Here is a 47,762-nt window from a genome sequence, read left to right on the forward strand (position 1 = left end):
GGCCGTGGTCCGGGTGGAGTCGACCGTCTTGGTCGACTCCACCGCCGACCACGTTCGTCGGCAGCCCGTCAGCGCCCTGGTCCTCTGGCTACGCCGACCCTCCGCGTTGCTCGTCAGACGGTCCGCAGTGCACGGAGGGGCCGGGCGCCTAACCCGCGCTGTAGACCCGTACACCGCCTACGTACGTCTGCGTGGTACGGATGGAGTGCAGGTCGGCAGCGGCGACGGCGAAGGGGTCACGGTCCAGGACCGCGAGGTCGGCGAGCCGGCCGACGGCGATCACACCGGCCTCGTCCTGGTGGTTCACCCACGCCGAGCCGGCCGTGTACGCGGCGAGGGCGTCGGTGAGGGCGAGCCGCTGCTCGGGCAGGAACGGCGGGCGCAGATCCGGTTCGCCCAGTTCCTCGGCCCACACCTGGCGGTTGACGGCCACGTGGATGCCGTGCCAGGGGTCCGGGCTGGAGACGAACCAGTCGCTGCCCGCCGCGAGCACCGCACCAGCCGCGTGCAGGGCGCCGAACGGATATTGGCGCCGCCCCCGTTCTTCGCCGAGGAACGGCAACGTCAGCTCGTCCATGGCGGGTTCGTGGGCGGCCCACAACGGCTGCATGTTCGCGGCGGCGCGCAGCGTGCGGAAACGCGGGATGTCGTCGGGGTGCACCACCTGGAGATGGGCCAGGTGGTGGCGCAGGCCGGTGTGGCCGTGCACGGCCACGGCCGCCTCGAGCGAGTTCAGCGCCTCGCGGACCGCCCGGTCGCCGAGAGCGTGGAAGTGGATCTGGAAACCGTGCCCGTCGAGGGCGATCACGGCGTCGCGGAGCAAGGCCGGGTCGACCATGGAGATCCCGGCGTTGTCGCCCGGGCAGCCGCAGGAGTTCAGGTAGGGCTCGAGCATGGCGGCGGAGAAGTTCTCCACCACGCCGTCCTGCATGATCTTGACGCTGCCCGCAGTGAAGCGCCGGCCTTGGGCGGCCTTCTCGCGGCGGGCGAGCAGCGAGTCGAGCTGGCCGAGGTCCTGGTCCCGTTCCCACCAGAGCGCTCCGCGTACCCGGGCGGTCAGCGAGCCGTCGGAGTCGCAGGCGAGGTAGGTGTCGAGGGGATCGGGGAAGCCCGCGTACGCGCCGACGAGCGCGTCCTGCCAGCCGGTGATCCCGAGCGAGTGCAGGAGTTCCTGGGCGGCGAGGAGCCCGGCGCGGGCCTCGGCCGCCGAGGGAGCGGGCGCGAACGTCCCGACCAGCGTCATGGCGCCCTCGTGCAGTACGCCAGTGGGTTCGCCCGCGGCGTCGCGTTCGATACGGCCGTCCGCGGGATCCGGCGTGTGCCGGTCGAGCCCGGCGAGGGCGAGGGCGCGCGAGTTGACCCACGCCGAATGTCCGTCGCGGACGGGGAAGTAGGCGGGCCGGTCAGGAAGGATGTCGTCGAGCTGGTCGCGGTGCGGCAGACCGCCGGGGAAGGCGTCGAAGGACCAACCGCTGCCCTGGATCCAGGGGGCCTCGGGATGGGCGGCTGCGTAGGCGGCGATCGTGTCGCGGTACTCCCGGGCGGTGCGGCCGGGGCTCAGATCGCAGCCGAGCATTCCGATCCCGGCGATCACCGGATGTACGTGGGCGTCGGTGAACCCGGGCTGCACGAACCGGCCGCCGAGGTCGGTCACCTCGGTCCGCGGACCGATGAGCTCGCGGATCTCCCGGTCGGTGCCCAGGGCGGTGATCCGGTCGCCGGTGACGGCCAGCGCCGATACCCGGTGGCGTACGGGGGAAGCGGTCCAGACGGTGCCGTTGAGGAGGACGAGGTCTGCGTGGCGCATGTGCGAGCTCCGGTGGGTGACGGGTCGATGAGGGGGCTGGTGGCAGCTGGGAAGAGGGACGTGGTGAGGAAGAGGGGGTGTCCGGTGGGGGCGGGCGTCCGCGTCCGCCCCCGTGGCGCGGTGGTCAGCCCCTGGCGGCGACAGGTGCCGATGCGGGCGGGAGAGGAGTCGGCGGCTGCGTGAAGTAGGCGGCCCTGCGCCGGTAGCGGGTCCACACGGCGGCGGGAACACCGAGGGCGATGACCGTGAGGGGCAGTACGGTGAGGAAACGTCCGTTCTCGGCGTCGAAGGCCAAGTGGTCCACCGAGGTCCACTGTTGATATGCCACGAGGCAGCCGAGCAGCAGTAGGGCGATGCCGCCGAGCAGCGGCAGCAGGCCCACGACGAGCGTGTCGCGGATCCGGCCGCGCAGTTCGTGGCGGAAGGTGACGACGCAGGCGATGCCGCCGACCCCGTACATCAGCGAGACCAGGATGCCGACCGAGTTGACCACGGCGAGGACCACTTCGGACAGGGAGCCGACCGCGAGCCCCGCGAGCGAGACTCCGACGGCGATGGCCGCGATCCGCACGGTGGAGGTGACCGGCGTGCCCCATGCGGGATGCAGCCGGGTCCAGCTCGTGCCCAGTACACCGTCGCGGCCCATGGCGAGTGTGAGCCGGGCCCCGGCGATGACGCTCGACTGCATGCAGGCCACGGTGGCGAAGAGCATCGCGGCGAGGGCGGCGGCCGCGCCGGTGGTCCCGTAGAAGGTGCGGGCCAGTTCGGTGACACCGGAGAGAGGATCGGCGAGCTGTTCGGGCTTCAGCGCGTGCAGGAAGCCGGTGGCCGAGAAGAGGAAGAACCCGGTGGTGACCAGGATCGCGATGATTCCGGCACGGCCCGAGGAGCGGACCGAGGTCGACTCCTCGACCACCGAGAAGGCGCTCTCCCAGCCCCAGAACATGTACGCCGCCATCACGGTCGCCCCGAGGAGCGTCAGCGTGTCGGGGAAGGTGAGGGGCGAGAACCACGAGGCGGAGACGGGGGCCGCGCCGCCCCGGGCGAAGGCGGTGATCACGATGCCGGTGACCACGACCGCGGAGATGCCGAGCAGCAGGCTCTGGACGGCGGTGGCTCCCTTCACCCCCCGCAGCGCGCTCAGCACGATCAGAACGCTCCACACCAGGCCGGTGACGGTGACCGCGAGGGGGTCGTCCGGGGAGACGGCCCTGACGCCGGCCTCGGCGAGCAGGCCGAGGGTGAACTGGCCGGTGAGCTGGCCCGCGTACGACAGGAACAGGATGTTGGTGGCGACCGATGTCCACCCGGTGAGGTAGCCGGTCCAGGGGCCGAGCGCCCGGCGCACCCAGACGTATGCCGTGCCGCAGTTGGGGTCGCGGGCGGCGAGCCGTGCGTAGCCCCCGGACACGGCAAGGATCGGCAGGGCCGCGAGCAGGAAGGCGGCGGGCATCGCGGTGCCGGCGAGTGCGGCGAGGAAGGCGAGGCCTATGCCGACGCTCACGGTGGGGCTGATGTTGGCCAGCGCGATGACCACGCCGTGCCGGGTGCTGAGGGTCTTGCGGAACGCGGCGGCGGGCGCCGCGCCGGTGGCGGGTCTTCCCTGGTCCATGAGCAGCACTCCTCGGTTCTGGGTGCCCCGCAGACAACCGCTCGCCGCACTATTTTGTCAACGGTGTGGGTAAAAGATTTTCCGCCGGGCGACAGGGCTTGCGGAAGCGCTGTCCGGCCTGGTCTGATCGCCCCATGGCAGCACGAGGCAGGGGCCGTCCCCCCAAGGTGGAGCTGGACCTGCGGATCATCGTGGACGCCGCGCTCGCGCTGGCCGACGACGAAGGCGCGGCAGCGCTCAGCGTGCGGCGGCTCGCCGCCCGGCTGGGGGTCGACCCTTCCGCCCTGTACCGCTACGTCAGAGACAAGGACGAACTCCACCTGGCCCTGGCCGACCGCCTCTTCGAGGAATCCTTGACTGGGTTCCAACCGTCGGAGAGCTGGCGCGACACGCTGCGCGACCTTGCGCTGCGCACGCGGGAGACCGCCCTTCGCCATCCCGGAGCGGCGGTCCTGGCCACCTACCGCACTACCCGGCGCCCTGCCGAGATGCGGATCGTGGAGCACATCCTGGCGGCCTTCGGCCGAGCCGGATGCTCCCCCGCACTGGCCGCCGTCCTGCACCGGGTCTACGGAGACTTCTCCTTGGCCTGGGCCGGCATGGACGCGGCGTTCGAGACCCTGGACGGGGCCGCCCGGACGGGCGACGAGCAGGCCTGGTCCCGCGAGTACCCCGCGGCCGACCCGGCCGCCTTCCCGGCCATCGCACGCAGCGTGGCCTACATGGCCCGGTTGGACGGGACGACGGTGTTCCTCGCCGCGCTCGACGTCCTGCTGGACGGGCTCGCAGCGCGGATCACGGCGGAGGCCGCGGGCCGGCGCCCCGACGCACCCGGCGAACCGGGGGCCGGACCAACGACGTTGCAGCCGCCGCAGTGATCACGGAGTCCAGGCATCAACGCACTTGATGCCTGCGCCGTGCGGCGTACCGTTCCCCCAACCGGAACCGCCCGACGGCACAACGCTCCTTCAACAAGGGGGTCCTGTGGTCGGTCTGGCCGCCACGGCGGTGTCGACGTCGGGGTGGAGGGGGAAGACCTTGTCGAGGCCGACGATGCGCAGGATGCGGACCGTATTTCCCGGGACCCCGGCCAGGGCGATGTCCGCCCGGGCGCCCGCGGCGAGGTTGCGGGCGACGACGAGGGCGGTGATGCCGCTGGAGTCGCAGAACTGTATGCGCGAGAGGTCCATGACGAGCCGTTGGCCCGGTTGCAGGCTCAGGGTCTCCAGAGCCTGCCGCAGGCGGGGGGCCTGGTCGTAGTCGAGGTCGCCGGCGAGTTCCAGTACGGGACCGGTCGTGGCGACTCGGATGGTGATCCTCAGGGCGCTCATGTCAGATCGGGCTCTCGCGAAGCAGGGAGGGGATGGGGCACGCCGAGGGCGAGCAGGGCGGTGTCGTCGTCCAGTCCCTCGCCGAAGCTGTCCAGGAGCCCGGTGAGGGCGGTGATCAGCTCTTGCGGGCCGCCGTGGGTGAGGCCGGCGGCGAAGGCGCGCAGGGCGTCTTCCCCGTAGAGCTCGCGGTGCGCACCGATACGGGCTTCGGTGAGGCCGTCGGTGTAGAGGAGGAGGGTGTCCCCCGGGCCGAGCGTGGTCTCGGCAGAGGTGAAATGGGGATCGGGCAGGATACCGACGAGGAGACCGCCGGGGGTGGGGAGGTAATCGGCCCGTCCCTCGGCACGCAGGACCAGAGCGGGGGGATGGCCGCCGGATGCGAGGCGCACGGCTGTCGTACCAGCGGTGGCGTCGGGTTCCATCACGCCGAAGATCGTGGTGCAGTAGCGCGGGTCCCCACCCGTGAACCGCTCGTGGAGCACGGTGTTCAGGGTGGTCAGCGCGGCTGCCGGGTCGGGATCGTGGAGGGCTGCGGCGCGCAGGGTGTAGCGGGTCAGGGAGGTCACGGCTGCGGCCTGGGGGCCTTTGCCGCAGACGTCGCCGAGGAAGAACGCCCAGCGCTCGTCGTCCAGCGGGAACAGGTCGTAGAAGTCTCCGCCGAGCCGGTCGATGGAGGCCGTGTGGTAGTAGGAGGCCGCCTCCATGCCCGGCACCGCGGGCAAAGTGTCGGGCAGCAGGCTCTGCTGCAGCACCGCGAGGGCTTCCCGTAGCCGTTCGCGGTCGGCTTCGGCCTGGCGGCGCGCCTCTTCCGCCGCCTGGCGCTCGCGGAGCAGTTCGTTTTCGTAGGCGCGACGCTGTCGGGCGTCGAAGACGGTGGTGCGGATCAGCATCGGCTCGCCGTCGCCGCTCGTCTTCACCGTGGAGGAGACCAGGACAGGAAGCCGTCTACCGTCGGATGCCCTGAGCTCCAGCGCGATCTCGCTGATCTTTCCCTGCATGCGCAGCAGCGGCGCGAAATGCGTCTCGTGGTAGAGCTTGCCGCCGACGCTCAGCAGGTCGGTGAAGCGTTTGCGGCCCACGACTGCCTCGCGCGTCAGACCGAGCCAGTCCAGGAGCGTTTCGTTGATTTTGGCGATGGTGCCGTCCATCAGAGTGGACAGGTAGCCGCAGGGCGCCGACTCGTAGAGTTCCTCGGCGGTGTCCTCCAGCAGGGTGGAGAACGCGGCATCGGTGGCCGCCTTTTCGCCCTCCGGCCGCTCCGGGTTCGGGGCGGTGGGGCACATCACCGCAGACTCCGGACGAACGCCCTGATGGCTGACGTGGTGGCCTCGGGGGCGCTCAGCTGGGGGCAGTGGCCCGTCGCGTCAAGGGTGATCAGGCGGCTTCCCGGGATGGCCGCGTGGACGTACGCGCCCACCTCGCGCGGAGCGATCACGTCCTCGGTGCATTCCAGCACCAGCGTCGGCACGCCCACCGACTTCAGGTCGCCGCGGCTGTCGGAGAGGAACGTGGTGCGGGCGAAGACGCGGGCCTTGGCCGGATCGGTGGCGCAGAAGCTGTTCGTCAGCTCCTGTCCCAGCTCCGGCCGCTCCGGGTTGCCCATGATCACCGGCGCCATGGCGGTCGACCAGCCGAGGTAGTTCGACTCGAGTGACTCCAGCAACTCGTCGATGTCCTCGGCACTGAAGCCGCCGCGGTAGGTGTCGTCGTCGATGTAGCACGGTGAAGGGCCGACCATGACCAGGGAGGAGAGCCGCTCAGGGGCGGCGGCGGCCGCGAGGACCCCGACCATCGCGCTGACCGAATGCCCGACGAAGGCCACGTCCCTCAGGTCCAGGGCCTCGCAGACCTCGGTCACGTCGCGGGCATAGCCGTCCAGCGAAGCGTACCGCTCGTCGTTCCAAGCGGACGCGTCGGAACCGCCCGACCCGACGTAGTCGAACAGGACCACCTGGAATTCCTCGGCCAGCGCTGGGGCCACCAGGCGCCACATGTTCTGATCGCAGCCGAACCCGTGCGCGAGCATGACCACGGGGCTGCCGGGTGATCCGCTGACCTTCACGTTGTTCCTGCGGAGGATATCCATCCGGCCATCCTGTCATCCGCCGGAGCAGGCGGGGACACCACCGTAGCCCGCACGTACCCTCGCTCTCCTTGCGATGCGGAGTGGGCGGAGCCCTAGCACAGAGGCCTACTGACTCCCGGAGTCGTCCATGAACGACTCCCGTTCTCGGTTCTGGCACACATGCCGTGAGAACGATCAACGGAACGGTCCTCGGTGACGTAGCGTCGTTGGGGACCGCGCGTGATCGTGGGGGCGACCCCGGCAAGTCGGAGGGTAAGTGCATGCGTTTGCGTGATGTTGAGCTTGGCGACGTCGAAGCCTACGTTCGGATGCGATGTGACCCAGCCATGATGGTTGACCTCGGCGGCCCGCTTCCTCCTGAAGGGATGGCGGCGAAGGTCGAGCGTGACGTTCGGAGTGCGGCAGAGGGCACTCAGTGGATCAAGATGATCATTCCCGACGAGACGGAACCGGCAGTGGTGGCGGGGACCGTGACCCTGTGGCCCCACGACGCTGACGGCCGGCAGATTGCCGAGATCGGCTGGATGGTGCTGCCAGAGTTTCAGGGACGGGGTCTCGGCAAGCTGGCTGTCCGCGCGTTACTTGAACTGGCCCGCGAAGAAGATCGATGGGGAGTCGTGCATGCGTTTCCAGCGATAGCGAATGCTCCGTCAAATGGCATATGCCGGTCCCTCGGCTTCAGGTCCCTGGGTGAGGAAGACGTGACCTTCGCCGACCGCATCTTGCGAACCAACCACTGGGCCATCGATCCTCGCACCGATCTGAAGTGAGATTGCGACAGCTGTGCCAGGTCAGGGTCACGGCACTCGGAGACCGGTTCGGGCACCGGGGGCCTACGAACCGGCCCGGTCACGGCAGATACTCTCGGATCCCGGGTGTTCACGCAGCCAGCCGGCCGGGGTCGCACCGTCGCGACTCCCGGGCAGCAGGTCGAGAGGCCGGCCACTCTCGCAGTCCATGGCAGTCCCGTTGATCGTCCTGAGGGAATGTGTGGCAGAACCCCGTTCTCACGCACACGTGCCGCGGCCCTGAGGCCTCAGGGCCGCGGCCCGTCCAGGCTGCTAGACCTCGATGTACGCCACGACCACTACGGTGCGCAGCGCGGTGACGAAGTACAGGACGCGGACGGACTCGACTTCGTCGGCGTACTGGCGCAGCCGGGGGTCCGTGGTGTGGCCCGGGATGGGCTCGCCGATGTCAGGGTCGACGGAGATGACGACCAGGGCGCGGTCCAGCGCGTGGATCTCCGCCTCGTCGGTGATGTTCCCCAGCTGCTTCGCGGCGGCGTCGGAGAAGGCGATGCGGGCGCGGCGACGGCCTGGCTGTGCAGGCATCAGGCGACAGCCGGGCGCTGACGCGGCGAGGCGGGCGAGGTGGGCTTCGCCCGGCTCCTCCCATGGCATCGACTCGTCGACCAGCAGCAAGACGTTGGCCGCGATGTCCTTCGCCGTTCTGGCCGACCGCGCGTGTTCCTCCACCGCCCAGTCGCCCAGTCGCCCATGACCGTGCACCGACACCGGCAACCCGATCGTGACGATCGGCGAGGGCGGCCGGCACTCGATCCGGTCATCGCGCTGACCTCGGATCCCCGCAAGGGTGCCCCGGGGTCGCACGCGCCGGGGGCACCCTTGCGTGGGCCGCTACGACGCGGTCACCGGCATGGCGTAGCCGAGCAGGCCCTCCTTCGTGTAGGGACCCTCGCAGTCGGCTCGACTGGTTACGAAGTGGTCGAATACGGAGGGTATGTAGCACCGGTAGAGGGGCACCGAGCCCGGCACCGCCTTGGTGTACACGTATCCGACCGCGCCGAGGACCTGTTGGCCCTCGCACCCCGGGTCGGGGGTCAGCAGCGAGTGGTCCGCCACCTTGCACTCGAAGAGCCGGACCGTGTCGGGCGCGGGGTCCCGCAGCACCTTCCAGACCCCCTCGTGGGTGAACCCGGCGGGCAGGGGGCGCGAGGAGGCCAGGTGCCCGGCGTGGGGGCGGTAGCCGCGTACCAGGAGTGTGTAGGGGGTGGTGTGGCCGCGGGTGCGCTCCCAGGTGCGCAGGTAGCCCTCGGCGCCCTGCATGAGCTCGTCCACCACGTCCTGACCGCCGGTGACCCTGATGTCCTCGATCCAGTCCGGTACGAGGCCGTAGTGGGTGCCGCCACCGTCGGTGTTGACGTCCCAGACGCGGGAACCGGTGACCTGCCGGTCGAGGACCGAGCCGCCGTCGGGGCTGCGGAAGGGGTAGCGGACGGGGTTTCCGGCGGCGGCCCGGGGGCCGGGGAGCCAGGCGAAACCGTTCATGTCCGTGCCGATCCCGTACCCGGCGCCGTACTTGGCGCGCAGGGCGGCGTGTCTGCGCGCCTCGGCGGTGAACGCGGGCGCCTCGTACATGTGGCCGGTGATCAAGCCGCCAAGGCGGTAGACCCGCTCGGTCCAGTTGTCGTCCATCCAGCCGTGGGTGGAGAGCACGCCGGAGTAGCGCTCGGATTCGAGCAAGTGCAGCGCCCGGTCCGCTGCCTTGACGCTCATGTGGTCGATCTCGAGCATCATGTTGCGCTTGGTCATGCCGAGCACCGCGTACTCGCCCAGCGCGGTCAGGCCGCGGCGGTTGCACTGCGCCTGGAGCGAGGGTCCGTACTGCGGCAGTTCGGTCCCCTCCGGCAGGGCGGCGCGGATCCTGGCTTCCGCCTCGGCCGGCGAGGTGCGGGGATCCTCGGCCGTGTCGTGCTCCTGCGCTCCCTCGGCCGACAGTCCTGCGGCGAGTCCGAAGCCGATGGGGTTGTCCTGCTGGGGGCCGGGGCACGGCTCCGTGCTCCAGAACGTCCCGGTCGAAAGGAACTGGCCGGCGTTGATGGCCATGCCGGTCGTGCCGGAGTCGAACCGGACGCCGCACAGGGCGTTGTCGAACTTGTGGCACAGGAACATGCTGCGCACGCCGAGGCGGTGCAGTTCGTCGAGGCCGCGGTCGATGTCGGCCATCGTGCACTGTGCTCGATCGAAGACCTGCTTGCAGCCGAACGGCTCGGACGTCTCGACCCCGAGGACGACCGCGAGCTTGCCCGCCTGGATGACCTGGCGTGCCTGGTCGGGCTCGGTGACGACGCGGAACCAGCCCTTGCCGGGCCCTCCGTACATGTTGTCGACGTAGTCCTGGAGTTCGTACGTCTTCTGGATCTGGAGCCTGATCGCGGTCATCTCGTCGCAGCCGCGGTCCTTGAAGAAGTACATCGAGCAGATGACGCCGTTGGTGACCATGTCGTTCACCAGGATCCGCTGGCCGCCCCGCCAGGCCCGCTCCACCCAGGCGTAGTAGGTCTGCTGGTGGGTGGCGGAGTCGTGGGCGGGCCAGTCCTCGAACGTGGGCCAGCCGTTCGGGTCGTGCCTGCCGTCACCGCCCTTGGTGATCATGTCGAAGAGGGCGAGGACGCCGTTCGGGTAGTGCTCGGGGCAGTCCTTGAGGGCGTCCGTCACTCCTGCCGTGGAGAAGACCTTTCCGCAGACCAGCCGCCCCCCGAAACCCTCGTTGGACATCAGGTGGACGTGCGCGTCGACGTATCCGCGCACCCGGCCCTGGGCGTCGGTCCCGGTGAAGGGCTCCCCCGTGACGTTGACCTGCGAGTCCGGGGCCGGGCGCGCCACGGGCTCCCACCACGGCGGGCCCGCCGACGCGCCGGCGGCGGCGGGGCCGAGCAGCAGGGTGGCCATCGCGAGGACCAGGCCGAGTAACAGGTACCGGATTCGCCCGAAGGCTCTTCGTCGATTCATCCCCATCCCTTTCACGATGCGTTCATGACAATTCGGAGATGGTCTTCGGCCGCCGCCCGCGCCTGCGCGGTGCCAGCCGGGCTCAGCCCGACCGGTGCACCGCTCCCGCAGCATGGGCACGGACCAGGGCCAGGTACTCCCCCGCCAGGCGGTGGCAGTCGCCGGGCCACCGGGCAGAGACGTAGTTGCCGTCCTTGACGGTGAAGCCGCGTCCGGGCCGGGCGGCGGTGTCGCGGACGGGCAGCGGCGGGCCGGCGAGGAAGTGGCCCGGATCGGCGAGCGCCGCGGTCACCTCCTGCTGCACGGTGGTGCGGTACGTGCGGTAGTAGCGCCCCAGCCAGAACCGGGTGAGGTTCCACCCGGTCAGCTCCAGCAGGGACGTCAGGGCCGTCGTCCGCCGACCGTGGAGGACCGAGCGCCCGGTGGCGGGATCCTCGGCCCGGGCGGCGAGCAGCACGCCGTGGCAGACGGCCCCCACGGGCAGCCCCTGGGTGAAGACCCGGGCGAACAGCTGCTGGGCGGTGGCGTCCTCCAGCAGCGTCCGCATGCCCGCGGCGTGTCCACCGGGTACGAACAGGCCCGTGAGGTCGGCCGGGTCGACATCCGCGTAGGAGAAGGGGGCGAGGAACGAGGGGTCCTCGGTGAGACGCCGGTAGGTGGCCAGCTCGGCGCGGCGGGTCATCAGCCAGGGCGACAGCCAGGAGAAGCCGAGGTCCGTGAGCCGGGAGTCGGCGAGCGCGACCTTCCCCTCGGGGGTTGCGAACCGCACCTCGAAGCCCGCGTCCCGCAGCGCGGCCCAGGGCACCGCCGCCTCGGTCGGGTCGTAGTCGCCTGCGGGGAGCAGGAAGAGAATCACGGCGTACTCCTCTGAGCGGTGGTGATCAGGGCAGCACGCTTCCCCGGCACTCCGGGGGCCCCTGATCCCCTCGATGTCCGAAGGCCGACCTTAGGAGCGGCCCGCGGCCCCGTCATTCACTCCGGCGGCCAAGCCGTTGACTCTCCGAACCCGGCTCCCGGCGCTTGGCCGGCCGACGGTGTTGACGGGGGTGGTGAGCCCGCATTGACTGGCGGCCGTGTCCACCATCGAGCCGCCCTCCGTCACCGCGTGCTACGCCCTCGCCGTCCTGAGCGCCACGGAGGGCACCGGCGGGTCCGGTCCCTGGGCCTTGCCCACGGACCGGCTGGAGTTCGGCGAGATGCGCGCCCTGTGGGACGCGGTGCTCGGCGCCCGGGACGCCGGCCCGCACACCGGGCTCCTCGTGGGCGACCGCATCCGGCCCGAAGGCCTGCACATCCTGGGCCACCTCGTCCTCACCTGCGCCAGCCTCGCCGACGCCGCGCTGGCCGCCGAGCGCTACCACCCCCTGGTGAGCCAGGCGGGCACGGTGACCGTGCACCGCAGTAGCGGCGTCAGCCGGATCTGCTACCGGCCGACCGTCGACCCGGCGGCCATGCACCCCCAGCAGGTGGAGGCGATCGTCAGCAGCATGGTGCGGGCCGCCCGCTGGATCGCCGGGGACGACTGGGCGCCACTGGCCGTGTCTTTCGCCCATCCCCGTGCGGGCACGGCCGAGCCGTACGCCCGCGTCCTCGGCTGCCCCGTCACCTTCGACGCTCCGGAGAACGCGATCACGGTGGCCAACGAGGACCTCGACAGGCGCCGCCCCCTGTACGACCCGGCGCTCAACGCCCTCCACCGGTCCTACGCAGACCGGCTCCTGGGCCGGCTGTCCACTGCCGCGACCGCGGCCGAGCGCGTGCGGCAGTGGCTGGAGCACGCCGCGCTCGAGGACGCGGGCCCCGAGGGCCCCGCCAAGGAACTCAATCTGAGCGTCCGGAGCCTGCGCAGGGCGCTGCACGCGGAGGGCACGTCGTGGCGCGCGCTGCTCGACACCGCCCGCCACGGCCGGGCCAGGCGGCTGCTGGAAACCACGGCCCTGCCCTTGGACCGGATCGCCCCCCTCGTCGGCCTGAGCGGCGCAACGGCCCTGGTCCGCGCCTTCACCCGGTGGGAGGGCATGCCCCCCGGGGCCTACCGCAGCGGGCACCGGCCCGCGTCCCCGGATCGCGACGGGGCCGACGGGGCCGACGGGAGGTGAGGCAGGTCACCGGGGGGCGAGGCCGCGCCCGGCTGCCTCCGTTGCTACATTGTCCGGCGGCCAGGATCCAAGGCCCCGGACGAGATGCGCCGTACCCGGTTACGCACGACGACGCGCGAGGTGCTGCACGAGCAGCGCCGTCCGCTGTCCGTACCCGGGCAGCGTCCTCGTCGAGCAAGATGGGCCGAACGCCATGACCGTGCCACTCACCCGCAGCCTGTACCGGACGACCGCGCATGCCGCCGGGGGGCGTACCGGATCCGTCCGCACGGACGACGGGCGCCTGGACGTCCGCCTTGCCCCGCCGCGCAAGAAGGTTCCCGGCACCACCAACCCCGAGCAGCTGTTCGCGGCCGGTTTCGCCGCCTGCTTCACCTCCGCGCTCGCGGAGGTCGCCGCCGAGTTCGGGGCGGACGCATCCGCCGCGCGCGTGGCCTGCGAAGTGCGGCTCGGCACCACGGACACGCCCGCGGGCTACGGCCTCGCGGTGGCCCTCACCGTCAGCCTTCCGGGGTGGCGTGCGGCGGACCTCCAGCCCCTGCTGCACCGGGCAGACGCGGTCTGCCCGTACTCGCAGGCAGTACGTGGCAACGTACCGCTGACGCTCCTGGCCGTGGACGCCGTAGACGTAGACGTAGACGCCGTGGAACCGCGGCACCGATGACCGGGCCTGAGCCCGAGCCGGCGGGCGGCGTCCACGGCGTCCCGGTGCCCGAGCCCGGCGCCTGGCTGCGGCGCGGTATCAGCCGCAACGGCGGACCCCTCGTCGAGGACCGCGAAGTGGTGTGGCTGCAGGCGGGAACGTACTACGCCGACAGCCGGGGCTTCGCCGGCACGACCTCCTTCGACGGCTCCCAGGTGCACTTCCACCACCTCACGGGCGAGCCCGGCGAAGACGCCGGTACCTTGCGGTGGGAGGGTGCGAACCTCGTCGAGCGGGGCACCAACGCGGACGGCAGCACCTTCCTGGAGATCTGGACCCCACTGTCCGGCACCGACGGTTTCTCCGGCTCCTGGTCCGGGCCGGACCACCACGTGGTGCGCGTCGGCCGGCACGTGGTGCACGTCGACTCCCGTGCGGGTACGTACTGGCGGCTGTGATCTCCCTGCGGTGGAGGACGCCGTCGGGGGATACGCGGCGTGCTGGAGACGACGGCTGGGGACGACGGTCACCCTTCTGAACGACCCACGTACAAGTGGTCGTTCTCCGGGTCGCGCGTGACACCGAGCACGGAAACGTGGTGGGTCGTGGCGGCCCGAAGGAGTGAACGGCTCATCGGGAGGGTTCGCTCCGGGGACGCCGCCCACCGCCGATTCCCTGCCGGTCGGCCGTCTGGGCGCCGGCGCGGCGGGCGAGGTCGCTGAACGACCGCTGGACGGATTCCTCGAGGAGGGCGAGTTCCGCGCGCACCGCCGGGAGACGCTCGGCCGACTGGGTTTCGAGCAGGTCCTCCAGCAGCGCGCGGAGCCTCCTGCACACCTGGAGGGACGTGGCCCCGTACTCACGGATCTCGGTGACGCCGAGCTGAAGGTAGTCCTCCCAGCCGCGGCCCGGCACCACCAGCCGGGGCCGGTCCTGGTCGTCGGCGAGCACGTACCGGTCGCGGAGTCTGGCCGGGCCGACCGTGTGCAGGAACGTGTCGATGTGGTTGAGCACCTGCACGGCGGTGGTGGGGTCGTTCACCGCGGGAGAGAGGGCACGGATGGCGATGTCGACGAGGATGCGCAGGGCGAAGGCGGGATCCTGCTCGATGGTGCGCTCGGTTCCGAGGGCGACGAGTCCGGTCACCCGCCGTGGGTCGGGCTCCGACGCAGAGCCGTGGGCCTCGACCAGGGTGGTGCCGGGCGGTACGAAGTCACCGACCTGGTGGGCCAGGACTAGCACGCAGTCGTGGCGGACGGCGGTGGCGATCAGCCCCGCCGCATCGAACGCCTGCATGACTCCGCCCCGTTCGGAGCGGATGTGGATCACCGGACCGGCAGGCGGCACGGAAACCTCGTCGCGTGCCGAGGAGTGGTGGATGCGTTCCGTCGCGCGGATGAGCACCTTCCCGCCCAAGCGCCCCACCAGGTCGGCGATGGCCACGGGCCGGAGGTTGTGGGTGAACCGGTTCAGGTAGATCAGCAGAAGCATGAGGCTGACGGAGACGGCGACGCCGGAGAGGGTCACCCCCAGGTCGGGGACGGCGTCCGACTCGATCTTGCGCAAGAGCGAAAAGGCGTACGCGAAGGTTCCCGTGAACGTGGCGAGCACGGCCTTTTGCAGCCGGTCGCGGTACCACAGGCGCATGTAGCGCGGGGACAACGTCCCCGTGGCCTGCTGGACGACGAGTACCCCGATGGTCACGACGAACCCCAGCAGCGCGACCATGGACCCGACGACAGAACTGAGCACACTGCTCGCCGTCGTCGCGGAGTACCGCCAGCTGTCCGGCAGCCAGCCGGCCCCTTCCACGCCGGCGGCCCATTCGGCGAACACCGTCCCCAGCAGGAGCCCGATCAGGGGGAGGATCCACAGGCTTGCCTTGGCGTACTGCCGCAACCGGAAGCGCGCCGCCCAGGACATCATCGTCGGCTCGCGCGCAGTCCGCACCGGAGTGCCCCGCGGGCGTCGGGAGCCCGCCCAAGGTTCGACAGCACGGGCAGCCTCCGGGTCCGGCGGTGAAACGCGGCGGGAACATCCAATTCGTGCGTTCCCATGTTAAAGCCGGTTTCCGGCTGATGCAGAGGCTGCCGGCTCGGCAGGCTCATCGGGGATTTCGCGCCTACGCTGACTGGGTGGCGTCGGAAGGGGTTCTCCCATGGCTGACTACCCGCTGATCGAAAATCACGGCCTCATAGGGGACCTGCAGACCGCAGCGTTGGTGACCACGGACGGAACGATCGACTGGTTCTGCTGCCCGCGCTTCGATTCGCCCAGTGTGTTCGGCGCTCTTCTCGACTGGGAGAAGGGCGGGCACTTCACGGTCAGACCGGCGGACAGGACGTACACCACTAAGCAGTTGTACCTGCCGGACACCGCGATCCTCGTGACGCGGTTCATGACCGAGGCGGGTGCCGGCGAGGTGGTCGACTTCATGCCGGTGACCGGAACGACGGCCACCGACCGCCACAGCCTGGTCCGCATGCTCCGGTGCGTACGCGGCACCATGACGTTCGAAATCGACATCGCCCCCCGGTTCGACTACGGCCGCAAATCCCACACCCTGCACGTCACGGAGAACGGAGCGGTGTTCGCTTCGGAGGACCTGGAACTCACCCTCCACGTGGTGCGGGAGCCGCAGGACGAACGGGTGGTGCACACCCTCACCGGCGATCACGGCCTGCACGTCACGCTCGCGCTCGAGGCCGGACAGCAGCGGGGTCTGGTCATGGAGTCGGCCGCGGAGGGGCCGCCGCGCGAGATCCGCGTCGCCGAGTTCCAGGAGCTCTTCGCCGACACCCGGCAGTACTGGCGGTCGTGGCTCCACCAGTCCCGGTACGCGGGCCGATGGCGCGAGATGGTGGAGCGCTCCGCCGTGACCCTGAAGTTGATGACGTACGCACCCACCGGCGCCCTGGTGGCGGCCCCCACGGCGGGACTGCCGGAGCAGTTGGGCGGCGAGCGCAACTGGGACTACCGGTTCACCTGGATCCGTGACGCGTCCTTCTCCGTGTACGCCCTGCTGGGGCTGGGGTTCACGGAGGAGGCGAGGGCATTCATCGGCTGGCTGGGTGACCGGGTGAAGGAGAAGGCCGGCCGCGACACCAGCACGGGACCGCTGAACATCATGTACCGGGTGGACGGTTCGTCCGACCTCTACGAGGAGGTCCTGGAGCACTGGGAGGGGTACCAGGGGTCCGCGCCGGTGCGCATCGGCAACGGCGCCGCGACCCAGTTGCAGCTGGACATCTACGGCGAGGCGCTCGACAGCATCTCCTTCGCCCACCAGCACGGCATCCACCTGGACATCCGGGGCTGGACGTCGCTGCGCACGCTGCTCGACTGGCTCGTGGACCACTGGGACCAGGCCGGGGAGGGGCTGTGGGAGACCCGCGGCGGGCGCCAGCACTTCACGTACGGCCGGGTCATGTCCTGGGTCGCGTTCGACCGCGCCCTGCGGCTGGCGGTCGCCCACGGCCGGCCGGCCGAGAGCGCCCGGTGGGCCACTGAGCGCGACAACATCTACGAGCAGATCCTGGCCAAGGGCTGGGACCCCGCGCGCAAGGCGTTCGTCCAGCACTACGGCAGCGATGTGCTCGACTCGTCGCTGCTGCGGATGCCGACGGTGGGTTTCATCACGCCGGACGACCCGATGTGGACGTCCACCTTGGACGCGATGGACCGGGAGCTGGTCACCGACAGCCTCGTCTACCGCTACAACCCCGAGGCCTCGCCCGACGGCCTGCGCGGCTCCGAAGGAACCTTCTCCCTGTGCACCTTCATGTACGTCGATGCCCTGGCACGGGCCGGGCGGGCGGATCAGGCCAGGCTCGTGCTCGAGAAGATGATGACGTACGCCAATCACCTGGGCCTGTATTCCGAGGAGATCGCCCTGACGGGCCGACAGCTCGGCAACTTCCCCCAGGCGTTCACTCACCTGGCTCTCATCGATGCGGCCATCACGCTGGACGAGACCTTGAACCGCATGCGGCAGGGCGGCTGAGGGCTGTCCGGGCGGGGGACGGGCGCCCTGTGCGGCGCGCTCAGTCGGCGGACGGAACGGAGCCCTGGGGCGGGTCCTGCCGCTCCGGCGGTACGGGGCCGAGCAGAACGACGAGGTCGCCCGCTTCCGGCATGACGGCCTGCGTCCCGTCCACCGGCTCCAGCCGGCCGTCGTCATGGACCACGAACAGCGCTTCGTGTCCGGGCGGGAGCGGATCGGACGCGGGCTGCACCAGGAACCGGGCGCCCTCCTCGTACCGTGCTGCCAGGACGTGTCTGACGAGCGAACCGCCGAACAGGACGGCGCCGCCCGTGTAGGGCGCGACGACACCATGGCTCCCGTGGGGCGGTCCCACCCGGTAGACGGGGCCCGCGACGTTTCCCTCGACGACCACGGAGGCGAGCGCGTTGAAGTCGTCGTCATCGGTGAGCAGGTAGACGGCGTTGACGCCCTCCAGCCGCGCCCTGGGGTTGGTGGCCGTCGCCAGCAGGTCCCCTCTGGCCAGGCTGATTCCGGCGTCCTCGATCCGTTCGCGCTCCTCGGCCAGTCCCGCCCACATCTGCACGTCGAGCCCCGCCGACCGCAGGGCTCTTCCCAGTGCGATCACCCACGGAGCGCCGCCCACCAGGAGGGGTTGTGTGCGGTTCGGCCTGGCGACGCCGAGCAGCCGGGCCATGGGGCCGGCGGTCAGCGCGTACAGCACGACCGTTGAGACGATCACCAGGAAGGTGATCGGAAGGATTTTGGAAGCCCCGTGGAGCCCCAGTTGGACGAGGGTCGTGGCGAAGGCCGCCGCGGTGGAGGCCGCGACGATGCCGCGCGGAGCCATCCATCCCGCGAATGCCCGTTCCCCCATGGTCATGTCCGTGCGCATGGTGGCGGTGAAGGCCACGAGCGGCCGTACCACGAGGACGAGGATCGCGACGAGGACGAGCGTGGGAAGGAGCACGGGCTTCAGGGAGGCAGGGGTGACGCCGGCAGAGATGGAGATGAACAGCAGTCCGATGATCAGCTGGACCAGTGTCTCGAAGAAGGGCCTGCGAGCGGGGATGTCGAAGCCCCGGATGTTGGCTGCGGCCATACCGGTGACGATCGCGGCGATGAGCCCGGTGTCGTCCCTGACGATGTCGCACCCTGCCGACACGGCGATCACCGTGGCCAGTTGCGCCAGGGTCCCGAGTGCCTCGCCGAGCCGGAGCACGCGCAGGGTGAGCCAGAGCAGAGCGACCCCCACGGCGCCGCCGAGGAGGCCGACGGCCAGGCTGATGACGAACTGGCCCAGCTGGTATCCCCGGCCGATGTCGATCCGGTGCGTGGTGGCGATGGCGTGGAAGACGAGTGCTCCGAGGATGGCGCCGATGGGGTCGGTCAGCGTTCCTTCCCAGATCAGCAGGCGCCGTACCTTGTCCGTCGGCCGCACGTACTGGAGCAGGGGCCCCACGACGGTGGGCCCCGACACGACGAGGATCATGCCCACCATCGCGGCCACCCTGAGGGACATGCTGAACAGGGCCGGGGCGACGGCACAGACGGCGAAGAAGGTGAAGCCCACTCCGAAGAGCAGCAGCCTGCCCACGACCGCGCGGGTGTGGCCTTTGAGGTTGCGCAGGTCGAGGCCCAGCCCGGCGTCGTAGAGGATCACTGCCACGGACAGGGACACCAGGGCGGAGAAATCCTCCCCGATCAGCAGGTCCGGATGGACGATGTCGGTCAGGGCGCCCGCGGCGAAGCCGGCCGGCAGCAGCAGGATCAGTGCGGGGACGCGCAGTTTGCCGGCGAGGATCTGGCAGGCGGTGGCCAGGGTCACGACCAGGGCGATGCCGAGGAGAACGTCGTCCTCGCTCACAGCGGCTTCCTTCCTCGCCTCATGTGCGCAATGGGGAACTCGAGGCTTCCGGAGTCAGTCGCCGTCGGCCGCGTCACCCCGCGTGGGGCGGATCCGCTGCAGGTCGGAGTCGGTGAGGGGCTCCAGCTCGCCATGGGTGTCCAGCCAGTAGAGGAAGAAGACGGCCGGGACGATGAGCAGCAGGGCGACGAGGCTGACCACCGACAGCCAGGCCAGGGTCTGGGAATCGCCTGCGGCGTCCGCCACGGTCAGGGACGTGGGGATGAGGTAGGGGCGCTGGGCGAGGCCCCAGGCGAAGACGGCCGCGCCGACCATGCCGACGGCGCTGAAGCGGGCCCAGCGGGCCCTGCCCCGCAGCACGAGCAGCGCCGTGGTTGCGAGGAACACCGCGGAAACGGCCGCGAGGGCGAGCCCTGCACCATGCGTCAGTCCGTGCCAGACGTGGGGGGCGTCGCCGCGGGTGACGAGGAGCACGCCCACAGCCGTCACGACGACCGCAAGGAGGCCGAGGAGGGCGCGGAGCCGGAAGTAGCCGACGAGGTCGGGTGCGTCGAAGCGTGCGGCGTCGGCGGTCAGGAAGACGGCGCCGAGGAGTGCGGTCGCGGCGATCGTGAGGAGCCCGAACAGGAGGGACGCCGGGTTGGCCCACGCATCCGCCGAGGCTTCGGTACCCGGTGCGATCCGGCCTGAAGCGATGGCGCCTACGGCTGCCCCGAGGAAGAACGGGGTGAGCAGGGAGGCGATGGCGAACACGGCTCCGTAGAGGCGCTGCCGGGCCAGTCGGCGCGTGGGTTTGCGCAGGGCGAAGCCGGCGCCGCGCAGGACCATGCCGAGAGCGGCCAGCGCCAGGGGGAGCCACATCGCGGTGAACACGGTCTGGAACAGCACCGGGAATCCGGTCCACATGATGACGAGGACGAAGACCAGCCAGACGTTGTTGACCTCCCACACGGGAGCCATCGCGTGGTCGATCAGCCATCTGGGGCGCTTGCCGCGCTCGGCTCCGCCGGCCGTCAGGTCCCAGAAGCCCGCGCCGTAGTCGGTCCCGCCGGCGCAGGCGTAGGCGGTCACGGCGATCAGCAGCACGAAGGCGACGAGATCGGCCATCACGTTTCACCGTCCCCGGACGCAGTGGAGCCGCCGTCTCCCGAGGACCGGGCGTCTCCGGCCGGGACAGGAGGACGGGGGCCGTAGGGAGTGACCGACTCCGGCGCCTCCACCGGCCGCCCGCCTGTCTGCTCGTCGGCCAGGCGCCAGCGGTCGCGCATCTTCAGCAGGACGACGAGGAACGACCCGAAGATGAGCAGGTACACCACGATCACCAGACCGAACATGATCCAGAGGGTGGTGGAGCGGGTCGATGTCACGGCTTCGGCGACGCGCATGTTCTGGTAGACGATCCATGGCTGGCGGCCCACCTCGGTCGTGATCCAGCCGCATTCGACGGCTACGAGGGAGCCTGCGCCTGCGCAGGCGGCGCTGCCGTAGAACCACTTGGAGCGGGGCAGCCGGCGATGGCGCAGCCAGATCAGGCCGTACCAGAGGACGAGGAGCACGAGCAGGCTCCCGATCCCGACCATGATGTCGAAGGCCCAGTGGGCGATCGTGGCCTGAGTGGCGTTCGGCCGGTCGCTCGCCGGTACGGAGGTCAGCCCGGTCACCTTGGTGTCCGGGCTGAACCCCGCCAGGATGGAGTCGAGCTGGGGGATCTTGATGCCGCCGGAGACAGTGCCGTCCGGATGGAGCCGGCCGAAGAGGTACTCCGGAACGTGGGTGTCGGTCTCCCAGACGATCTCCATCGCGGCGAACTTCACGGGCTGCTTCTGGAACACCTGCCGGGCGATCGAGTCCCCCAGCATGAGCTGCACCGGAGTGGCCACCGCGGCGATGGTGAAGGGGACCGTGAAGCCGAGCCGGTGGTAGCGGTCCCGACGGCCGCGAAGCCACCCGACGGCATAGACGCCCGCCACGACGTAGCCCGCCGTCACCAGCATCGCCACCACGAAATGCCAGTACTGCGGCCCGAACATCGGGGTGAAGATGGCCTTCCAGACGTTCACGTCGACCGGGTTGCCCTGGGGGTCGAGCGTGAACCCTTGCGGGGTGTTCATCCACGAGTTGGCGGCCAGGATGCCGAAGGCCCCCAGCAGCGCGGCGGCCGGCAGCGGCAGCCCGAGCAGGAAGTGGGTGCGCGGCTTCAGCCTGCGCCAGCCGTACAGGTAGATGGCGATGAGCACCGCTTCGAGGAAGAACGCCCAGGCCTCGACGCCGAAACCGACGCCGAAGACATCGCCCCACTTGCCCATCAGCCCGGGCCAGAGCAGGCCGAACTCGAACGACAGTACGGTGCCGGTGACGACGCCGATCGCGAACTGCACGGCCATCACGGCCGACCAGCGCCGGGCCAGCAGCAGGGCCGTGGCGTCGTTCCTGCGCAGGCCGCGGTAGTGCATGACGAGGGTGATGAGCGGCAGCGCCACTCCCATCGGCACCAGGATGATGTGGGAGGCGAGGGTGAACGCCATGAGTTCCCTGGCCGGGAGCAGTTGGGCGGGGGCGTCTGCCGCCAGCAGATGGACCGTGGTGTGCATGCGTTCCTTTGCCGCTCGGGATGACGGGCCGGACGAGGCTCAGCCGCCGGTGGCGAAGCCGGGGAAGAGGGTCATACCGCCGTCCACGTAGAGCGTGGTGCCCACGACGTAGTCCATGAGGTCGGAGGCGAGGGCCACGGCCGCGTGGGCGATGTCGTCGGGCTCGCCGATGCGCTCGTACGGGATCAGCCGCAGCAGGTCCTTCCGAGCCTCAGGCGTTTCCCATGCGTCCCGGTTGATCGGAGTCTTGATGGCTCCCGGAGCGATGGCGTTCACGCGGATCTTCTTGGGCGCGAGCTCCTGGGCCAGGGTCGCCATCAGCATCTGCACGCCCCCCTTGGAGGAGGCGTAGTTCGCGTGCCCCGCCCAGGGAATGAGCTGGTGGACGGAGCTCATGCAGATGATCTTTCCGGCCGCGCGGGACACCTCCGGAACGACACCGCGCCGCAGGAACTCCTTCGTCGCTTCCCGCGCGCAGAGGAACTGACCCGTGAGGTTGACGTCCAGCACCTTCTGCCACTGGGCGAGCGTCATCTCCTCGAACGGGGCGTCGCGCTGCAGTCCGGCGTTGGCGACCAGGATGTCGATCGTGCCGAACTCCTGGACCATCCGGTCCATCATGGCCACGACCTGGTCCTCCTGGGACACGTCCGCCTCGTACGCGGCAGCGCGTACGCCGAACGAGGCGATCTCCGCGACCACCTTTTCGGCCTCTTCGGTGCCGGCCACGTAGTTCACGACCACGTCGGCGCCGGCCCGGCCCAGGCCGATGGCCGTGGCCTTGCCGATTCCGCTGTTGGCGCCGGTGACCAGTGCTTTCTGGCCCTTGAGCAGATGAGCGGAGATCACTCCCTGCGGTACGCCTTCGGTGGAGCTCACGATCGACTGCCTCCTCGACTGCCCGATCCGGTCCGTCGGACCGCGGCCCGACAGGGCCCGAACGCCACCGAAGCACCCTCTCCGGAGACCGGCCCCTCGTGCGAGGTGTTCTTGGGCCACACGGCCGGGCAACAACGCCCGGTCGGAGGAAGCCGCCGGGTCAGCTGAGCCGTTCCACGAGGTGGTCGCCCACCCGCAGGGCGTTCGCGATCGCCGTGAGGGACGGATTGACCGCCCCGATGCTCGGGAAGAAGCTCGTGTCGACCACGTACAGGTTGTCGAGGTCGTGCGCTTTGCAGTTCACGTCCAGCGCGGAGGTGGCCGGGTCGTCGCCGAACCGTACGGTGCCCGCCTGGTGCGCCGTGGCGCCGATCGGCATGCCCTTGTGGAGGTAGAGGCTGCGTGACAGGAGCTGGTGCTCGTGCATCCCCAGATGGCTGAGCATGCCCTGGAGCTTGTGCCGCAGGCGTTTCAGCCCCTCGATGTTGTTCTTCTCGTCGAGCACGAGATGGATGGTGCCGTCGCCGTCGACGGTGACGCGGTTGTCGGGGAGGGGGAGGTCCTCGCCGCACAGCCAGAAGTCGACCGCGTGGTGGGCCATGACTTCGAAGGGCATGTCGGGGGTCACGGCACCTGCCCAGCGGGGCGCCTCACCGTGGATCTGGTCGGCGTCAGACTTGCCGAGCATCTGGATGCCGCCCAGCGGGTAGTCCCAGTCGTCGGCGCCGAGGTACCAGTCGTGCAGGGCCAGGGTCTTCTGGAACTTGGTGTCGTTGGGGTCCTTCGAAATGGCCATCAGGGCAAGGTTGTTGTGGCGCATGTAGTGTCGGCCGACCACGTCGGAGCTGTTCGCCAGCCCGCGTGGGTGGCGGTCGTTGGCCGAGGCCAGGAGGAGCGCCGCCGAGTTGACCGCCCCACAGGCGACGACCACGACGTCCGCGGAGCAGGAGGCCTCGACCCCGTCCTCACCCCGGGTCACGACCGTGCTGACGCTGCGTCCGGTCGGGTCGGTCTCCAGCCGGACCACCCGCGCATTGGTCATCATTTCCACGTTCGGGTGCCGCAGGGCGGGCTCCACGCAGATCACCTGGGCGTCCGACTTGCCGCGTACCAGGCAGGGGAAGCCGTCCACGCGGTCGCAGCGGATGCAGGCGCTGGAGCTGGTCGCCCGCCCGTTCTCGTCCTGGCTCAGGTCGACGCCGATGGGCAGGTGGAACGGGTGCAGGCCGCGCTTCTCCAGGTCGTCGCTCAACTGCTGGATCCGTGGCTCGTGCTCGACCGGCGGGTAGGCGTACTGGGCGCTGTACGGCCCTTCCCACGGATCCTCTCCGTGGCGTCCGTGGACGAGGTAGAGGTGCTCGGCCTCGGTGTAGTAGGGCTCCAGGTCCTCGTACCGGATCGGCCACGCCGGCGACAGCCCGTCGTGGTGGCGGAGCTCCCCGAAGTCCTCGGGCCGCAGCCGGAAGAGGGCGGCGCCGTAGAACTTGGTGTTCCCCCCGACGTAGTAGTTGACCTCCGGCGGGAACTCGTCGCCGTGCTTGTCCAGCCAGAACTCCGGGGCACGGTACTTGCCCTTCACGAACACGGCGGTGGAGTCCCAGTTGTCCCGCTCGCGTGGGAGGTAGCCGCCGCGTTCGAGGATGAGCACCCGTTTACCGGTCGGGGCGAGCCGGTGGGCGAGCGTACCGCCGCCGGCGCCCGAACCGATGATGATGACGTCGTAGTGCGGGGAGTCGCCCACGGCGACCACCGTCCTTGCGCTCGTGGGCCCCGCCTGTCACCGGGCCCTCTCTCTGCGCGCTGCCGAGACACGGCAGCCACCCCACCCCACCTCTTCGAACGTATCCCTCCTCTCCGCGAGCGGCGACCGGACGGGGCTCCCGCGCGCGGCTGTCACAAAACGGCGATCGGGTTCACGGGTGAGCCGGTGGCCGCCGGTAGCCTGAGCGGCGCGACCACGCACAGGAAGGACCACCTGCCCGCGCGGCTGCACACCTGGGTCAAGTCCTCGAACTGCAGGTAGTCCATCAGATGCAGTCCCATGGCGTGCATCGCCAGCACGTGCACGGGAAAGTCGATCCCGGCCACCGCGCTGGGGGCCGTGTCGTTGTTGCCGTCCGCGCCCAGCACGCACACCTGCCGCTCGGCCAGGAACCGGACGGCCGCGGGATGCAGGCCTGCCCGGGCCCGCGCCGCGTCCCACGCGCCGCGCTCCCGGCGCCGTGCGCGATGCCCGACCCGTACGAACAGCATGTCCCCCGGCCCGACCCGGACCCCTTGGGCCGCCTCCGCAGCGGTCAGGTCATCGGCGGTCACGTCATCCCCGGGCTCCAGCCAGGGCACCCCCCGCAGCCGCGGAATGTCCAGGAGCACGCCACGGCCGACGATGCCGTCCCGGACGACCTCGACGGAGAGCGCCCCGGCGCCCTCCGGCGTCACGCTGCTCGCCGGCACACCGTTGTAGAGCTCCCCGTCGAACAGCACGTGGCACAGCGCGTCGAGATGGCTGTCCGCGTCCCCGTGCACGTTCATCGCGAACCGGTCGCGTGCGAAGTGCAGACCCTCGGCGCCGGTCTCACCGGCAGCGGGAGCGGGAGCGATCATCCGGTGGTGGGCGGGTTCGGGATTGTCCGGGCCGGGCAGGGTTTCGATGGGCGCGGCCAAGGACACCGTGAGGCCGGAACGGACCTCGGCGGTGGCGGCCACCACCCGCTCGGGCGTCAGATGGCCGAGGGTTCCGCGCCGGTCGTCCGGGGCGCGCGGGCTCCTGTCCCGCAGCTCCTCGTACAGCGCGAGGAAGTCGTCACCGGTCATGGGCCGCGGCGGCGTCGACGGCCCGGTGTCCGCGGTCACCAGGACCCCCACGGGGCCAGGCCCCACCGGAAGACGTGGCTGCCACCCGGTTCCAGGACGGTGAGCGCCGTGCCACTGCGGAAGGCGTTGGCCGGGCAGGACATAGGCTCGATGGCTACGCCGCGCCGACGCCGCCCTGGCTCGGACAGCGTGTCCCCGGTGTAGACCTGCACGTACCGGATGCCCTCGATGAGCCGTACGTCGATGCCATGCTGCCCCGAAGGGTGCGCCAGCCGGACCGAGCAGTGCCCGGCGGGGTCCCGGTCGAGCCCCGTGTACGCGGTGTCCAGTCGTATGTCGCCGATGGGCCGGGCGGCGCGGAAGTCGTACGCCGTGCCCTCGACCGGCTCCTCACCGGCCGGCAGGCCATGTTCATCGGTAACGAGCCGGTGGCGGGCCGGCACGGTCAGCAGCGCGGTGTCCACCAGGTCGGTGCCCACGGTCAGATAGGGATGCTGGCCCACGCCGTAGGGGGCGGCCGTGTCCCCCACGTTGGTGGTGGTGACGGTGGTCTCCATCCCCTCCCGGCCGAGCCGGTACTCGGCGGCGACCTCCAGCTGGTACGGGTATCCCGGCTGCGGGAAGAGGACGGTGCCCACGGTGACCGCGTCCTCGCTGCGGGCCAGCAGCTGCCACGGCACCCACCTCAGGAGCCCGTGGATCGCGTTGTTGTTCTCCGGTTCGGTCAGCGGGAGTTGCTGGTCCTCACCACCGAAGCCATAGCGCCCGCCGTCCACCCGGTTCGGCCAGGGCACGAGGAGCTGTCCCCGTCCGCCGGTGATCCGCTCGCCGGCAGCGAATCCGTCGAGGAGCGGCCGCCCGCCCATCTCGTAGCGGCGCAGAGCGCCGCCCAGTTCGACCACCACCGCCGCCTGCGCGCCGTGGCGGAGCCGCCACTGTTCTCCTGTTGCTGTGGGGGGCACGTGCGGCTCCTCGGTCGGTACGGCCGGCGAGGCCTCCGCGCCGGTGGGTGAAGGGTCCGGTGGGGGGTCCGTGCCGGTGCCGAGAAGGGCGACGGCGTCCGCGACGACATCGTCCGGAGGCTGGTCGATGTCCACCACGCAGGCGTGCTCGTCGGGCTCCGGCTCCTGGAGGTCGGCGAACTGGCTGTCCAGCAGCTGCGCGGGGAAGAAGTGGCCGTGCCTGGACAGCAGCCGGGACAGGATGAGTTGCCATGAACCGTGCAGATGGACCAGACGTACGTCAGGCCGTCCCCCGGTCAGTTGGTCCCGGTACGCGCGCTTGAGCGCGGAACAGGCGACGACGGCGGGTTCCCGCGCTGCGATCCGCCGGGCGATCCACGTCGCGACGGCAGCCAGCCACGGGCGTCTGTCCTCGTCGGTCAGGGCCTCGCCGGCCGCCATCCTGGCCCGGTTCGCCGGAGTGTGGAAGTCGTCGGCGTCCTTGTACTCCCAGCCGAGCCGGTCGGCCAGCAGCTGCGCCACCGTGGACTTCCCCGACCCCGCCACGCCCGTCACGAGTACCACCGTTGCGGGCACCTGCGCGCCGAGGGCTTCCGGCTCGCCCTGACCGGCCGGGGCCGGACCTGTCCCACCGCGCCGGAGCCCGTGCGGCGGCCCCCGCATGGGTTCCTTCACGTGGCGCCGCGCCATGCGGTCTCCTTCGTGCGGTGGACCGGCCGGTGCGGTCCCCGGCCGGGTACTTCCACTCTCGGCGCGCGCGGTCCGCGGCGCACCTCGGCGAGCGCGGAGGGGCAGGCGCGGCGGCGCCCTCGCGGTACCTGTGCCGGTCGTGCCCCGGACCAGCAGCGGCTCCGCCCTCGGGAGAGGGGGAGCCGCTTCCGTGCGAGGTGGGACACGCCGTTCAGGCGTGGCTGTGGTTGCGCTTGTTTCCGGTGACCAGCCGGTAGAGGACGAGCAGGATGACAGAGCCGGCGATGGCGGCGATCCAGGTGGCTCCCGCAGGAGGCCGGCCCGTCCGGCCGTTGCAGGAGCACCCGGGTCCGCGAGCGGTTGACCGCGCGCGGCCCTTTCAGAGGCGGCCGCCGGTGAGCCTGGAGAGCGGCCCGCGCTGTCGCAGGCCGGCACGACGGCCGAGCGTGTAGGCGGTGGTCACGAAGGCGGCGGTGGCGGTGGCCGCTCCGGCCGTGACTGCCTTGCGGGCCCTGACCGCGGTCCAGACCCACCCGGCTCGGCCGAGGGACCCGCTGACGGCCTTCGCGGCGGCGGCGGTCTTCTCCGCCAGCGGTGCCGGCAGGGCGCTGAGGGCGCCCGCGGTGCCGCTCGCCGTGGTGGAGGCCGCCTTCGCCCCCTCTCGGGCTGCGTTTGCGGTCCGGTCACGGGTCTTGGTCCCGTTGGAGGAACTGCGCGATGTGGAACGGGCGTTGGTGGTCTTCTCCGATTCAGTCATGTCCCGCGTGTGACCGCAACCCTGTGCGGTAAACGCTCCGTTCACAGGAGCTTTCCCAACGGGCCGAGGTCGATGTTCAGGTCCTCGGGCCGAAGTCCGAAGCGGGTTCGGAGGAGATCCATGCGGTCTTCCAGGAGCATCAGGGTCAGGCCGAGGCGCTCCTCCTGGTCCTCGGTGAGACCGCCGCTCTCGACGCGGCGGAGGGCTTGGCGCTCCATGAGCTGCCTCAGGAGTTCGATGACGGTCAGGACGAGGCAGGCGAGGTCGCGTTCGACGGTGTCGGGGTCGAGGTCGATCCTCTGCGGGCGGCTCATGGGGCTCCCTGCTTCCAGGGTGGGGGAACGGTGTCGTTCACCGAGCTGATCAGGGCTTTGAGGTCGATGCGTACGAGGTCGATGTCGGCGATCCGCAGAGTGATGTCGCCCGCGAGCACCACCCCGCCCGCCAGGAGGCGGTCGAGGAGGTCGACGAGGGCGACGTCCTGGTCTGCGATCACGAGGGCTCCGCGGGAGGCACGGTGGTGGTGTGGGTGAAGGAGTAGGGCACCCACGGACCGGTGACCTCGACCCGGACGCCGGCCGGCAGGTCGTCCGCGGTCGGGACGCTGTCGAGGAACGTTCGCCGGTCCGCGGTGGGCACGAGGTAGGCGGCGTTGAGGACGTTCTGGCCCGGCGCCTTGGAGAGCTGCTGCTGTTGGGGCGGGTGGAGCACGGTTCCGGCCGCCTTGTGGGCGAGCCGCTCGTGGAGGGCTTCGGCCGTGCGCTGGGCCTGGCCGGTGCGATCGTCCTGAGCCCGCCGGTCGCTGATGCGGCGGCGCAGGTAGTCCCGGCCCGAGGGGGCGCCGCCGGAGGCCGCCGCGCCGGGTTCGGCGGGCGGAGGGCCGGCGGCGGCGGGTTGGGCGTAGAGCTTGACGCCCCACTCTTCCGCGTTCGTGACCCGTTCCAGGGCCTCGCTGAGGGGCGCCCGGGCCTGCGCCAGCAGCCGACGGACTCCGTCCCGGCCCCGGCAGATGGTGGCCAGCCGGAGGGGCACGGTGGTGGTCCGGCTGCCGACGCGGGCGACCACCCCGTGGTGGGCACGGGCCACCCCCGCGAGCCAGTCCAGGTCTTCCAGGTGGGCACGGAGCGGCTGTTCGTCGAAGTCCGCCGCGTCGACCGGCTCGACGACCGCCGTGAGCCCCTCGTGGTCGACGAGTTCCAGGCCCCTGCCCAAAGCGGCCGGGATGCCGAGGTCCAGGGGCGGGGACGGCGGTGTTCCGGTGCGCAGCACGGTGTAGACGTAGAGCAGTTCGTCGCTCACGGGTGTTCCTCCTGGCGGGCTTCCAGCTCTGCGACGCGTCGGCGCAGTTCCTCGTTCTCACGGCCCAGTTCGCGGTGGCGGGCCTTGGAGGAGAGGGCGGGGTCCTGCTCCCACCAGTCGATCCCCATCTCCTTGGCGCGTTCGACTGATGCGACCACCAGACGGAGTTTGATGGTGAGCAGTTCGATGTCGAGGAGGTTGATGCGGATGTCGCCGGCGATGACCACGCCTTTGTCGAGGACCCGTTCGAGGATGTCGGCGAGGTTGGCGCTGGAGTTGTCGTCGTAGGGCCGGGGCAGGCCGGAGGGCATGGTCATGCTGACCGTCGGCTTCCGCGGCGGTTGCGCGGCCGGGCGGTTTCCCGCTCGGCCCCGGGCTCGGATTCCTCGTCCGGCTCCGCCTGCTCGTAGTCGGAGTCGAGGTCGTCGGCTTCGTCCTCGTAGCCGTCGTCCGCCTCCTCGCCCTCGGCCTCGTAGTCCTCTTCGTACTCCTGGTCGTCCGCGACGCCGGGTCCGGACTCGTCGTCGTAGAGGTCGGCCGTGTCCCCGGCGTCGATCTCGTCGGGCTCCTCGGCGCCGGTGTCCTCGGTGAGGTCCTCGGGCTCCTGTTGCTCCTCGTGGAAGTCGACGGGTTCGCCGTCGCGGATCTCGCCGCGCCAGCCGTCGGGCCGGCCGCCGGCGAGGGTGAGGAAGCGGGCGTAGTTCTTCAGGTCCAGGCGGACCCGCCGGCCCTGGGCGCGCCAGAGATTGGCCGTCTTTTCGACGAGGCCCTGGGGGTGGTATTCGATGACCAGCAGGACACGGGTGAGGTCGACCGCCAGTTCGTGGAAGGTGACCACGCCGCGGGTGGTGGTGCCCTTGTCGCCCTCGGAGGTCCAGACGATGCGCTCGTCGGGGACCTGATCGGTGATGTGAACCGTCCAGCTGCGACGGGACCAGAGGACCTTGGCGTTCCAGTTGCTGGTGGTCTCGTCGACGCCTTCGGCGCTGGTGACCGCGTGCGCGAAATCGGGGAAGTCGCGGTACCGGGTCCACTGGTTGTAGGCGTCCTTGACGGGCACGCCCACGTCCACCGATTCCAGGATGACGGTGGGCCTGCCACGGCCGGGCGTTCCGCCCCGCCTGCCCAGTCGGTCGCGCAGCGCGTGCGCGGCCTTGTCCTTGGCCTGCTTCGCGCCGGCTTCGACGACCGCCCGGAGGGGACCGCGGCCCTTGCTGATCCTACGGGCGCCGTCGAGGGCCAGTGCCCGGAACCCGGGGCTGCTGCCGTCTGCGATGGCGTTCAGGTGGGCGGTGGAGCGGCCCATGGTCCGCCCGGCACCCGCCAGGAGCCGTTCGGCCTGCGCCATGAGGTAGCGCTCCAGCTCCTCCTTGGCCCGGTCGGCGGCGGGGCTGTCCTTGAGTCGTGCCAGGGCGGTCTCAGGCATCGCCGTCACCTCCCCGGCCGCGGCCGGCGGACCGCTTGGCAGTGCGCCGGGCGGCCGGTTGACCGCTGCTCTTGGCGCTGGTCCCCGCAGAGCTCTTGGCCCTCGTGGAGCCGGTACGGCGGGTGCCGGTCCGGGCGGCCGCCCGCTTGCGCGCCGGACGCCCGCCGTCGCCGTCACCCCCCTCGTCGTCGCTGCCGGCGGCCTCGTCGGCCCCATCGGTCTGCCGGACCTCGTCATCGCCCTTGCCTGTGAGGCCCGCGAGGCGGTCCTGCACGTCCAGCGTGCGGTCGTGCAGGCGGTCGGCGACGGCCTCCAGCCGGCGGTCGACCAGGGCACTCACGGCCGCCGATCCCACCCCGCGCAGGTCTGCGTGCAACTGCTCGCGTATCTCCTTCACCTGCGGGTTGTCCCCCAGGCGGCTGCCGATGAAGGACGCGACCGAGGCTGCGTTCGGGGCGAGCTTGCGGCCGAGCACCAGGGTGGTCAGGCCGAAGGCCAGCTTGGCCTTCTTCGTGCGGCCCAGTACGTAGCCGGCGCTCACGGCCAGTCCCATTGCCATGCGGTTGTTCATCGCGGTCGCATCCTGTTTTCCAATCGGGCCAGGAGTTCGTCCTCCCGGCGGTCGAACTCGGAGTCGTCCATGTCCCCTGCCTCGAAGGCAGCGACCAGCTGCGCGAGTTCACGCTGGACGACGGCAGGGTCGTAGTACTGCCGCTCCGCCTCCGCGACGACCTGGCGCAGGACCCACGCCGTCCCTCGAACCGGCGCAGCCGGCAGCAGCAGTACCTCCTTCAGCAGGCCCATGGCGCTCAGCCCGCGTCGGCGAAGCTGTACGGCGGCAGCGGTCCGGTCGCCTGCACCTGCAGGTGTTCGTGCTGCTCGTGCAGCGTACGGACGGCGGCGAGGAAGTCCTCGCGCCGGTTGCGGTCGACCAGGAACGAGAGGTTGGCCAGCCAGCCCGCGCTCTCGGGTCCCCGGCGCACCCCCTCGGCGTACGGGGTGAGGGTCTGCTCGAGCAGTGCGGCGTCCGTCCGTTCACGCTCGGAGACGGCGCGGGCGACGAGTTCGCCGAACAGCAGCTTCTCGTCGTGGCCGCCGCCGCCCGCCGCACGCAGGGCCTGGTGGCGGGCGCGGAGCTGGGGGTCGGCGGCGAGCACGGCGAACAGGACCGCTTCCTCCTGGTGGTTGGCCTTGACGTTGTACTCGTCCCTGCCCGCCAGCGCCTCCAGGCGTTCCATGTACGCGTCGTGGTGCTCGCTGAGGATCGCCCCGACGGTGTCGTCGTCGGGGGAGACACCGCCGAAGCGCATCGGCAGGACGGGGCCGCCCGCCTGAGCCTGGATCACCACCCTCTGGTGGGCCAGGAGATCGCGACGCTTCGCCTTCAGCTCCGTGGGAGCGTCGCTCACCAGGGCCATCAACTGCCCTGCCTGTACGGTGCGGACCGGCAGCGGCGGCTCGCCGATGCCGTCTATGGTCTCGGGCAGCTTCTGCGACGCGCGGGTGATGCCGTAGACGTAGGTGCTCATTCCTTTTCCTCCCGTCGGGTGGCGGTGCGCCGCCGCGGCCGACTCTCGGTCTTTTCCTCCGAGCTCTCCTCGCGGGCCTTGCCGAAAGCGTCGGAGATGGTCTCGGCGGCGCCGCTGAGGGCGCCCTTGGTCTTGCCGCGCGCCCCGGATTCGGTCATCTCGCCCACGAGTTCGGGCAGACCGGGGCTCTTGCGGGGTCCGGCTTCCAGGTCGAGGCGGTTGCATGCCTCCGCGAACCGCAGGTAGGTGTCGACGCTGGCCACGACGACCCGTATGTCGATCTTGAGGATCTCGATGCCGACCAGCGAGACCCGTACGAACGCGTCGATGACCAGACCACGGTCCAGGATGAGTTCCAGTACGTCGTACAGGCCGCTGGAGCCACCGCCGGAAGCGGCGGGCGCGGGCTGGGCAGGAACGACAGTCATTGTTCCGTTTCCCTTTCTTCGGGGGGCAGGGACGGAGAAGCCGCCTTCAGCGGCGGTCCGCGCGGCCCCTTTCGTAGCGGCGGGTGCGCCGGTAGCCGATGAGCTCGCCCTCGCTGTCGGCCTCGACGTCGTACGAAGCCAGCAGCGTCATCGTGTCCGGGACACGGGGCAGTTCGACGATCTCGACCGAGAGCTTCCAGGTGCCGTCGTCGGCTCGCTCGCACGAACTCACCGCCTCGGCCGGCAGGCCCAGCAGCTGGGACAGCTGCTGCATCGCCGAAAGGATCACTTCGGCCGGGCGCGGCGGCTTCCCTTCGCCCGCCTTCTTCTGTGTGCCGTTGTCAGATGTGTTGGCCATGACTTCCTCCTGCCTCGTATGACCGACCGCCCCGACCTAAAACCGTCTGAGATCCACGGACAACCGGTTTGTCACTGTTGGTCAGTTTTCTCGGGGACGTGTCGCGGACGCGCGTGTGCTGTCTTCCCGGCACCAGGTGGTGGCGCGCGCCGGGTCGGGCGGCGGCCTGTGTGCATGGGGGCAGGGGGTGTCAGGGACGACCGGAATCGGCATGCGTCGCAACAACTCGCGGGTCGTGCGCAGGCTCAGGGTGCTGTGCCAGGTGATCCCCGGGTGGCAGAAACGCAGGTGCGACAGGGCGCGGGTGCCCAGGCCGGTGCGCTGGAAGCGGTCGTCGATGGTGATGGTGTTGATGACGCCCTGAGCGCAGTCCGTGCAGATCCGGTAGTGGACACGCCCCACGACCTGGCGTATGTGGACGAGGAGCAGGCATTCCTCGCCGGGGCCTGGGCCGTCCGGGATGCGTGTGGGCGTGAACTCGATCGCCCGGTGGGCCAGGACCCAACGGTGCAGCCGGGTGGTGACCCGGGCGCGGAGCGAGAGACCGGGGCCTGGTTGCCCGTCAGGCGGTGGCCGCGTCGTGGAAGCCGGGTCGAACCGAGTGACGACGGGACGCGCATGATGTCCGTGCATGAACCCTCATGTGCCCTCGGCCAGGACCCCTATCCGCCCTGAGTGGCGCGGCACTGCCCGCCACGGCGGCGGGGTGGACGGCGGTTGTTCGTCGTGGTGCCGGCCGTGGCCCGGCGGCGCAGCAGTTCCGTCCTCGTCCCGGGCATCCGCGCCCTCGGAGCTGCGCCGGACCACCCGTCACGTACGCTCCCGCGAACCGGACGCGCGGAGCACGGCGCGCCGCCGAGCGGCTCTTCGGCCACGTACTGGCCGAGCTGGGGACGGCCGCGGGCTTCGCCACCGGCGCCGACACGCACGCCCGGATGCGGTGGATCGTCGGGCCGGTCGACGAGGATCGTACTGCGGCCACCGCCCCGCGTCCCGGAGAAGACGGCCGCCCGCGACGGGCGTGCCCGGCTTCCGCAGACCGCGCCCCGTGGCCGCGAGGTCCGCTCCCGGCGGCGGGCCGGACGAGCCCGTTGCCCTTCCCACCCCGTCGGACGCGACGGCCGCGCCGTCCCGGCAAGAGGCCGTCGTGGGGCGTGATGGTCGTCATGTGGGCGCTGGCGGCCTCCGTGCTCCTCGGCGCCTGGTACCTGACGACCCGCGGCCAGGGCCTGGTCTGGCCCGCCCTCGCCTGGATGGCCGCCACCCTTTTGGCCCTCTCGGCGTTCCGGGACACCGCCCCCGGCACGCCCCCGATCGGCTGCGCGATGGACTGGATCGCCTTCCTGTGGGCCGAGACCATCATCGCCCTCAGGCCTATCTGGTCGGACGGCTGCGGCATGACCGCGCGGATCCCGCGTCGTTGCAGGTGGGACCGAATGGCACGGGAGGAGTAGGCCCGGTCCGCGAGCACGGCCAACGGCCGGGTTCGGGGCCTGCCGGGCCCGCTTCGTGGCACGCGGATGCGGGCCATGACCGCTTCGAAGACGGGTGCGTCGCCGGCCTGGCCCGCGGTGACGGTCAGGGCCAGGGGCCGTGCACGGTCGTCGGCGGCCAGGTGGACCTTGGTGCTCACGCCGCCGCGTGAGCGTGCGAGGGCGTGGTCGGCGGGCTCGCTGCGGTCTTCGGCCCCTTACTGCGTGCTCCGGCGGAACGCTGGTGGGCGCGGACGACGGTGGAGTCGACCGAGACGGTCCAGCCGATGCCGTCATCGGCGTCCGCGGCCGCCAGCGCGGCGGTCAGGATGTTCTGCCAGGTTCCGTCGACGGCCATCTGATCAGCCGTTTGTGGGCGGTCTGGAACGGGCCGAGCTCGTCGGGCAGGTCCCGCCAGGGCGAGTTGGTGCGGTACTTCCACCCGATGGCCTCGAGCGTTCGGCGGTGATCAGCCCACCGCCGTCCACGGACCGGATCGGGCCGGCATCAGCGGCTCGATCCGGCCCCACATCGCCTCAGTGATCACTAATCGGGCAGACACATCCGATCAACTGACCAACCCATCAAAGAGACACGCGCTAGCCAGGAGACCCCAGCCGGCTGCTCCCGCGGGGCAGTCGGGCCCTGGTCAGATCGTGACCGGGCCGTGGGCGGTGGCGAACTCGACCGAGACCAGGCCCGGTTCCTCATCCTCGACCCAGGTGACGTCGATCTGGTCGAGGGGGTGGTCGGCCGGTTCGCCGAGGAATTCGGCGATGGAGGCGGCGTCGCCGGCGATGGAGACCCCGTGGATGGTGGTGGAGGTGCGCGGGTCGGCGCTCGGGCGCTCCTCGATGGGGACCAACCACTGAAGGAAGTAGGGCAGTTGCGGGTCCTCCAGCAGTTCCAGCAGTCCGATCTGCTTCCACCTCAGGTCGAACCCGTCGGGGCGGACACGGTGGCCCTCGGCCGAGGTGCGGCCGAGGCGGGCCTCGACCGGGGCGATGTCGTCGACGGAGACCACCCAACCGAGCCAGCCGCCGCCCTCGGCGGCGCGGCGCGCGACCGCCTGGCCGAAGGGTGCGCGGTCGGCGGCGGGGTGGTCGAGTGTGGTGACGACCTCGACGTAGGTGCCGCCGCTCAGCGGGAGAATAAAATTGCGGGTACCGAATCGCGGGTGCACGCCCCCGTCGACGAACCCGCCGCCGAGGGCCGATCCGATCCACTGGACGGTCGAGACGAAGCTGTCGCGGGCCACCGCATAGGACACGTGATCAAGTCGCACTGCGCCATCATCACCCGACAACCCGTACAAATCCCGACGCCACGCCCGCCGCCCCGGCCGCGTTCGCCGTGGATTCGGCCGTGGAGCGGATCGATCATCGTCATCCCGGCGGGGGAGGCCCGGTCGAAGCCAGGCAGCAGCGCTGCCGCCTCGTCGAGGCCCACGACCCGCTCGATCAGCCGCTGCGGGGCGAGCGCTGCTGCCACAGGATTTCGATCCGGCATGCAGCACCATGCGCACCGCACTTCCAAGAGACAGGCTCTCGCCCCACAGATGGGATCGGTGAGCTGGAACAGGTGCTCACCCCACGGCTCTTGGCGGATCCGGCTTGACGAGGGCCCCCTCGCGGCGCAGCCGTTCGTACTCGGTCGCGAGATCCGTGAGGGTCAGGTCCTCCACGGTCAGCGACACCTTGGTGGTGACGACGTTCGTCCACTGAGCATCCGGGTTGGACAAGATGATGATCGACGGCTGATCATGCAACGCCGGTCAAGCAGGGGTAACGAACGAGAGGGGGCGTGGGGGCGCGTGGAGCTGCGCGACATCGAGATCTTCCTGACCTTGTCGGAGGAGCTGCACTTCGGAAGGACAGCCGAACGGCTGCACGTTTCGTCGGCACGGATCAGTCAGGCGATCAAGAAGCAGGAACGGTCGATCGGGGCGAATCTATTCGAGCGGACCAGCCGGCGGGTACGGCTGACGCCGGTGGGTGAGCAGTTGCTCGGGGATTTGCGGCCGGTGTTCCAAAGCCTGAAGGCGAGCGTGGACCGGGCGCGGCTCACCGCCCGGGGCCAGACGGACATCCTGCGGATCGGCCTCATGGTCACCAACGGCCACGAACTGCGGCCCTTCTGGGACGCCTTCCGTTCGCAGCATCCGCAGTGGGGACTGCGACTGAACCACAACGGCTACATCGACCCGTTCGCGCCGCTACGCAACGGAGAGATCGACCTTCTGCTGTCATGGCTTCCGGTGGAAGAAGCCGATCTGACCGTGGGGCCGGTGCTCTTCGTGGAGCCCAGGGTCGCACTGGTGGCCTCCGACCACAGGCTGGCCGGGCGCTCGTCCGTGACCCTGGAAGCGTTCGCGGACCACGGCGTGGTGGGGCCCAACGGACTCCAGCCCGAGTACTTCGAGGACGCCTTCGTCCCGTTCTCCGCGGCCAGCGGTCGTGCCATCGAACGGAAGTTCCTGGTCACGACGCTGGACCAGCTGTACACGCTCGTGGCCGACGGGGAGGTCATCCACCTCCTGGGCAATCAGGTCACCCGCTTCTACGTCCGCCCCGACGTCACGTACGTGTCCGTTCGTGACATGCCCGTCCTGCGGTGGGGGCTGGTCTGGCGTTCGGACAACGACAGCCCGATGGTCCGGTCGTTCGTCCGCATAGCCCGCCAGCTCGGCACGATGTCCTTGTGAGGGACCCCGGACCGATGCCGAAATTCGTAGAAGACCACTCCATGGGTGACGAGGATGACCGGCTGACTCAGGTCGCCGCTGGACCGAGACGGTCCAGCCGATGTCGTCAGCGTCGTCGGCCGCTGCCAGGACCGCGGCAAGGATGCGTTCCCAGGTGCCGTTCACGGCCCACCTGATCAACCGCTTGTGGGCGGTCTGGAACGGGCCGAGCTCGTCCGGAAGGTCCCGCCAGGGAGAGCAGGTGCGGTACTTCCACGCGATGGCTTCCAAGGTTCGGCGGTGATCGGCCCATCGCCGACCGCGGACCGGATCGGCCGGCATCAGCGGCTCGATCCGATCCCACATCGCATCAGTGATCACTAATCGGACGGATACATCCGATCAACTGCCTAACCGATCAAAGAGACACGCTCCAGGTCGCGCGTCACCCCGTCCTGGAGGCCGGCGGCCCGGCTTCCAGGACGGGGTGGGCAGCATTCAGGACCCGATCTCGAACTCGGGCGGTTCAAGGCCGCTGAGGCAGCCGGTCTTCGGCGCGGTCGGAGTGTCGAAGAAGGACACGGTGATCTCTTGCGCACACGCCGAGGTGGCGAACACCACGTGGGGTTCGTAGGGGACCGTCACTACGGTGGCGTTGCTCAATGTGCGGGCGACGTACGGTCCGTTGGCCGCCGCGGTCTGGGCGTCGAACCCGCCCGAGATGGCGAGGGTGGGGATGTCGCTCTTCGTGACGTCTCGGATGGAGCGGGGCGCCGCGGGGACCTTCCAGACGTCGCAGTCCGGGCGGAGGAAGGTGAGCAGCGGGGCCTGCGCCTGTACCGAGAGGGGGAACGACGGGAAGGCTTCCTGGCCTCCGCGGAGTGCTTCGGCCTGGGTCTCGTAGGGCGTCCACTCGCTGCAGAAGACGCCGTAGACGAGCCCGTGGGACAGCCGGCCTATGGCCTGGGGGCTGTACTTGCCGGCCGCCCACTGCTCGGCGATCCGCTGGGGTTTGCCGTGGGCCAGCTCGTCGAGGGCGCGGGGTACCTGGGGTGCCACGTGGGTGGCGGCGGTCATCCAGTTCACCAGGGCCCCGCCGTCCAGGACGACCTTCACCTGCTTCTGGCTGCCGGGGAGCGTGACGGTGGTGGTGACCGGCTTGGCTTCGAGGTCGCGGACGAGGCGTTCGAAGGTGGCCGACAGGTTCGGGTAGCGGCGGTTGCAGGCGGGCTGCTCCGCGCAGGCCTTGAACACGCCGCCGAAGCCCTGCTTGGCGGCGCTCCAGGTCACTGCCGACCCTCCCGTGGACGGCGGCAGGATGCCGTCGATGCCCACAGACCGGATTCCGTCGGGGTGCAGGCGCACGTAGACGAGCGCCAGCTGGGTGCCGTAGGAGATGCCGAACACGTTCCACTGCTCGAGGCCCAGCGCGGTGCGCAGGTCCGCGAGGTCGGCGGCGCTCTCGATGTCGTTGTAGGCGCTGAGGTCTGCCCCGCTCGCCGCCAGTTTCTCGCGGCAGGCCTTCGTGGCCTCGACGTGCAGGCGCTCGCTGGACGGCGCGTCGTAGACGAGCCCGGTCGCGCGCGCGTTGAACTCGTCGATGTTGCGGCAGGTGAGTGCCGGGTCGGCCGAGTACGTTCCGCGCTGGGACATGAAGATCACGTCGCGGTCGCGGTTCAGGCCGCCGTCGATCGCCATCTTCGCCTCTCCGACCGCGTCGTCGCCGGGTCCGCCGGCGAGCCACACGATGGGGTCGGGTTTCGGTTTGCCGGTGGCCGCCGCCACGATCGCGACACCGAGTTTGATCTTTCTGCTGTCCGCTTCGGTGCGGTTCTCGGGCACGGTGAGCGTTCCGCAGCGGGCCCCTTTGAGCTCGGCGATCGGTTCCGGCGTCTTCGGGCAGGGGCCGGGCTCGAAGCTCGCATCGCCGACGGTTCGGGCGACCGTGCCGATCGCCGCTCCGGTGCCGCTGCTGGGGCTCGGGTCGGTGCCGGACTGCGCGTGGTCGGGTGTCGTGAGCAGGCCCGTGAGGAGGACCCCGGTGGCCACCGCGGCCGACCTGGCGCGGAGCCGCGCGGTGCGGCTGCGACGGGGCGCGTGGTTGAGAGCCATCTGCCCTCCTGTCACTTCGGGACGATCGTGAACGGCTTCGGCGTGAGACCGTCCACGCAACCGGTGTCGGGCTCAGTCGGATGGGCGAAGAACGAGGCCAGCACCTGCTGCGCACAGGGCGACTGGGGGACCACCCAGTGCCCGATTCCGGGGATCACCACGGAGGTCGAGCGGGACAGCGTACGGGCCGCGTCCTCGGCCAGGCTCACGCCGGTCTTCACGTCGAACGTGCCGTGGAGGACGAGCGCGGGTACCGCACTCGTGGTGGCCACCCGCTGGGTGGCGGTGCGGTCCGGAACGTTCCAGATGCCGCACACGTCGTACTCGAAGGGGAGTTGCGGTGCCTGGGCCAGAACCGTGTCGGGCCATCCGGGGAAGGCCTTGCGCCCCGCGTTCAGCACGTCGGACGGGGAAGAACCCGGCACCCACTCGCTGCACGCCACCGAATTCGTCAGGCCATGGGCAGTTTCGCCGATGGTCTGGACCGAACCGGACGCACGGGCCTGTGCGAAGCGCTCCGGACGTCCGCGGCTGAGCTCGTCGATCGCCGCCGGGACGTCGGCGGCCTTGACGCTGTTGTCGATCAGCACGTTCAGCAGTGCGCCCCCGTCGAGGTCGACCTTGACCGTGTCTCCCCCCTTCGCCGGCTTGGCGTTCAGCACCAGCGGCTTCGCCTCCAGCCTGCGTACCTGCTCGGTCAGCGTGCGGGGGAGGTCCGGATAGCGGCTCTTGCAGCGGGGCTCGGCCTCGCAGGCGTCGAAAATGGCCTCGATCCCCTGCTTGGCACTGCTCCAGGTCACCGGCAGGGCGATGCTCACCGGAGGGGTGAGCGAGTCGAGCGCCACCGCCCGAATGCCCTGGGGGTGCTCGCGCAGGTAGGTGAGGGCCAGGTTGGTGCCGTAGGAGTACCCGTAGACGTTCCACTCCTTGAGGCCCAGTGCCGTGCGCAGTTCGGCGAAGTCCGCTGCGTTCTCCGTGGAGTTGTAGGCGCTCAGATCGATTCCGTCGGCCGCCAGGCGGTCGCGGCACTGCTTCACCGCGTCCAGCAGGGGCCGTTGCGACGCCTGCGTGTCGTAGCGGAGGCCCACGGCCTTCTCGTTGTACCGGTCGATCTCCGGGCAGGCGAGGTTCGGCTGCCCGTAGAGGTTTCCGCGCTGGGCCATGATGATCAGTTCTCGGTTCTTGTTCAGGCCCGAGTCGACCAGGAAGGGGATGTCGTCGAACGTGTCGGCGCCGGGGCCGCCCGCCATGAACACCACGGGGTCCTCGCCGGGCTTCGGCTCCGTGGCCGCGATGACCGCAACGGGCAGCTTGATGGTCCGGCCGTTCGGGCGGGCGCGGTTCTCGGGGACTTCCAGGAAGCCGCACCGGGCGGTGCTCAGCGCCCCGATCGGCTCGGGCGTCCTCGGGCAGGGGCCGGGCACGAAGCGCGACGGAGGGGTCGGGCTGGGCCCGGCGAACGGGGCCTGGGGCGATGCGGCACTGCCCGGTGTCGCGCCGAACGCCGCCAGGCAGACCAGGGTGGCCGCGGCAGCCGCCGCGTTGATGCTGTGCTTTGGCATGTGCTCTCGTTCCTCTGCCGACATCCGCGGCCGCCCTGCCGGGCGGCGCCGCAGCGGGTTGGGTGGAACGCACCTCTTCGAGGGTAAGCGGAGGCGCCGACGCGCGCATGCGCGGGGCCGTCGGCCCATTCCTCCAGATCGACGGACCAGAACCACCCGTGATCTCCGGTGCGAACACCGGTTAGCCTGCCTCCATGGGTTTGGGTGAGGGGACCGAGGGTGTCAGCGCGGATGTCGGCAGTCAGGGCTGGGGTGCCACGCGCTCCTGGGTGGAGAACGGGTTGTCCGAGGCGGAGCGCATCGAAAGGGTTGTGCGGCTGCGCGGCGGCTGGACCTCGGAGATGCGCCGCCTGGACCTCTCTGGGCCGGGTGGCCGGCGCTCACTCGTTCTGCGGTCCTTCGTCAAGCCCTTCTTCGTTCGGCACGCGGAGGGCCTGCTGACCCGTGAGGCGACCATCCTGCGCCTGCTCGGTGACACTGACGTGCCCGCGGCCACGCTGACGGCGGTGGATGCGACCGCGCAGCACTGCGATCACCCCTCCTTGCTCATGTCTCTGCTCCCGGGGACCGTGCGCCTGGGTGACCAGGGTGCTGACGACCGCGCTGAACTGCTGGCCCGGCATCTGGTGCGTATCCATCAACTGCCGGTGACCGCGCCACAACGGCCCCGCACCTACCAGGCCTGGACCTCTCCCGAGCGGGTGACCCTGCCCGCAGCCACCGAGCGGCCTGAGCTCTGGCAGCGGGCTGTCGACGCCATCCGCCGGGAGCCCCCTGCCTATCAGGGTTGCTTCCTGCACCGGGACTTCCATCCCGGCAACGTGCTCTTCACGGGCACCGACGATGCTCTTCAGATCAGTGGTGTCGTCGACTGGGTGGAGACCTCTTGGGGGCCGGCCGACTTGGACGTGGCCCACTGCTCGACGGCCCTCGCCCTGCTGCACGGGATTCCCGCAGGAATGCGCTTCGCCGACCGCTACGTCGCTGCGGGAGGAACCTTGACCGAAGACCGCACCGCCCATCTCTACTGGCGGCTGCTGGACGCGTTGGGGTTCGCTCCGGACGCCGAGAAGGTCGGTGTCCCCTGGCGTGAACTGGGCCGCCTGGATCTCACTGCCAGTGTCCTGACCCAAAGACTGGAGGGATACATTGAATCCCTTTTCAGCAGATACGCCTGAACCGTCGCCGGGGGCGAACGCCCAGGAGTCGAATCGCTGGGCGCCTGGCCACGTTGAGTAAGGTTGGCTCACTTGCGAACGCCACGCGCACGAAAGCATTGCGGGCACGCGCGAGGGCATGCGTATACAGAAATCGCTCCGGGGGTCCTCGTTGGGAACGAATGTCGATGAACGCGGCCGCCCCTGGACGGTTTCGGGCGGCGGACCGATCATCGTCGTCCCGGCAGAAACTGCTGCGCACTGGCGGGGGACGCTACCTCCCGTGGGCATCGAGGTTCCTGAAGGCTGGGCCTGGGGCGCCGCGGACGGCCCGGAGTGCGACTACGACCGGGCGTGCGATCCACCGGTTTCCGAGGCGACGCCGTTCGGAGGCTTCGGATGGGTCGATGTGCAGGGGCAGCCCGGCCTGATCCTTGACGGTGAAATCCTCACGTGGTTCGAGGCGGACCGCCAGGGCGGGATCCTCGTGCGCCCATCGACCGACGAAGCCGATCATGATCCCGAGAGCGTCCCCGCGCATGGTTGGCGCTCTGTAGGAGTGGACGTCCTCTCACTGGCCGACGGGCGCCTGTACATGTTCGATTCGGCCTTCGCCGGAGCCGCAGATCCAGAACGCATTCGAGCGAATGACGGGGTGGGTGTCATCAAACTCGGGGCCGGGCGCTGGCGGGTTGATTTCGCCACCAACGCGGACGAGGTGGACTTTGTGCGCTTCCGTCCTGCCGGAGGCGAGTAACCGATCTGAAGGCTCGCGAGCCGCCTGTCCGACCCTCCGTCGCCGACCCCGCCGACTTGGCCGCTTCCACCCGCGCCGGGCTGGACAGGCGGGTTGGGATCGGGTGCGTGGCCTCCGTCGCCTGCGCCGGAACGCAGGGCGGACTGGCCTGTGGCTCCCCCATCCGGGCGCCATCCGTACCCGTCCGGCATGGCGCCGGGGCCCGTGGCGGCGCGTGGCGGATGCTGATGCCTCCGACCCTGCAGGAGAGGCCCGTGAACGACCCCAGTCCTCGAGGAAGCCGAAAGCCTGCATCTGCCGGAGCAGGCGATGGCGCGGCCGGTCAGGCCGGGGTCGTCGGCATTGGCCTCGCCGCTGTGCTGACGTTCGCACTCGCGCAGGGTTCCTGGCAGTGGTTCGCCACGTACATCGGCCTGACGCTTTTCGCGGTGATCTTCGCCTTTCAGGTACGGCCGGCATGGACGCCCGGCATCCGATCGGCATACATGCGCAATCTGGTCGCGTATTCGCTGGTCGTCGGCCTGTGCGTAGCGATCGCACTGGCTCCCATGCTGCAGCGCTGGGCTTGGCTGTTCCCGATGCCGGACACGCGTAGCGGGTGCGGTGGGCTGGGCAGGTACGAGGTCATGCGGACGAGGGCCGCGGTGGCGGACCTGGCCGGTCGCGACGGTGCTGCTCTCGCCTACGCGCAAGAGGCTCAGAGCCGTAAGGCCGTTGCCGACTGCCTGGCAGCCACGACGACCCTGTGGCTGCCCCTGTACGGAGCTGGGGCAGCCGTGCTGGTGGGTGCGGTCGCGTGGTCCCGCGACCGGAGTCGGGCGAGGAAGGGTCCTCAGCCGGGCCCCTCCTCGCCGGAGCCGGTGGACGCGGGAGCGCGACAGAGCGGCGTGAAGTAGCCGCCGGGAGATCGTCCTGGCGTGCGATGTGCCCGCGAGGCGCGGGGCGGGCCGATGGGCGATCTGCAAGCTTCGGGACGCCCCCGGGGGCCCACGTCGCTCCCCTGCCCCTGGGGAGGCCGGCAGCGTGGGTGGCACCCGAGGACGGCATGGACCACCTCGGCCGAGGTGGTCCTCATCAGTGCCCGGCCAGCGTGTCACGCAACCGCCGCGCCTCCTTGACCAGGTGGGACGAACCCGGCCGCTGCGCGAGAGCGGTCACCTCGGGCAGCTCACCGTACGCACCCGACAGCCGTGCGGCATCCGCCGCGACGGCCAGTACTGCCCCGTGCGCCTGCGGCCGGGTACACGCCAGGAGGCCCGGGAGCGCTGGGGCCAGTACCGCCCAGACCGCCGCGGCTCCCTGCGGCAGGGCGGCCGCCGCCCGGAGCGATTCGGTCAGCAGGGGCACCCTCAGCGTGCCCAGCCCCACGAGTTCGTTCATCTCCCGGCCCAGCAGTCCCCCGTCCAGCCGGCCCCGGGAGGCCAGCAGGACCAGCGCTCGTACGGCGGCCTCCCGGTCCCCGTCCGGGACGGAGGCAAGCCCGTACGCCAGGGCCAGGTGCACCGCTGGTCCGGCCGGCCCCTCGGCCGCGGCCAGCGCCTCCAGGAACGCGGGGGCCCCACGGCCGTCCTGGTCGGCGGCGGAGGCGACACCCGTCAGCAGCCGGGCCGCTGCGATCTCCGGATGCCAGGGCAGGGTGGCCACCGTGTGCGCGTCCCGGCCGTCCGGCAGGGACGCATGCGCGCAGCCGATGTGCGGCTCGAACTTCCGGAACAGCGACCAGAAACGCCGGGGGAAGGCACCGCGGCCCTCGATCGCCCCGTGCCCCACCAGGATCCGGCGGCCGATCCGTGCTCCCCGGCGCCTGCTGGGACGCTCGGGTGCGCCGGACTCGCGCTCCCGCCACCACGCCGGTCGGGGCAGACCGCCCTGCCGCAGCCACGCGGCCACCCGAGGCCCCTCTTCCAGCTCCAGCTCCTCTGCGGCGCCCACTGCTCGGGGATCGACCGGGCCGCCGCAGCGCAGCAGCGCCTGCCCCAGGTCCGCCGGGCCGGGCCGGAGACCCAGCCGCTCGTACTTGGCGAGGCGCGCCACCAGTTCGTGCGGCTCGACCGCCCCGGTCGGCCTGCTCGGCACGGACAGCAGGAACGGAACGGGGTCACCGGCCCGCAGCCGCGCGGCGAGTTCGGCGACGCGAGCTCCCGCGACGTAGTCCAACGCCATGTGCTGGCACAGCTCCAGCCAGCCCGCCCCGGCGTTTTCCCAGGGGTCCTCGGCTTGTACCGGACCCACCGCGGCGCCGACGACGCCGGCGAGGCACTGCACCTTGGGGTGCGGCCGTACCGTGAACTCGCGCGGGACGCTCCCCAGTGCGGCGGTCAGTGTCTCGCGGTCCCGGTAGCCATGACTCACAACGGCGTTGAGCACGCGTTCGAACGTCTGCACGCCGGGGTCGCGGCGGTCGGCCAGCACAGCCGCGACCTCGTCGGCGAGCCCACCAGGTGACGGTGCGGCGAATTCCCCCTCGATCATGTGACGCAGGGTAGAGCGTCCCGCTGACAGCGCCGCCGCCGGCCGCGAGCGGACGGGCGCCACCGGCCCCTCCCCCTCGCGGCCGCGCGGCCACGTTGCGGGCCGCGTGCCCCCCTCGATGCCCTACCCCCCGGGACCGTGCCATCGAGCAGTTCCTCGGGCCGGCCGGGAGGCGTTCAGCCCACGACCCGCTGCCGCACGACTCACACCAGTTCGAGCTGCGGTTCGCGTCGCGGTTCCGGCAGATGCGCCGACGCGGGCTGCCGGTCCCACAGCCTGGTGGTCCGTACGTAGCCGTAGACCACTGAGGCCATCGCCAGTATGAGCAACGGCCCGAACACCCACGGATGTCCGGCCATCACCGTCGACAGGTAGCGATACGACGCCAAGAGCGCAGCGAAGACCGCGGCGCCGTAGACGACCAGCTGGATTCCCGGCCGGTCCCAGCCGCGGCTGAGCGAGCGCAGCCCCGTCTCGATCGTGAGCGTGAACACCACGCCGGCGATGATGTCCGCGCCGTAGTGGTAGCCGAAGCCCAGCGTTGCGCCGAGCGTGGCGATCAGCCAGAACGCGCCTGCGAATTGCAGAGCCCGCGGGCCCTTGCGGGAATGGATGAAGATCGCGGTAGCCCACGCCGTGTGCAGGCTGGGCATGCAGTTGCGCGGGGTGATCTCGTCGAAGGGCATCGGGTGCGGGGCACTGAGCGCAGGCGGCGTGTCCGGCCACAGGTCGGCCACCGCCCAGTGTCCGCCGTCGGCGCCGTAGGCGAAGATCGGCCCGACCACCGGGTAGATCATGTAGATGCCCGGCCCGAGCAGGCCGATGACCAGAAAGGTGCGCACCAGGTGATGGGCCGGGAAGCAGCGCTCGGCCGCCACGTTGCGCAGCTGGTACAGCGCGACGACGACCGCGGCCACCGCGAGTTGGATGTAGACCCACTCGAGAACGTGGGCGCCGACCGTGCCGGTGGCCTCGACGATCCGGCCCACCACCCACGACGGGTTGCCCAACGCGTGATCGGCGGTTGCCACGTACTGGTCGAGCACCGACTGTCGGGTCTTCGACGTGATCAGCAGCCAGGTGTAGCCGGTCTTGCGGCCGGCCACCAGCAAGAGGGCCAGTCCGACGCCTTTCAGCAGCAGGACACGGTCCCGGCCGGTGCGGCGCGTGACAGCGATGACGGCACAGGCCAGGGTCACCCACAACGCGCCGTTGCCGAACATCATCTCGGCGTCGACCGCCCACCGCACGAGCCAGAAGACGAGGTCGATGCCGATCGCGGCGCCGACCGCGATGAACCGCTGCCGCCAGGTGAGCACCACCGTCATCAACGCCATGCTGACGTACAGCACGGTCCCCGACTTGGGGGCGAAAATCACCTCGCGCGCCTGGTTGGTGATCGGCCCCGCCTCACCGTACCGCCGCGCGGCGATCTCCAGTCCGATGAGGAATCCGAGGGCCACCACACTCACCGCGACCCACCACATGGAGCGTGGTTGGCGCCATGCAGCGAACCTGGCTCTGCCGTCTATTCGCGAAAACAATCGCGTTATCGTAGATATCAATTTTCAGCCGATTTGTCTTATTTCAATGCGATCGTCGCGAACTCGAACATGCTAGCGGAGCGTGTGGGTTTCGCTGATGACGGGTACGGGGGTGCGTCAAATAGAGCGATCAGCTCCCCTTTGCCCGTGGCCACGGGTGCGGGCACGGGCGCGGGCACGGGCATGGCCACGGCTGAGATGAAGCACCGCGCGGGCTCCGGACGGGGGCGGCGCGGGCGGCTCAGTGGGCCTCCGGCGACCGGGTCGCGCATGGCCAGCTCAGCGAGGGCGACGGCGGCGGTGATACGCGTACGTCAGGGCCAGGAGCAGGGGGCCCCACAAGGTGAACAGACCGCTGACCGTCATCGCCAGCACGTCCCAGCCCTCGGCGTAGGGGAATCCCTCAGCACCGCCGAGGTGGAAGGCCCCGAACACCCAATCGACCATCAGGGCGGTGAAGAAGAGGCCACTGATCGTCGCGGGGAGGGACGCTGCGAAGGGCGGGATGCGTCTGCCGCCCAGTTTGGGGACCCAGATGGGCACAACCTCTCCCCACCGGCGGACCAAGCCGAAGCTGAGCAGTGCGAATGCCTCGGACATGACGCTGAGTCCGACGACGTAAGGAATGTTCCAGGGCGACGGCGGGAGGACCTCACCGCCCATGCCGTAGCCGAAGGCGATGGGCAGACGCCACAGGCACACAGGCAGTGCGACCAAAGGCATCGCACGGGCGGCGCCGGCCGCCCACCGGGGAACGGGCCGTTCTGTCGCTGTCGCTGTCGCTGTCGCTGTCGATGCCGCTGTCGTGTTGATGTGCGCCGTGTGGGTGGTCATGCCCTCACTGTGTCGGGCAGCGCGTGCTCCCGGATCACCTCCGCGGATGATCCCCCTCCCCCACAAGGGCGAGGAGTGCGGTCCTGAAGTTTCACTCCGCTGCTCTGTTCGCCCGCGTCGTGGCCGGGTTCCTGGCCCCCGGCGTGTCCGCGAGGAGGCCGGCGGGGTCCGTCAGCCGCAGTGACGGCGTGACCGAGATTGGCGCTGAGCGGGGTGGCCAGGCTGCCGGCCGCGGGCTCACTGCGGGTGTCTCC

General features: G+C 70.5%; 45 protein-coding genes, 4 pseudogenes and 1 riboswitch. Of the genes and pseudogenes, 11 read left to right on the plus strand and 38 right to left on the minus strand.

Annotated features, from left to right (window positions below; translation table 11 throughout):
- Positions 1-148: 148 nt before the first annotated feature.
- Together AB0D48_RS31535 and AB0D48_RS31540 are read right to left on the minus strand one after the other, a co-directional pair.
- Positions 149-1,807, minus strand: coding sequence for an amidohydrolase (locus AB0D48_RS31535; protein WP_362404650.1), 1,659 nt, complete (start codon positions 1,805-1,807; stop codon positions 149-151).
- Positions 1,808-1,931: 124 nt separating this feature from the next.
- Positions 1,932-3,419 (minus strand): APC family permease, encoded by a 1,488-nt coding sequence (locus AB0D48_RS31540; protein ID WP_362404653.1) that lies wholly within the window; start codon positions 3,417-3,419, stop codon positions 1,932-1,934.
- Positions 3,420-3,553: 134 nt separating this feature from the next.
- Here AB0D48_RS31540 and AB0D48_RS31545 point away from each other — a divergent pair, with 134 nt between their 5' ends.
- A complete protein-coding gene (locus AB0D48_RS31545; RefSeq protein ID WP_362404656.1) occupies positions 3,554-4,297 on the plus strand; it encodes a TetR/AcrR family transcriptional regulator C-terminal domain-containing protein in 744 nt (247 codons plus the stop codon).
- A 90-nt stretch (positions 4,298-4,387) separates the two neighbouring features.
- Here AB0D48_RS31545 and AB0D48_RS31550 read toward each other — a convergent pair whose 3' ends face one another.
- Genes AB0D48_RS31550 through AB0D48_RS31560 form a run of 3 tightly spaced genes read right to left on the minus strand, consistent with a single transcriptional unit; the run spans position 4,388 to position 6,836 of the window.
- Positions 4,388-4,750: an STAS domain-containing protein gene (locus tag AB0D48_RS31550; RefSeq protein WP_362404660.1), complete on the minus strand. Its 363-nt coding sequence runs from the start codon at positions 4,748-4,750 to the stop codon at positions 4,388-4,390.
- Positions 4,747-6,033 carry a SpoIIE family protein phosphatase gene (locus AB0D48_RS31555; RefSeq protein ID WP_362404663.1) on the minus strand — a complete coding sequence of 429 codons (1,287 nt, stop codon included), beginning with the start codon at positions 6,031-6,033 and terminating at the stop codon, positions 4,747-4,749. The genes AB0D48_RS31550 and AB0D48_RS31555 overlap by 4 nt, the downstream gene beginning before the upstream one ends.
- Positions 6,033-6,836: an alpha/beta hydrolase gene (locus tag AB0D48_RS31560; RefSeq protein ID WP_362404666.1), complete on the minus strand. Its 804-nt coding sequence runs from the start codon at positions 6,834-6,836 to the stop codon at positions 6,033-6,035. Before AB0D48_RS31560 ends, AB0D48_RS31555 begins: the two co-directional genes overlap by 1 nt.
- A gap of 260 nt (positions 6,837-7,096) precedes the next feature.
- Between AB0D48_RS31560 and AB0D48_RS31565 the strand changes: the two genes are divergently transcribed.
- A complete protein-coding gene (locus AB0D48_RS31565) occupies positions 7,097-7,606 on the plus strand; it encodes a GNAT family N-acetyltransferase (protein WP_362404670.1) in 510 nt (169 codons plus the stop codon).
- Between the two features lie 291 nt (positions 7,607-7,897).
- Here the strand turns inward: AB0D48_RS31565 and AB0D48_RS31570 are convergent, their stop codons facing one another.
- From AB0D48_RS31570 to AB0D48_RS31580, 3 genes are all read right to left on the minus strand, one after another.
- Entirely contained in the window at positions 7,898-8,170 is a 273-nt protein-coding gene (locus AB0D48_RS31570) for a hypothetical protein (RefSeq protein WP_362404776.1), read from the minus strand.
- Positions 8,171-8,476: 306 nt separating this feature from the next.
- Positions 8,477-10,591 carry a hypothetical protein gene (locus tag AB0D48_RS31575; RefSeq protein ID WP_362404673.1) on the minus strand — a complete coding sequence of 705 codons (2,115 nt, stop codon included), beginning with the start codon at positions 10,589-10,591 and terminating at the stop codon, positions 8,477-8,479.
- A gap of 82 nt (positions 10,592-10,673) precedes the next feature.
- On the minus strand, positions 10,674-11,447 hold the full coding sequence (locus AB0D48_RS31580) for a type 1 glutamine amidotransferase domain-containing protein (RefSeq protein ID WP_362404676.1): 774 nt from the start codon (positions 11,445-11,447) through the stop codon (positions 10,674-10,676).
- Positions 11,448-11,664: 217 nt separating this feature from the next.
- Here AB0D48_RS31580 and AB0D48_RS31585 point away from each other — a divergent pair, with 217 nt between their 5' ends.
- The 3 genes from AB0D48_RS31585 (at position 11,665) to AB0D48_RS31595 (ending at position 13,791) form a co-directional block, all read left to right on the plus strand.
- On the plus strand, positions 11,665-12,690 hold the full coding sequence (locus AB0D48_RS31585) for an AraC family transcriptional regulator ligand-binding domain-containing protein (protein WP_362404679.1): 1,026 nt from the start codon (positions 11,665-11,667) through the stop codon (positions 12,688-12,690).
- A 55-nt stretch (positions 12,691-12,745) separates the two neighbouring features.
- Positions 12,746-12,808: riboswitch (guanidine-III (ykkC-III) riboswitch) on the plus strand.
- A gap of 75 nt (positions 12,809-12,883) precedes the next feature.
- Positions 12,884-13,354, plus strand: coding sequence for an Ohr family peroxiredoxin (locus tag AB0D48_RS31590; RefSeq protein ID WP_362404682.1), 471 nt, complete (start codon positions 12,884-12,886; stop codon positions 13,352-13,354).
- Positions 13,351-13,791, plus strand: coding sequence for a hypothetical protein (locus AB0D48_RS31595; protein ID WP_362404685.1), 441 nt, complete (start codon positions 13,351-13,353; stop codon positions 13,789-13,791). Before AB0D48_RS31590 ends, AB0D48_RS31595 begins: the two co-directional genes overlap by 4 nt.
- Positions 13,792-13,963: 172 nt before the next feature.
- Here AB0D48_RS31595 and AB0D48_RS31600 read toward each other — a convergent pair whose 3' ends face one another.
- A complete protein-coding gene (locus tag AB0D48_RS31600) occupies positions 13,964-15,283 on the minus strand; it encodes a DUF2254 domain-containing protein (protein WP_362404688.1) in 1,320 nt (439 codons plus the stop codon).
- 208 nt (positions 15,284-15,491) lie between these two features.
- Between AB0D48_RS31600 and AB0D48_RS31605 the strand changes: the two genes are divergently transcribed.
- Positions 15,492-17,336 (plus strand): glycoside hydrolase family 15 protein, encoded by a 1,845-nt coding sequence (locus tag AB0D48_RS31605; protein ID WP_362404691.1) that lies wholly within the window; start codon positions 15,492-15,494, stop codon positions 17,334-17,336.
- Positions 17,337-17,376: 40 nt separating this feature from the next.
- On the opposite strand, the gene AB0D48_RS31610 is transcribed toward AB0D48_RS31605, so the two are convergent.
- The 20 genes and pseudogenes from AB0D48_RS31610 to AB0D48_RS31705 all read right to left on the minus strand — a co-directional run bounded on the left by AB0D48_RS31610 (position 17,377) and on the right by AB0D48_RS31705 (position 33,548).
- Entirely contained in the window at positions 17,377-19,182 is a 1,806-nt protein-coding gene (locus tag AB0D48_RS31610; protein ID WP_362404694.1) for a cation:proton antiporter, read from the minus strand.
- A gap of 54 nt (positions 19,183-19,236) precedes the next feature.
- Positions 19,237-20,289 (minus strand): cytochrome d ubiquinol oxidase subunit II, encoded by a 1,053-nt coding sequence (locus AB0D48_RS31615; protein ID WP_362404696.1) that lies wholly within the window; start codon positions 20,287-20,289, stop codon positions 19,237-19,239.
- Positions 20,289-21,773, minus strand: coding sequence for a cytochrome ubiquinol oxidase subunit I (locus tag AB0D48_RS31620; protein ID WP_362404699.1), 1,485 nt, complete (start codon positions 21,771-21,773; stop codon positions 20,289-20,291). Before AB0D48_RS31620 ends, AB0D48_RS31615 begins: the two co-directional genes overlap by 1 nt.
- A gap of 39 nt (positions 21,774-21,812) precedes the next feature.
- A complete protein-coding gene (locus tag AB0D48_RS31625) occupies positions 21,813-22,652 on the minus strand; it encodes an SDR family oxidoreductase (RefSeq protein WP_362404702.1) in 840 nt (279 codons plus the stop codon).
- 160 nt (positions 22,653-22,812) lie between these two features.
- Entirely contained in the window at positions 22,813-24,393 is a 1,581-nt protein-coding gene (locus AB0D48_RS31630) for a GMC family oxidoreductase (protein ID WP_362404705.1), read from the minus strand.
- A 152-nt stretch (positions 24,394-24,545) separates the two neighbouring features.
- Positions 24,546-25,466, minus strand: coding sequence for a cyclase family protein (locus AB0D48_RS31635; protein ID WP_362404778.1), 921 nt, complete (start codon positions 25,464-25,466; stop codon positions 24,546-24,548).
- Positions 25,467-25,501: 35 nt separating this feature from the next.
- Positions 25,502-27,118, minus strand: a complete 1,617-nt coding sequence (locus AB0D48_RS31640; RefSeq protein WP_362404708.1) for a gluconokinase, GntK/IdnK-type — start codon at positions 27,116-27,118, stop codon at positions 25,502-25,504.
- Between the two features lie 211 nt (positions 27,119-27,329).
- Positions 27,330-27,422: pseudogene (locus AB0D48_RS31645) on the minus strand (GlsB/YeaQ/YmgE family stress response membrane protein); the annotation flags it as partial.
- 75 nt (positions 27,423-27,497) lie between these two features.
- Positions 27,498-27,875: a hypothetical protein gene (locus tag AB0D48_RS31650; protein WP_362404711.1), complete on the minus strand. Its 378-nt coding sequence runs from the start codon at positions 27,873-27,875 to the stop codon at positions 27,498-27,500.
- 41 nt (positions 27,876-27,916) lie between these two features.
- The gene (locus tag AB0D48_RS31655; protein ID WP_362404714.1) at positions 27,917-28,189 is read right to left on the minus strand and encodes a gas vesicle protein K; all 273 of its coding nucleotides are present in this window, start codon (positions 28,187-28,189) and stop codon (positions 27,917-27,919) included.
- A complete protein-coding gene (locus AB0D48_RS31660; RefSeq protein ID WP_362404781.1) occupies positions 28,186-28,368 on the minus strand; it encodes a gas vesicle protein in 183 nt (60 codons plus the stop codon). The genes AB0D48_RS31655 and AB0D48_RS31660 overlap by 4 nt, the downstream gene beginning before the upstream one ends.
- Complete coding sequence (locus AB0D48_RS31665; RefSeq protein ID WP_362404717.1) at positions 28,368-29,174, minus strand: GvpL/GvpF family gas vesicle protein; 807 nt, start codon at positions 29,172-29,174, stop codon at positions 28,368-28,370. The genes AB0D48_RS31660 and AB0D48_RS31665 overlap by 1 nt, the downstream gene beginning before the upstream one ends.
- Complete coding sequence (locus tag AB0D48_RS31670) at positions 29,171-29,491, minus strand: gas vesicle protein (RefSeq protein ID WP_362404720.1); 321 nt, start codon at positions 29,489-29,491, stop codon at positions 29,171-29,173. The genes AB0D48_RS31665 and AB0D48_RS31670 overlap by 4 nt, the downstream gene beginning before the upstream one ends.
- Positions 29,488-30,600 (minus strand): SRPBCC family protein, encoded by a 1,113-nt coding sequence (locus AB0D48_RS31675; RefSeq protein ID WP_362404723.1) that lies wholly within the window; start codon positions 30,598-30,600, stop codon positions 29,488-29,490. The genes AB0D48_RS31670 and AB0D48_RS31675 overlap by 4 nt, the downstream gene beginning before the upstream one ends.
- Positions 30,593-31,171 carry a DNA primase gene (locus AB0D48_RS31680; RefSeq protein WP_362404726.1) on the minus strand — a complete coding sequence of 193 codons (579 nt, stop codon included), beginning with the start codon at positions 31,169-31,171 and terminating at the stop codon, positions 30,593-30,595. Before AB0D48_RS31680 ends, AB0D48_RS31675 begins: the two co-directional genes overlap by 8 nt.
- Complete coding sequence (locus tag AB0D48_RS31685; protein ID WP_362404729.1) at positions 31,168-31,404, minus strand: gas vesicle protein GvpG; 237 nt, start codon at positions 31,402-31,404, stop codon at positions 31,168-31,170. Before AB0D48_RS31685 ends, AB0D48_RS31680 begins: the two co-directional genes overlap by 4 nt.
- A 5-nt stretch (positions 31,405-31,409) precedes the next feature.
- Positions 31,410-32,129 carry a GvpL/GvpF family gas vesicle protein gene (locus AB0D48_RS31690; protein WP_362404732.1) on the minus strand — a complete coding sequence of 240 codons (720 nt, stop codon included), beginning with the start codon at positions 32,127-32,129 and terminating at the stop codon, positions 31,410-31,412.
- The gene (locus AB0D48_RS31695) at positions 32,126-32,557 is read right to left on the minus strand and encodes a gas vesicle structural protein GvpA (protein ID WP_362404734.1); all 432 of its coding nucleotides are present in this window, start codon (positions 32,555-32,557) and stop codon (positions 32,126-32,128) included. The genes AB0D48_RS31690 and AB0D48_RS31695 overlap by 4 nt, the downstream gene beginning before the upstream one ends.
- A gap of 46 nt (positions 32,558-32,603) precedes the next feature.
- Positions 32,604-32,915 carry a gas vesicle protein GvpO gene (gene gvpO / locus AB0D48_RS31700; protein WP_362404738.1) on the minus strand — a complete coding sequence of 104 codons (312 nt, stop codon included), beginning with the start codon at positions 32,913-32,915 and terminating at the stop codon, positions 32,604-32,606.
- An 81-nt stretch (positions 32,916-32,996) separates the two neighbouring features.
- Positions 32,997-33,548, minus strand: a complete 552-nt coding sequence (locus AB0D48_RS31705; protein WP_362404741.1) for a GNAT family N-acetyltransferase — start codon at positions 33,546-33,548, stop codon at positions 32,997-32,999.
- 521 nt (positions 33,549-34,069) lie between these two features.
- On the opposite strand from AB0D48_RS31705, the pseudogene AB0D48_RS31710 reads away from it, so the two are divergent.
- Positions 34,070-34,369: pseudogene (locus AB0D48_RS31710) on the plus strand (DUF4436 family protein); the annotation flags it as partial.
- Here AB0D48_RS31710 and AB0D48_RS31715 read toward each other — a convergent pair.
- From AB0D48_RS31715 to AB0D48_RS31725, 3 genes and pseudogenes are all read right to left on the minus strand, one after another.
- A pseudogene (locus tag AB0D48_RS31715) lies at positions 34,294-34,949 on the minus strand (IS5 family transposase); the annotation flags it as partial. The pseudogenes AB0D48_RS31710 and AB0D48_RS31715 sit on opposite strands and share 76 nt — an antisense overlap.
- 87 nt (positions 34,950-35,036) lie before the next feature.
- A complete protein-coding gene (locus AB0D48_RS31720; RefSeq protein WP_266845586.1) occupies positions 35,037-35,672 on the minus strand; it encodes a VOC family protein in 636 nt (211 codons plus the stop codon).
- Positions 35,673-35,972: 300 nt separating this feature from the next.
- The gene (locus AB0D48_RS31725; protein ID WP_362404745.1) at positions 35,973-36,128 is read right to left on the minus strand and encodes a hypothetical protein; all 156 of its coding nucleotides are present in this window, start codon (positions 36,126-36,128) and stop codon (positions 35,973-35,975) included.
- A gap of 72 nt (positions 36,129-36,200) precedes the next feature.
- Here AB0D48_RS31725 and AB0D48_RS31730 point away from each other — a divergent pair, with 72 nt between their 5' ends.
- On the plus strand, positions 36,201-37,091 hold the full coding sequence (locus AB0D48_RS31730) for a LysR family transcriptional regulator (protein ID WP_362404748.1): 891 nt from the start codon (positions 36,201-36,203) through the stop codon (positions 37,089-37,091).
- Positions 37,092-37,172: 81 nt separating this feature from the next.
- Here the strand turns inward: AB0D48_RS31730 and AB0D48_RS31735 are convergent.
- From AB0D48_RS31735 to AB0D48_RS31745, 3 genes and pseudogenes are all read right to left on the minus strand, one after another.
- A pseudogene (locus AB0D48_RS31735) lies at positions 37,173-37,436 on the minus strand (transposase); the annotation flags it as partial.
- Positions 37,437-37,568: 132 nt separating this feature from the next.
- Entirely contained in the window at positions 37,569-39,182 is a 1,614-nt protein-coding gene (locus AB0D48_RS31740) for an alpha/beta fold hydrolase (protein ID WP_362404750.1), read from the minus strand.
- A gap of 11 nt (positions 39,183-39,193) precedes the next feature.
- Positions 39,194-40,744 carry an alpha/beta fold hydrolase gene (locus AB0D48_RS31745; RefSeq protein WP_362404753.1) on the minus strand — a complete coding sequence of 517 codons (1,551 nt, stop codon included), beginning with the start codon at positions 40,742-40,744 and terminating at the stop codon, positions 39,194-39,196.
- A 194-nt stretch (positions 40,745-40,938) separates the two neighbouring features.
- Here AB0D48_RS31745 and AB0D48_RS31750 point away from each other — a divergent pair, with 194 nt between their 5' ends.
- The 3 genes from AB0D48_RS31750 to AB0D48_RS31760 all read left to right on the plus strand — a co-directional run bounded on the left by AB0D48_RS31750 (position 40,939) and on the right by AB0D48_RS31760 (position 43,554).
- A complete protein-coding gene (locus AB0D48_RS31750; RefSeq protein WP_362404758.1) occupies positions 40,939-41,922 on the plus strand; it encodes a phosphotransferase in 984 nt (327 codons plus the stop codon).
- Positions 41,923-42,184: 262 nt separating this feature from the next.
- A complete protein-coding gene (locus AB0D48_RS31755; protein WP_362404761.1) occupies positions 42,185-42,658 on the plus strand; it encodes a hypothetical protein in 474 nt (157 codons plus the stop codon).
- A gap of 254 nt (positions 42,659-42,912) precedes the next feature.
- Positions 42,913-43,554 carry a hypothetical protein gene (locus AB0D48_RS31760; RefSeq protein ID WP_362404764.1) on the plus strand — a complete coding sequence of 214 codons (642 nt, stop codon included), beginning with the start codon at positions 42,913-42,915 and terminating at the stop codon, positions 43,552-43,554.
- A gap of 178 nt (positions 43,555-43,732) precedes the next feature.
- Here the strand turns inward: AB0D48_RS31760 and AB0D48_RS31765 are convergent, their stop codons facing one another.
- From AB0D48_RS31765 to AB0D48_RS31775, 3 genes are all read right to left on the minus strand, one after another.
- Entirely contained in the window at positions 43,733-45,130 is a 1,398-nt protein-coding gene (locus AB0D48_RS31765; protein WP_362404767.1) for a hypothetical protein, read from the minus strand.
- A 203-nt stretch (positions 45,131-45,333) separates the two neighbouring features.
- A complete protein-coding gene (locus AB0D48_RS31770) occupies positions 45,334-46,617 on the minus strand; it encodes a DUF5933 domain-containing protein (protein ID WP_362404770.1) in 1,284 nt (427 codons plus the stop codon).
- Between the two features lie 336 nt (positions 46,618-46,953).
- Positions 46,954-47,397 carry a hypothetical protein gene (locus AB0D48_RS31775; protein ID WP_362404773.1) on the minus strand — a complete coding sequence of 148 codons (444 nt, stop codon included), beginning with the start codon at positions 47,395-47,397 and terminating at the stop codon, positions 46,954-46,956.
- Positions 47,398-47,762: the final 365 nt, after the last annotated feature.

The sequence above is a fragment of the Streptomyces sp. NPDC048269 genome (genome assembly GCF_040652395.1).
Classification (GTDB): domain Bacteria; phylum Actinomycetota; class Actinomycetes; order Streptomycetales; family Streptomycetaceae; genus Streptomyces.

Coding starts and splice junctions, on each gene's coding strand:
- AB0D48_RS31750 (WP_362404758.1), top strand. CDS start 40,939: ATGGGTTTGGGTGAGGGGACCGAGGGTGTCAGCGCGGATGTCGGCAGT.
- AB0D48_RS31560 (WP_362404666.1), bottom strand. CDS start 6,836: ATGGATATCCTCCGCAGGAACAACGTGAAGGTCAGCGGATCACCCGGC.
- AB0D48_RS31635 (WP_362404778.1), bottom strand. CDS start 25,466: ATGACCGGTGACGACTTCCTCGCGCTGTACGAGGAGCTGCGGGACAGG.
- AB0D48_RS31695 (WP_362404734.1), bottom strand. CDS start 32,557: ATGACTGTCGTTCCTGCCCAGCCCGCGCCCGCCGCTTCCGGCGGTGGC.
- AB0D48_RS31540 (WP_362404653.1), bottom strand. CDS start 3,419: ATGGACCAGGGAAGACCCGCCACCGGCGCGGCGCCCGCCGCCGCGTTC.
- AB0D48_RS31765 (WP_362404767.1), bottom strand. CDS start 45,130: ATGATCGAGGGGGAATTCGCCGCACCGTCACCTGGTGGGCTCGCCGAC.
- AB0D48_RS31550 (WP_362404660.1), bottom strand. CDS start 4,750: ATGAGCGCCCTGAGGATCACCATCCGAGTCGCCACGACCGGTCCCGTA.
- AB0D48_RS31705 (WP_362404741.1), bottom strand. CDS start 33,548: ATGCACGGACATCATGCGCGTCCCGTCGTCACTCGGTTCGACCCGGCT.
- AB0D48_RS31535 (WP_362404650.1), bottom strand. CDS start 1,807: ATGCGCCACGCAGACCTCGTCCTCCTCAACGGCACCGTCTGGACCGCT.
- AB0D48_RS31670 (WP_362404720.1), bottom strand. CDS start 29,491: ATGACCATGCCCTCCGGCCTGCCCCGGCCCTACGACGACAACTCCAGC.
- AB0D48_RS31615 (WP_362404696.1), bottom strand. CDS start 20,289: ATGGCCGATCTCGTCGCCTTCGTGCTGCTGATCGCCGTGACCGCCTAC.
- AB0D48_RS31590 (WP_362404682.1), top strand. CDS start 12,884: ATGACCGTGCCACTCACCCGCAGCCTGTACCGGACGACCGCGCATGCC.
- AB0D48_RS31690 (WP_362404732.1), bottom strand. CDS start 32,129: ATGAGCACCTACGTCTACGGCATCACCCGCGCGTCGCAGAAGCTGCCC.
- AB0D48_RS31565 (WP_362404670.1), top strand. CDS start 7,097: ATGCGTTTGCGTGATGTTGAGCTTGGCGACGTCGAAGCCTACGTTCGG.
- AB0D48_RS31575 (WP_362404673.1), bottom strand. CDS start 10,591: ATGAATCGACGAAGAGCCTTCGGGCGAATCCGGTACCTGTTACTCGGC.
- AB0D48_RS31605 (WP_362404691.1), top strand. CDS start 15,492: ATGGCTGACTACCCGCTGATCGAAAATCACGGCCTCATAGGGGACCTG.
- AB0D48_RS31595 (WP_362404685.1), top strand. CDS start 13,351: ATGACCGGGCCTGAGCCCGAGCCGGCGGGCGGCGTCCACGGCGTCCCG.
- AB0D48_RS31570 (WP_362404776.1), bottom strand. CDS start 8,170: ATGCCTGCACAGCCAGGCCGTCGCCGCGCCCGCATCGCCTTCTCCGAC.
- AB0D48_RS31745 (WP_362404753.1), bottom strand. CDS start 40,744: ATGCCAAAGCACAGCATCAACGCGGCGGCTGCCGCGGCCACCCTGGTC.
- gvpO (WP_362404738.1), bottom strand. CDS start 32,915: ATGGCCAACACATCTGACAACGGCACACAGAAGAAGGCGGGCGAAGGG.
- AB0D48_RS31775 (WP_362404773.1), bottom strand. CDS start 47,397: ATGCCTTTGGTCGCACTGCCTGTGTGCCTGTGGCGTCTGCCCATCGCC.
- AB0D48_RS31685 (WP_362404729.1), bottom strand. CDS start 31,404: ATGGGCCTGCTGAAGGAGGTACTGCTGCTGCCGGCTGCGCCGGTTCGA.
- AB0D48_RS31655 (WP_362404714.1), bottom strand. CDS start 28,189: ATGAGCCGCCCGCAGAGGATCGACCTCGACCCCGACACCGTCGAACGC.
- AB0D48_RS31555 (WP_362404663.1), bottom strand. CDS start 6,033: ATGTGCCCCACCGCCCCGAACCCGGAGCGGCCGGAGGGCGAAAAGGCG.
- AB0D48_RS31770 (WP_362404770.1), bottom strand. CDS start 46,617: ATGTGGTGGGTCGCGGTGAGTGTGGTGGCCCTCGGATTCCTCATCGGA.
- AB0D48_RS31675 (WP_362404723.1), bottom strand. CDS start 30,600: ATGCCTGAGACCGCCCTGGCACGACTCAAGGACAGCCCCGCCGCCGAC.
- AB0D48_RS31740 (WP_362404750.1), bottom strand. CDS start 39,182: ATGGCTCTCAACCACGCGCCCCGTCGCAGCCGCACCGCGCGGCTCCGC.
- AB0D48_RS31640 (WP_362404708.1), bottom strand. CDS start 27,118: ATGGCGCGGCGCCACGTGAAGGAACCCATGCGGGGGCCGCCGCACGGG.
- AB0D48_RS31650 (WP_362404711.1), bottom strand. CDS start 27,875: ATGACTGAATCGGAGAAGACCACCAACGCCCGTTCCACATCGCGCAGT.
- AB0D48_RS31680 (WP_362404726.1), bottom strand. CDS start 31,171: ATGAACAACCGCATGGCAATGGGACTGGCCGTGAGCGCCGGCTACGTA.
- AB0D48_RS31620 (WP_362404699.1), bottom strand. CDS start 21,773: ATGCACACCACGGTCCATCTGCTGGCGGCAGACGCCCCCGCCCAACTG.
- AB0D48_RS31545 (WP_362404656.1), top strand. CDS start 3,554: ATGGCAGCACGAGGCAGGGGCCGTCCCCCCAAGGTGGAGCTGGACCTG.